Source organism: Acinetobacter lwoffii (genome assembly GCF_024129435.1).
Taxonomy (GTDB): domain Bacteria; phylum Pseudomonadota; class Gammaproteobacteria; order Pseudomonadales; family Moraxellaceae; genus Acinetobacter; species Acinetobacter lwoffii_F.
The window spans coordinates 1-44847 of sequence record NZ_JAMXXN010000024.1; the positions used below are offsets into that span (position 1 = coordinate 1).

Below are 44847 nucleotides of genomic sequence, written 5' to 3' on the forward strand. Positions count from 1 at the left end.
TTCCCGAACTCAGAAGTGAAACCTCTTAGCGCTGATGGTAGTGTGGGGTTACCCATGTGAGAGTAAGTCATCGCCAGCTCATTATTCGAAAATCCCCCTCCGCTAAGGCAGAGGGGGATTTTTTTGTGCGTGGAATTTTAGATAAGATATTTAACATATCTATATCTCAAAGTTGATCAGATTCTTCTGAGACAGAGAATTCCTGTTAATTTGTTTGACCTATTGGGATCTCTGTAAAACTAGCGCTATAAGAGTTTACAAGCTGATCTTATAAACCTTACAAAATAAAAAACCAGCGAATCGCTGGTTTTTTATTGCAGACTATTTTAGCTGAATATATATATATCATGGCTGAGATTAATAGGTTGTAGGTATACTTTCATGGTAAAAACTTTAATGGACACAATTAGCGATTACTATTTACCAAATATTAAATAAAATAGCCTAAGTATGGTTAAATTAATTCTCTTTATTTAGTCATTAGAGAGAGTCTTTTAGCATTTTTTTATGCTGTTTTACTTGGTTGGCATAACGTTTACCTTGTTTACGCATTTTACGATTATTTTCATAACCTGACGGACCTACATTATAATAGGCAAGCGCTTTCTTCCAGTCACCGGATGATTGATTATATTTAGAAAGAATATATGTACCACATTGGATATTACTGCTTTCATTGTATAAATCACCTGGACAAGTTTGTTGCCAATATCTCGGAATCACTTGCATCAAGCCTACCGCACCTGCTGGCGAAGTTGCTTGGCTACGATAAGTAGATTCCTGACGAATGACAGCCGCCACTAGAAGCGGATCTACACCCTGATTTTGTGCATGTTGAACAATTAAAGGTGAAACACGATTAGCTGTACTGGATGGGGTGGAATAAGCAGTTTGAATGCCTTTAGACAGCTTAGCTGCGCGTTTTTCTACCGAGCCTCCGCCCAAGGATGAACAACCCGCAAAAAGAAAAGTGCTCAATAAAATAGAGGAAAATTTAAAAGATTGAGAATGAAATAGTGAACGTTTAGATTTAATTGGATTGAATAAATGAGAAACAAACAAACTGTGAATTCCATGCCTGAATAAACGTATTTCGATGTTAGGCAGCCTATATACAAGAGTCAAGCTTGCTGCTGATGAAAGCACTTTATTAATGTACAAACTTTATCTATCTACTAAAAAATCTCTAAGTTGAAAGATTTTTCAGCATCCAGATTTCACAGGCTTCACTATGTCCGGTATTGCCTTGAGGATGATCAAGATGCTGAAAACCTAATTTTTCATAGAGTTTCACCGCTTGCCAAAGCACTTTAGTTGTTTCTAGATAGACTGACTTAATCTGATGAGCCTGTGCGAATTCAAAAGATAATTCTAAAATTTTCTTGGCAAAACCCTGCTGACGAATTTCAGGTAAAAAGTACATTTTCTGAATTTCTAAAATAGTTGCATCACCTTTTAATAGCGCAATTCCACCACCACCGTAAATTTTATTTTGTTGATCCACAACAATCCAGTAAGCTGATTTCGTTTGCTGATAAACTTGATACAGTTCATCTAAAATAGAATCGCCTACCGCGAAACCAGATTCTGCTGCCAGTCCAAACTCTTGGGAAACACGACGAATAATGCTTGCAATTTGAGCATTATCTTCAGGCTGAATGGGACGAATATAGTACATATTGGTCTGATTTTATTTTGAAAAAACGATGAATTTTTATAACCTTAAATCCTTAAAAAATCCATCGTTTAATCAACTTAAGTAAGCTTAATTCGTTATTTAATGAGCAATCATTATTTTAATTCGCTCGATGATTTCCCTAATTCCCGACGGGCAATAATCAGTTGCTGAATTTGCTGGGTGCCTTCAAAAATATCCAGAATCTTGGAATCACGTGCCCATTTTTCCAAAAGTTCAGTTTCGTTATAACCAGTGGCTGCTGCAAGTTCGACACATTCTAAGGTAATTTCATTACCAATCCGACCGGCCTTGGCTTTGGCAATAGATGCTTCACGTGAATTTGGTTTGCGATTATCGGCCATCCAGGCAGCTTTCAGCATCAGCAAACGTGCTGCTTCCCATTCAGCTTCCATACGATAGATTTGTGCTGCGATATTAGAGCTTTGTAAATACGGTGTGGCATAAGTGGAGTCCAGTTGATCCTTAAAAATCTCCTTGATGCGTTCCAGCGAGGCTTTCGCACAACCAATCGCCATGGCGGCGACCAGCGGGCGAGTATTATCAAAGGTTTCCATCACGCCAGCAAAGCCTTTAGCAACATCGATTTCTGCATGACCGAGCAGGTTTGCTGCAGGTACTCGACAGTTAATAAAGCTGATCGTGGCAGTATCGGATGATTTAATCCCTAATTTATGTTCCAGTCGTTCAACCTTCATTCCTGGAGTGCCTTTGGCCACCACAAATGATTTAATGGCTGATCGTCCCAGTTTTTTATCCAGAGTTGCCCAAACCACTACCGCATCGGCTCGTTCTCCCGAGGTCACAAAAATCTTCTCGCCATTCAGAATATAGTCATCACCGTCTTTAGTCGCAGTGGTACGAATTGCAGCGGAATCTGAACCGCAACCTGACTCGGTAATCGCCATGGCCGCCCAAGTTCCATGAAAACGCTGTAATTGCTCCTCATTGGCAACAGCTGCAATGGCTGAATTTCCTAATCCTTGGCGTGGCATCGAGAGTAATAAGCCAGTATCGCCATAACACATTTCAATAATGCTCAGGGCAGTAGACATATTAATGCCATTTTTATTGCTGCTGTCTGCATCGCCACGTTTATTGACTGCTGCACCAGCATTCATGCCTTCACTACCTTGATTCATGCCATCGACAACAGAAGCGAGCATGTCTAGCTCTATCGGATAAGCATGTTCAGCCTTGTCATATTTACGTGAAATCGGACGCAAAACATTGAGGGCAACTTCATGTGCTTGATCAATCAAAAGCTTAAATTTTTTTGGAGTTTGTAGATTCATTATTGTTCTTCTTTATGTTCTGATCAGGCATGCAAGCCAGAATGGAGAATGGCAGTGGCTCTCAGGTCTCTATACCAGCGTTCTACCGGATGTTCTTTGGTAAAACCATGACCACCCAAAATTTGTACACCATCGGTGCCGATTTTCATGGATTTTTCTGCACAGAGTAGACGTGCCAAATAAGCCTCACGATGAAAAGCTTGACCAGATTCAGCCAGGCTGGCGGCATTCAGGATCAGCATTTGCATCGCGTCAATTTCAATGGCCATATCGGCAATCATAAAGGCGACACCCTGACGATGGGAAATCGGTTCACCAAAGGCAATACGGTCATTGGCATATTGCACACAGTATTTTTTGACTGCTTCACAGGCGCCCACTGCCATCACACACCACATCAGATTGCCCAAATCTACGAATGCACGATAATCAAAATCTTCATCACCCAGACGATGTGCCGGAGTGTTTTCAAATTTTAGCGTGACTGTTTCAGTGGCCTTTAAACCCATAGCCGGCGATTTTTTCGCAGTGATGGTACTGTCGCGTTGCACCACAAAGACCTCAGCTCTGCCATCCAGATCAGCACTGACCAGATAGAGATCGGCACTTTCTCCGAAGAGCACTAAGGTCTTTTGACCCCGAATCAGATAATGTCCCTGATGTGCAACAGCCTTGGTTCTAAGTTGCTCCGGGTTAAACGCTGCTGTTTCTTCCTGCACTGCAAAGGTGGCCTTTAACTCAGGATTCTCTGCGAAAGCGCCCAGATATTCTGACTGAATCTGCTCTGAGCCCCAGCGGGTAATGGCGTTAATGAAACTAAAAGTCGAAAGTAAGCCAGCCGTCAGACTGAAATCACCCTGAGCCAAATGTTGAGCGATTAAAATATTGCTGACAATATTCTGTTCCGATGCAACGCCCCCCAATGCTTCAGGCAGGGCATAGAAATTCAAGCCTAAATCAGTGCTGTATTGCCAGAGTTCATGGGGAAATAATTCATGCTGATCTGCATCATGCGCCAAGGGATACAGCACCTCTTGGGCAAATTGCTGCATGGCATCACAGGTCATTTGCTGTTCTTCAGTGAGGTTTAGATCAAATAAGGATTTAGACTGATGCGGCAGACGCTGTTTTTGAATCTTCTGGCCAGATTTCAGGATTTTCTGGGTTTGACTCAGGGTTTTGAATCCTACTTTTGAACTTTGATAAAGTGATTTTTCTACAAATTTCCGCAGCTTTAACTGGTCTAATACTTCGCTACCCGCGATTTTGGTCAGTATGGACAAGCCAAATCCTTGGGCTTTATTCACCATATTATTCATTCTGATTATCCTAAAGGTGTTGTCACGTTATTTTTTTTAATACTGACATGCACTCAGAGATAAAACCATGCCATCCCTGACACGAATGATTGACAATTTTTAGGTTTCGGGGATTGAAGAAATGGAGGAATAAATTAATGAAAAATAAAAGAAAGATAAAAATATAAAAAATCGAATATGTCTAAAAATTGACCCGAATGACAAAATTATCCGGGTCTTTTTAATGCAGATTTTATTTTAAGAGAGATGATGTCTAATCATGGCACGCACATTGGTTTTGGCATCAATCACGGTCATAAAGGTATAGGCACCAATAAATTTACGGCTAATAAACATAAATTCTTTGGGTGGAACACTGAAATAACGTGAAGCCATAGATCTCGATGCCTGTTGCATCACACGGCTATGCAGCTGGCTTTTTTTCCAGTCATAGCGATTATGTTCATCCATGATGCCAGCTGGCAATTCTTGATTATTTAGCGGTGAACTAAACGCTTCGGTGGCCAGTAAAAAGACTTTGGCCATATCCGGTTTGATGCTTTGCGGAATCGAATCAAAAAACTCATAACCAGTCATCGCCTTGACCATCATATCCGAGTCATGATGATAGCCTGCTTGGATCAGGTTACGCGCAACACTGAGCAGATGCTGGTCAAACTGGCGGATCGCGCCAAAGTCGAGCAGAATGATCTTGTCGTGCACATCTGCGCCATTGCCCAGACGAACCAGATAATTACCAAAGTTCGGATCGGTTTGCATCTCGCCCCATTCGAAGATTTCACGCACTGCAATTTCCAGAGACGCTTCACCTAACAGGTTGCGGCGTTCTTGGGGCAGGGATAACATTACCGGGCTATTGATCGGCACACCACGTTCAAAAGTCATGCATAGCACACGATCTGAGCAATATTCATTAATAATGGTTGGGACGATATAACGAGGATCATCTTTTAAACGCGCCGCAAAACGACGCGTGGTATCTGCTTCAATCTGATAATTTACTTCACGGTGCATCATCTCACGGACTTCATCGAACCACTGGTCGAATTCGCGGGTCTGCGGCACGATGCGAGTCAATTTCAGCATGTTTTTAAACAGGCTCATATCCGAATCAATGGCTTCTGCCACACCCGGATACTGAATTTTTAACACCAGTTCCATGCCATCAGATTTTCGGGTAGCGCGATGTACCTGTGCCAAAGAAGCTGTGCCCAAAGGTTCATGATCAATGGTGAGATCGTCGAGTTTTGAACCGAGTTGTTGTTGTAACTGGGTCTTGATGGCTGGCCATGCCAATGCCACCGTCTGATTGTTCAGGGTATTTAGAGCTTGAGTGACTTCTTCTGGCAGAAAATGCTCACCATACAGTGCCATCATCTGGCCAATTTTAACGATAGAACCTTTTAGCTTGCCAATTTCTGCCACCAGATAATCAGCCTGTTCTTTCATGGCTTTTTTACGTTTCTTTTCTTTTTCTTCTTCACTTGAGAACATGGAGCTTGCACTAGAAGCCGCCCAACGCGTGCCTGCCAGCAAGGATGCCTTTGCGATCGATAAGCGTCGATCCATAGAGGAGGTTTTCAGTTGTTTAAGCTTATCGTTCTGATCTGACATGTAAACTCGATCCTTTCATCATCAGCATGAAGCAGAATAAATCATTGTAAGGGATAGTAGCGTTTCTGCACGTATTAAAAAAGTTTAAGCTGCTGAATTCATAGTAAAAGCTAGGCAAGCTTTCATTTATTCACCAACTTGTATCAGTTTAAACAGGGCATTATGCCATTTGAAATTGGATTTTTAATTCAGATCGTTGCTGTAACTGTTGTTTATTTGTTTGAATATGTTGATGAATCAGGCGCTGTACGCTGTCATGCATAAAGCCCAAAGCATAGCCTTTTACAATCACAATACTTGGCAAGCCAAAAAACAGATATTTAGCATCGTCCAGTGTCGCATCGGTAAATACGCCATGCTGCATTAAGGTCGACTGCAAAAAAACCTTTTCTTGCTGCACCTGACTGGAGGCTTGATCATTCCAGTAATTCTGGCGCATCGCCATAAGATTATTGTGCTTATAGCTCATAGATCTGGGCTCATTTGAAGATTGAATGCGGATTATATGTGGGTCATGTGCCAATTTTCAATTGTGCAACTGTTTAATCTTTCAGTCCGAGAAAGGCATAGGATTTTTGTCCGGACTGCGTTAATATCAGTGGATAATTTAAACAATATTGATTGTTAAACATTTATTGGGATTGTACCGGTTTCGGTCAAGGGGAAGTTATGCGTCTTGCATGGTTTTTAGTTGCAATTTTTGCGGGTACTGCGGTTCAGACACAAGCTGCTGTTGGGTATTCCAAGGAATATACACAGTGTATGAATTTTAGTTATGGCAATACACCCAAAGCGGAAAAATGCCTAGAAAAAGAGCTGAAAGTTCACAATAAGCGTCTGAAGAAAAACTATAAAACTTATCTAAAATTAAATCCGAATCAGACCGCCGCTATTCGCAGTCAGCATGTATTGTGGGAGCGAAAACTCTCTCAGCAATGTAATTTTAGAATGTCAGAAAAATATGCCAAACAGCAACAAGGTCAATGTATGCTGGCTTTGATTATGGATCAGGCCAATCTTTATCAATCCCGCTCTTATGCACCAGCTTCAAGATAAAGTGCCATAGTATTAGCATCGGCATTTAACAGAAACATCTCTGAATAAAGTAAACATTTATAATCATGATCGCTCACAAAAACAGGAATTTTATAATTTTTGTGGGCGTAGAGAATTCGTGTTTTTCATGCTTTAGCATTATAAAAGCAGGCAAAACAAGGTATCATAAGGCGTTTAAAAAAATGACCTTGGAGACGCCTTAAGTGGATCGACCGACTATTAGCCCTGAACATATGCAGGAAGCCGCTGAAAATTTAACCACCATTCGTGATTTTATTCGTTTTGGGGTTACAGCATTACGTCAATACGATGCACATTTGGGCCAAGGCACAGAAGATTATTTTGCTGAAAGTTCAGCGCTAGTGCTGCAAACCCTGTCGCTAGAATGGAAAGCGGACGCTGAAATTTTAGATGCCAAATTATTACCAAGTGAAAAAGCCGAATTTTTAAGTCTGCTGGAACGCCGTATTAATGAAAAAGTACCGACTTCATATTTATTGAACCTGGCTTACTTTGACGGCAAACCCTACTATGTTGATGAGCGTGTGCTGATTCCACGTTCACCGATTGCTGAACTGATTCAAAACCGTTTCGCCCCGTATTGCCTGGGCGAACATGGTCAAATGGGTGAAGCGGTGAATAACTTGCCGGAAAACCCGAATCCGAAGACACCACAACGCATTCTAGATATGTGTACCGGTTCCGGCTGTATCGCAATTGCCTTGGCTTATGCTTTCCCTGAAGCGGAAGTAGATGCCACCGATATTTCTAAAGAAGCATTGGAAGTTGCGCAAATCAATACTGAGCATCATGACAAGCAATATCAGATCGCATTACTTGAATCGGATTTGTTCGAAAAAATTCCAGCCGAAAATCAATACGATTTAATCGTATCTAATCCGCCGTATGTCGATGCGGAAGATATGGCTGATTTGCCTGAGGAATTCCATCATGAGCCTGAACTTGCGCTTGCTGCAGGTCAGGATGGTCTGGATCTGGTGCGTAAAATGCTGGCTCAAGCTGCAGATTATCTGACTGAGAATGGCCTGATCGTGATTGAAGTGGGTAACTCAGAATGGGCAATGCGCCAAAACTTTAATTCAGTCGATTTCTACTGGTTACAATTCCAGAAAGGTGGTACTGGTATCTTTGCATTGACTGCAGAGCAATGCCGTACTTACCGCGATTTATTTATTCAGTCTATTCAAGCATAAGGAGTCGTTTGACATGGCAGGTAATAGTATAGGGCAACTGTTCCGTGTAACGACTTGTGGTGAATCTCACGGTGTTGGCCTGATGGCAATCATCGATGGGGTTCCACCCTGCATTGAGCTGACTGAAGCTGATTTGCAAAAAGATCTGGACCGTCGTAAGCCGGGTACATCGAAATTTGCAACCCAGCGTAAAGAACCCGATGAAGTAGAAATTATTTCCGGTGTGTTTGAGGGTAAAACGACCGGTACTTCAATTGGTTTGTTAATTCGTAATACGGATCAAAAATCGAAAGACTACGGCAATATCGCACAAACTTTCCGCCCGGGTCATGCTGACTATACCTATACCCAAAAGTATGGTTTCCGTGATTATCGTGGTGGCGGCCGTTCAAGTGCGCGTGAAACGGCAATGCGTGTTGCAGCGGGTGCCATTGCCAAGAAATTCCTTTTTGAGAAATTTGGCATTGAGATTCGTGGTCATGTAACCCAAATCGGTACAGAAAAAGCAGAAAAACTGGACTGGAATGAAGTTCCAAACAATCCGTTTTTCTGTGGTGACGTGGATGCAGTACCACGTTTTGAAGCGCTGGTCACGTCTTTGCGTGAGCAAGGCACCAGTTGTGGCGCTAAACTCGAGATCATTGCATCTAAAGTACCTGTGGGTTGGGGCGAGCCTGTATTTGACCGTTTAGATGCAGATATTGCCCATGCCATGATGTCGATTAATGCCGTTAAAGGTGTAGAAATCGGTGATGGCTTTGGCGTCGCTGAACAGTTTGGTCATGAAAGCCGTGATGAACTCACCACAGAAGGCTTCCTGGCCAATCATGCTGGCGGTATTCTAGGTGGTATTTCTAGCGGTCAGGACATTCGTGTTGCGATTGCCTTGAAGCCAACTGCGTCTATTACCACGCCGGGTAAAACCATCAATATTGAGCGTGAAGATACTGATGTACTGACCAAAGGCCGTCATGATCCTTGCGTGGGCGTGCGTGCAACCCCGATTGCTGAAGCGATGCTGGCGATTGTGCTCATGGATCATTTCATGCGTCACCGTGCGCAAAATGCCGATGTTGTTGCGCCATTTGCACCGATTGAACCTAAATAATTTGCTTTAACTTTAAAGTGAAATTGTTTTAAAGTCAGACTTCGGTCTGACTTTTTTATTTATAAAATGAATCACTATAAAAATATACGATTGGCAAGCAAGGCTGATATTCAGCAACTTACCATACTGATTAATACAGCTTATCGTACTCTGGATGGATGGACGACTGAGGCAGGAATGATCCAAGGTGATCGTATTCAAGAAAAACAGTTATATGACTTGCTCAATTTAGAAAATTTTCAGCTCTTTGTGTTGGAAATTGATAATAAGCTTCTTGGTTGTATTGGCGTGAGCTTAAGACAGCAAGTAGCAGAGATTGGAAGCTTTGCTGTTGCACCTGCTGAGCAAAACTCGGGTTATGGCAAGCAATTATTGGACTTTGCCGAATCCCATATTTTCGAAATATTTAAGAAGAAAGTGATTCAGATGTCAGTATTAAATGTCCGTATTGAACTGCTGGCATATTATCAGCGCCGTGGCTATCAGCTGACTGAAAAGATTGAAGCATATCCACTGGGTCAAAATGTCGGAGAACCGTTGATTCCGTTACATTTGCTGATTTTAGAAAAAATCAGCAAATCAATATGATTAGTTGATGAAAATTCAAGCTTTTTGCCACTTAAATTGAGTAGTGGGAAAGCTCCTGAACATGCTAAGTTTTCTGTTCAGTCTAAGTGACTTAAGATTAGGCAGAAAACAGACCAGGATGTCATATGCTGCATATTATTTTAACTTCTTTATTTCCTCTCATCGGACTGATCAGCTTTGGCTATTTACTTAAGCGCAGGCAATGGTTGAGTGATGATTTCTGGCGAGGCGCAGAAAAGTTAAATTATTATGCACTGTTTCCAGTGATGCTATTTTTAAATCTGGCCACTGCCAAGATTCAAATGGCAGTCATTGAAGATGTGGTGCTGGTTGTATTTAGCATTATGGCTGTGGTCAGTATTGCATTGTATATTTTGCGTCATATTTACCAGATATCTTATGCGCGTTTCGGCGTGTATGTCCAAGGTTTACTACGCTTTAACACCTATATTGGCCTTGCTGCTGTCAGTGCCTTATTTCAGCAGCAGGGTATGACTATTTTCGCGGTGATCATGGTGCTGTGTATTCCTTTGGTGAATGTCTTATCGGTACTGGCATTTACCCGTAATCACGAAATGCAGCTCACCAAAATTATTCTCGGCTTGGCTAAAAACCCATTAATTCTGGGCTGTATTGTCGGTGGTTTATTTAATCTTTCCGGTTTGTCACTCTGGACTGGAGCAGAGCAGTTCCTTAAACAGATTGCACTGTGCAGTTTGCCACTCGGTTTGATGTGTGTGGGCGCTGCCTTACAGTTTCAGGACTTTCAGCGTGATATGTTGCCACTCAGCCTGATGACCTTTGGTCGCCTGTTCGGAATGCCGCTGATTGCATTTTTAGTGTGTAAAATTTTCCAGATTGATGCATTAACTACTCAGGTATTAGTCTTGTTCTTTGCACTTCCTACCGCCTCAGCTTCGTATGTTTTAACCCGGGTATATGGCGGCGATAGCGAGTTAATGGCCAGTATTATTAGTGTACAAACAGTGGTCGCAGCAGGCAGTTTATTGATGATACTTTCTTGGATTATTTAAAACTCTAAAATGCATGATAAAAGTCTAAATTTTGCTTTGGATGATATATACTTTGAATTATTAAAATAGCCTAAGCCATAATGAAACTCTATTTAAGCGCCAAAACTAAATAAGTCTTAGAATTTTATAAAGGGTAGAACTTACTGGTTTTACTTACGGCAGCAAAATCTAAAAATTTAATATCGAGGCAATATCCTTCATTACACATGTATGCTGTTAATTAAGAAAAAAATCATGGATAAATTCACGTGAATTAACATAAATAAAAACTGTGTTTTTCCTAAAAATGGTATATAAATTGCTCATGATAATAAAACATTATTGCAGGAGAGAAATGCTTCTGCATTCGCCGAAGGAGCAAGTTCCCAGGAAACTCTCAGGCAAAAGGACTGTGATAATGGATAAAAACTCTGGAGAGAAGTGTTCAATCACTCACCGAAGGGGAAGGTGGCCGCATTGATGTGCAATGTATCCACCGAAGCTCTCAGGTACACATGACAGATGGGAAAAGACATCAATATAATCAAGGAGGTGTCTATGTGTCATGTCGTGGTGATTGGGGCCGGTATTACCGGAGTAACCACAGCTTATGAGCTGGCACAATCAGGCTATCAAGTGACTGTGGTTGATCGGCATCTTTATCCGGCAATGGAAACATCCTTTGCCAATGGCGGCCAGCTTTCTGCCTGTAATGCCGAAGTATGGAACCAGAAAGCCACGGTACTCAAAGGCATCAAATGGATGTCACAGAAAACCGCACCACTTTTGCTCAATCCTTCTTTCAGCGTGCATAAATACAGTTGGCTCATGGAATTTCTGGGCAATATCAAACATTATGAAGCCAATACCCGAGAAACGGTACGGTTGGCTTTACTGGCAAGAGCACGTTTGTTTGAAATTGCCCAAATAGAAAATATTGATTTCGATCTGGAAAAACGCGGCATTTTACATTTTTATCATAACAAGACGGATTATGATGTGGCGATCAAAGTCAATGATCTGTTGTGTAGCAGTGGTCTGGAGCGTAATGCAATTTCCAATGCAGAAATCAAGCAGATCGAACCCGCATTAACTGGTGATTATTATGCAGGATTTTACTGTCAGAGCGATGCCACCGGGGATATTCATAAATTTAGTAACGGTCTGGCCAAAGCCTGTATGCAAAAAGGCGTGAAATTCGAATTTGGTCAGGATGTTTTCGCTGTTGATCATCAGGCTCAAAATATTCGGGTTAAATGCAAACCTAGTACTGAAAATGTCCATTCCTCTCCAGATGACATTCTGGAAATTAATGCAGATGCCGTTGTGGTCTGTGCAGGGGTTGGCAGTTATCAACTGGCTGAGATTCTTGGTGAACGGGTCAATGTTTATCCAGTCAAAGGCTACTCGATTACCGTGCAACTGAATGATGAACAGAGCCAGAACAACGCACCTTGGGTCAGCCTGCTAGATGAAAGTGCTAAAATTGTCTTGTCACGCCTAGGCAAGGATCGTCTACGCGTCGCAGGAACAGCCGAGTTTAATGGCTATAACCGGGATATTCGAGCTGACCGGATTCAACCTTTAATTGACTGGACCAATCGTAATTTTGACCTGTGTACTGAGCATGTTGTTCCGTGGGCGGGCTTACGCCCAATGATGCCCAATATGATGCCTGTAGTACGCCGTGGCAAACATGAGCGAGTCTTTTACAATACCGGACATGGTCATCTGGGCTGGACTTTATCAGCTGCAACGGCTGCAATGATCAGTCAGGAAATTGCGCAATACTATCCTGCTTAAATTGATAGCCCGCTTGCGGGCTATTTTTTACACCAAAAATCTCATTTTATATGACGATAAATTATAGTATTTTGAAACTAAATCAATCATATAACCGATAAATACCGGTAAAACGTTCACAGCCTTTCTGCTGGCTACTGACCGCTAAAATGGCTTTACTATAGTTAAACTCATAGCGGCAGTCATTTTCGTTATCGGTGATCTGGTTTTTTGTCTCAGGCGTAGTATAGGCTAAAAAAGGAATGATCTGCTTCTCGGTCCGGTTATTCGGATTACGATAGGCAAGACCTTCAATCTTGATGCGGTCTTTGGTCAGTTGATGAATCTTGAGATGAACAGGCTGCTTGGCAATTTGCCCCTGTTCAAACTTGATATAATGCTGGGTTAAACTTTGATTCAACGAAATATAGATATTTAAATCATCTAAACGCCATTCAAACTGCTGTTTAAAACAGTCTAGCGTTTTGCATTGCTGTAAACGGGTCGCCCATAATTGTTGGCTATCTTGCAATAAGCGCACAGGTGCATCAGTAATCAGAAAAGCAGTAAAGTATTGGTCTGCGAGTTTTTCACGAGATTCAGCCAATGATGCTGAGCAGACTTTATTCATGGCAGCCGTTTTTTTGCTGTCATCGCTACAATCCATTGTGATCGCTGAGCTACCCGTAGAAATCGTCCCCAGACCGAGCATCAGGCCAATTATTTTCAACATATTTATATCAGTTTTCAGTAGCATGATCGCTTATACTTTCACTGTGTTACGCTTGGTCTAACTATAGCGAAATAGAAAGCAAGTGTACAAGATTTCAATGGGCTATTTCTAAAGGATGTATAAGGTGATCGCACAAATTCGTATTGGCCAGGGTCTGGATGTGCATGCATTTGAAGAAGGTAATTTTGTCACTCTGGCAGGCATTCAAATTCCGCATACTCACGGTCTGAAAGCACATTCGGATGGTGATGTAGTGCTGCATGCACTCTGTGATGCTTTGTTGGGTGCTTTGGCGCTCGGAGATATTGGCCAGCATTTCCCAGATACAGATCCCGAGTTTAAAGGTGCAGATAGCCGGGTACTACTCAAGCATGTTTATCAGCTAATTCTGGATCGTGGTTATCACCTGAATAATGCCGATATTACCGTGGCCTGTGAACGTCCAAAACTGGCTAAGCACAATCTGGCGATGCGTCAAAGTATTGCAGATGTCTTGGATGTTGATGTGACTCAAATCAGTATTAAAGCCACCACCACTGAACAGTTAGGTTTTACCGGTCGTCAGGAAGGCATTATGTCCATGGCAACCGTGCTGTTGAGCCACAGTAAATAAAATCAGGCAAAATAATTTGGATTAATCAGGGAAAGTTCCAGTTCCTGCGTTGCTTTACGACCTTGTAGCTGTAGGGCAACCGCATGCATTAAACCGGTCCAGGTTTCATTTGGTTCCCAGATCTGATGCAAGTGTTCTTGTGCTGTAGGCATATCGATATCCATATAGTACTGACGATATAAGTACATCAGACAGCTGACATGGTAGTTTTGCGAACAATGTACCCAGACCATTTGCTCTTTTACCAGATGATCGATCAGGTCCAGTACCAGCAGGCATTGATTGTCTGAAGGGGTTTCCCAGGAAATCGGAACCTGAATATAGTTCAGTCCCAGCTCAAGGCAAATTTTATCTTCATGCGGCAGATACTGTTCGCTATCGGTCAACGCCACATTGATGACTGTAGATACACCGTATTCTTTCATCAGCTGTAATTGGGTAGTGGTCGGTTGACCGGAGCTAAACAGATGTTCGTGTATGAACTGAAAATTCTCAATCTGGCTTAATGCCGTTTCAATATCATTCATCAGATAAATTTTCCTTGTTCTAGAAATGCAAACGCCATCTTGGCGATGGCGTTGGTCAGATCATTTAACGATTAGGTAAAATGTCTTTCAATGCCTCATGCATGTCGAGTAAAACTTTTTCAGTCGTTTCCCAGTCGATACAGCCATCCGTAACGGATTGACCGTATTCCATATCATTCAGGTTCGCCGGAATGTCCTGACGACCACCCTTAAGATGACTTTCTACCATAATACCAACAATTGACTTGTTTCCATCAAGAATTTGTTCGGAAATGTTTTTAAGTACAAGTGGTTGCAGGTACGGGTCTTTGTTAGAGTTGGCGTGGCTGGCATCAATCATGATCTTGGTGCTGACTTTGGCCTTGGCTAGAGCAGCTTCTGCATCGGCAACCGAGCCTGCATCGTAGTTCGGTTTGCCATTACCGCCACGCAATACCACGTGAGCATAAGGATTGCCTGAAGTGCGAATCACAGCCACCTGACCCTGATCATTCAGACCGAGGAAGCTGTGACCATGTTTCACAGATTGCATCGCATTGGTCGCGACCGTTAAACCGCCGTCAGTACCATTTTTAAAGCCGACTGGTGAAGAAAGACCAGAAGACATTTCACGATGGGTCTGGCTTTCTGTGGTACGTGCACCAATCGCTGACCATGAAATCAGGTCTTGGTAATACTGTGGCGAGTTTGGATCAAGTGCTTCAGTGGCACATGGCAAGCCCATTTCATTCAGTTCAAGTAATAGCTTGCGACCGATACGCAGACCTTTTTCAATATTGAATGAATCATTCATATCCGGGTCATTGATCAGGCCTTTCCAGCCTACGGTAGTACGCGGTTTTTCAAAATAAACCCGCATCACGATATATAAGCTGTCTTTAACTTTTTCGCTCAGCACTTTTAAACGCTCAGCATATTCATGTGCCGCCGCCGGATCATGAATAGAACAAGGGCCAATTACAACGAACAGGCGCTTGTCTTCACCATCCAGAATTTTACGAATCGTTTCACGACCATGCAGTACGGTTTGATAAGCAGTTTCAGTCAACGGTAACTCTGCTTTAAGCTCGGCAGGGGTTACAAGAGGAATCATGCTGTGGATATTCACGTCATCAATATCTGATGCTGAAATAGGATTTGACTGTTGTGTATTCATTGCCGTCACTGGTTCGATCATACAAAAGGTTGTTTAATAGCCCGAATATAACATGAATGATGCGTCACTTTGTTATAAAAAAGATGAATACTTCTTTGAAAAAAAAGTGATGAATCGGATAGTTAACTTAAACGGACGGGGAATTTTGGCTCATGATTATCATTGCTGTTTCAGCAGGTTGGGCCGGTTTTGATTTCACAGGATTAATCATGAAATTTACACCGAGGGCAAATAGGGTGATACCTAAAATTTTGCGAATCAGTTTTTCCGGCATACGTGAACTAAGCAAGGTCCCCACAATAATTGCCGGAATAGAACCCACCAATAACCACATGAGTAGCATGAAATCGACATTGCCTGAAGACATATGACCCAGCCCTGCAACCAGGGTCAGTAACACTGCATGCACAACATCTGAGCCAATGATACGAATCATCGGCAGATTCGGGAACATCACTACAAGTGCCATGATGCCAAATGCGCCGGCACCCACTGAAGAGAGCGTGACAAATATGCCCAAGATAATGCCCATGATGATAATGGCTACGCGCTTTTCCTTGGCTTGCAGCTTTACTTTTTCCAGATCTTGGGTCATATCCGGTAGTTCTTGTTTTCTGTATTTATTAAAAAGATTTTCGATCTGGCTACGAAACAGAATGGATAAGCCGGTAATGGTTAGCATAAAGCCCAATACCATGGTCAGGACGGCCTTGTAATGCGTTGATTGGCTCAGATAGTTATCAAGAACCCAATGTGTTGCAAAAGATGCGGGAATACTGCCAACGGCCAGCCAGATCACAATCGGCCAGACAATATTCATTTTCTTGGCATGCACAAACGAGCCACAGAATTTAGAAATCGCGGCATAGAGCAGGTCAGTACCAATCGCGATATGCGGTTCAATCCGGAATAAACTGATAAGAATTGGCGTCATTAATGAACCGCCACCGACACCGGTGACACCTACACAAAAACCTACCAGAACGCCTGCTAAAATAAATTCAATCGGACCAAACATGCATATATGCCAAAATCAAAAAACGAGCATATCTTATGACTTTTGGATATAAGTCGTTGTCTTGATTATTGATTTACTTATGCATAAAAAAGATAAAGCTAGGTGAAGAATATTAGGTGATCTTTCATGTTTATTCACTGGGTTATGTATAAAGTGCGAATATAATGATTGATTTTAACTGTCCGATTTGACCCATTTCTGTCTAATTGAATGTACCTGTAAATGTCGATTTAATTCTTGTTATGCAAGCTCCCTTATTGACTAAGTTATTCTAAATGGTGAGTTTCTTAAAATGAGAAGATGCTTAAGCTTCTTCCGGAATAGTTACAGGATTATGTTAGAATCCCGATTCAATAAATTTCCATGCGGATCTGAGAGGAAACCCACTTGCTAAATCGAAAGCTTAAAATTGGAATCGTGGTCGGTGAAGTCTCTGGAGATACGCTTGGCGCAAAATTGATTCGCCGTTTTCGTGAGCAAGGCATTGATGCTGAATTTGAAGGTATCGGTGGTCCACAAATGATCGCGGAAGGTTTTAAAAGCTATTATCCGATGGATATTTTATCGGTGATGGGCATTGTCGAAGTTTTAAAAGATATTAAAAAACTGTTTGCTGTGCGGGATGGTCTGGTGGAAACCTGGACTAAAGATCCGGTCGATATTTTTATCGGGATTGATGCGCCTGATTTTAACCTGCGTTTGTCAAAAACCATTAAACAAAAACAGTTACCGATTAAAACCGTGCAATACGTCAGTCCTTCGGTCTGGGCATGGCGTCAAGGCCGTATACATGGCATTAAAGCCAGTATTGATCTGGTACTGTGCCTATTTCCATTTGAAAAAGCCTTTTTCAAGCAATGGGATGTTCCGGCAGCTTTTGTTGGACATCCGCTCGCCAGTCAGTTGCCGCTTGAAAATCCGATTCTGGATGCTCAGACAGAATTAGGTCTGGATCCACATCAGAAATATATTGCCTTATTGCCAGGCAGTCGTCGTGGCGAGATTGAGCGTTTGGGACCTTTGGTTCTGGATGCTGCCAATATTCTGCATCAGAAACATCCGGATTATACCTTTCTGATTCCTGCGATTAATGATGCGCGTAAACAGCAAATCGAAAGTTTATTGGCCACTTATCCTGAGAGCTTAAAAGCCCAAATTCGCCTGATGGAAAATACCAGCGCTGAGTCCAAAATTGGCCGTCAGGTCATGAATGCATCCAATATCATTGCACTGGCGTCTGGAACAGCAACGCTTGAAGCGATGTTGCTGCACCGTCCGATGGTGACTTTTTATAAATTGCACTGGCTGACCTATCGAATTGCCAAATTACTGGTAAAAATCCCATATTTTTCATTACCAAATATAATTGCTGGCAAAAAAGTGATTCAAGAACTCATCCAATCCGCTGCTACACCTGAAAATCTGGCAGCTGAAATTGAAAAACTGATGGATATTGAAGCAGCGCAGATTCAGGTTATGCAGCATATCACCATGCACAAGCAGCTACTTTCTGGCAATAGCGAAGATCCGGTCACAGCAGTATTGGCATTAGTCCAGTAATTTTAGTCTGGTAATAAAGACTGGTTCTTCTGACAATTCAGCCGGTATTGGGTCGGCGTCTGTTCAAACTGTTTTTTAAAACTTTGACTAAACGCCGTCTCGGATGAATAACCAACCAGATAAGCGATCTGCTGGATACCAAATCCACTATTTCTCAAATATTGCGCTGCCAGACGCAGGCGGTGCTGTTGCAGATAGGCAAGGGGTGGCTCACCGACAATCTGGGTAAACAGTTGGGCGAATTTGGAACGTGACATATGACACTGTTCGGCCAGACTTTCTACGGTCCAGGACTGTTCAGGTTTGCCATGAATCGCCGCCAGTGCATTAGATAATTCCGGATGCGAAAGAGCATTCAGCCAGCTCGAGGCATTTTCCAGGTTTAAAATATAATCTCGCACGCATTCAATCAGTAAAATACTGACCAGATGATCCAGAATTTTGTCACGTCCGGGACGAAGCTGCTGGGTTTCCAGTGCAAGAAATTGCAAGCCGACCTGTAACCATTCCGGTGCGGTATCACCCAGAATATGTTGAATATGCAGGTATTTAGGTAATGCACTCAAAAGAGGTTTGGCCATCTGGATATCCAAGCTAGAACGAATAGCCAGTATGAAACTATGCTCCGCCGAATTTTCCCGATTGAGATCAATACATTGCTGTACATTGCTCTGAAAATAAGGATTAATCGCATGGTGCTCAGAAAAATCGGCATTGTCTGGGCAGGAAACATGATGGGAGGAACCTGCGGGTAATAGCACCAGATCACCTTGTTGCAGCTCCAGTCGATCACCATTCATGAACTTTAATTGCGCCTGTCCTTGTAACAGGATATAGGCCAGCATAAAGGGTTCATGTTGATAGTCAAAGCCGCCCGGATGAAATACATTCAGATAAAGATATTCCGATTTTTCCAGATGAATATCATCAAAAATTTTACTTAAAGCATCCATGCCTAACTCTATTCTTCTGTTTTATTTCATTTAATTGACTATAAATTTTTTAACTTTGTGATTTTAGGCCAGAATTTGGCAGCATGTGCCAAAGACGCTGACATAGCTTTTCTGGACGTTGAATACTGTTCGCGGCTGCTGAAATATTCAACTATAAGTGCAGAGTAACATAAAAAAGGAAGGTCGCAATGAATGCCCCTGCACAAATCCAGAAAGCGCAGTTTACGCAGGAAGCGTCGGCACTAAAAGGTGTAAAGCTGGATAAAAAACGTTTTGGCTGGTTGCTCAGCCCAGGTCTGCCTGTGATCGGAATGGGAATTCTGGCCGGTTATCATTTTGGTCCTAAAGCCACTCAAAAAGTCTTTGCGATGGGCGGGCCTTTATTATTGCATGTCATCATTCCGACATTGGACGCACTGATTGGCGATGATGCCAATAATCCAAATGATGCGCAGATCAAGGCACTGGTTAACGATCCTTATTATGACCGCATTGTAAAAGCATTTATTCCCTTGCAAATGGCAGCCAATGCCTTTGCCGGTTATGTCGTAAGCCGGCCAAATGTGTCTTTGCTGGATCAGGTACTGCTTGGAGTTTCTATGGGTGCGATTAATGGTGTGGGGGTGAATACCGCACATGAACTCAGCCATCGTCCCCAGAAAAAAGACCATTACTGGTCTCATGCCAGTCTGATGCCTTTGGGCTATAACCACTTCCGGATCGAACATCCTTATGGACACCATAAACGGGTGGCGACACCAGAAGATCCGGCATCTTCAAAAATGGGTGAATCTTTTTACCGTTTCTGGCCACGTACCGTAATAGGCGGATTAAAATCTGCAATCCAGATTGAAAAAAGACGGCTCGAGCGTAAGGGACTGAAATTCTTTAATCAGGAAAATGAGCTGTTTCATGGTTGGGCCATGAGTGCCGGCTATCATGCCTTGATGCTAAAGGCGTATGGCAAGAAAATTATTCCTTATACACTGACACAGGCATTTTATGGCGTTAGCCTGTTTGAGATTGTGAATTATATCGAGCACTACGGACTGAAACGTGGACAGAAAGCGGATGGCAGTTATGAGCGAACCTTGCCGGAACATAGCTGGAATAACAACAATATCGTGACTAATCTGTTTTTGTATCAGTTACAACGCCATTCTGATCATCATGCTTTTCCAAGCCGTCCATTTCAGGCGTTGCGGCATTTTGATGAAGCGCCAGAATTACCCAGCGGTTATGCAACCATGTTGATTCCAGCCTTGATTCCACCTTTATGGTACAAAATCATGGACCAGCGGGTGTATCAGCATTATCAGGGCGATTTAAGCAAGGCCAATATCTTGACCTCCAAGCGTGCCAAGCTGTTTAAAAAGTTTGGTGTAAAAGACTCTGCCGCTTAATAAATTACAGAATAAAAATGCGCCGATAAAGGCGCATTTTTTGATGAATTCTGCCTAGAACCAGTCGACTTGCATATTCAAGCAAGTATCATCCAGAGTCATCAGTAATTTGGCCTGATGTTCAATTTCAGGGAGTTCCCAGCGAATAAAATATTGAGCTGCCTGAATTTTCCCTGCCAGAAAAGTCTGATCTTCTGCCTGCGAAGATGTGCCAAACTTGAGTTGAGCCTGATTCGCCATTTCCAGCCATAGCCAGGCTAGGATGGTCTTACCCATCATATCCAGATACAGGCCTGAATTGGCCAAAGCTTCGCTGACTTTGCCTTGATGCAAGGCCTGGCCTAAAATCTGTGTAGTCTTTTGCACAGTGGCAAGATGCTGTTTATAGATCTTTGCGAGTTCCACTATCTTAGGTTCATGAATCTCTGACAAGGTCTTCTGGATGCGCTGCATGAGCAGATTGAGCCCTTTGCCATTATGCTGCCAGAGTTTACGTCCCAGCAGATCCAGAGATTGAATGCCGTAAGTTCCTTCATGAATCGGATTGAGCCGGTTATCACGGTAACATTGCTCCACCGGATATTCACGAGTATAACCCGCGCCGCCCAGGACCTGAATAGCCAGATCATTGGCTTTCGGACCATAGGCAGAAGGGAAAGATTTGACCACCGGGGTGATGAGATCAAGCAGAATTGCACTATCTTCATCTTGAGCTGCCTGAAGTTCATCAATTAATCGGGCTGCAAATAAGCAAAGTGCCAGCGAACCTTCTACATATGACTTTTGCGCCAGTAGCATGCGTTTGACATCGGTATGTTCAATGATATTTACTGGTTTCGAGTCAGGTGTTTTTTCATGAACTGGCCGGCCTTGCGGACGGTTTTTAGCATAATCCAAAGATTCCAGATAGCCACGATAACCAATCATGGCTGCGCCCAGACCGACACCCACACGTGCTTCATTCATCATCTTGAACATATATTTTAAGCCATGACCGGGTTCACCAATTAAATAGCCTAAGCAATTATCATTTTCTCCAAAGCTTAAAACTGTAGATGTAGTACCTCGATAGCCCATTTTGTGCAGTAAGCCAGCCAGCTGTACATCATTAGCTTCACCGAGTGAACCATCCTCGTTGGTTTTGAATTTTGGTACGATAAACAGGGAAATTCCTTTCACGCCTTGCGGCGCATCCTGAATCCGCGCCAAGACCAGATGCACAATATTTTCGCTAATGTCCTGATCGCCACCCGAAATAAACATTTTCTGGCCTTTAATTTTATAAATTCCATCTGCCTGAGGAATGGCTTTAGTGGTCAGATCGCCCAAAGAGGAACCTACATTCGGCTCTGTCATGGCCATGGTGCCAGCAAAGCGGCCACTCAACATATGCGGTAGGAATATTTGCTTTTGTTTTGGGGAGGCAAAAGCCTGTATCAGGTTCGCCGCAGCGGCCGTTAGAAAAGAATAAGCCACGGTGGACGGATTGGCCGACATAAAATAAGCATTGCAGGCCATATTCACCAAAGTGGGCAGTTGCATGCCACCATCTGCATAATCATGCTGGGCGCAAAGCAGGCCGGCATCGGCAAACTGTTGCCAGGCTGTCTTCACTTCATCAATGGTTTTGACCTGTTTGCCATCAAAGTTCGGTTCTTGTTGATCAGCTTTGGCATTATGCGGCGCAAAATAATCAGTCGCGATACCTTTTGCCGTTTCCAGAATACTGTCGAAAGTATTTTTGTCATGATCCTGATAGCGTTGCAGTTTAGTCAGCGCTTCAAGTTTGAATACGTCATAAAGCTGGAAATGCAGATCTTTATCATTAATCAGTTGGGTCACGGTACTATCCTGAATGTGCAATCCTTGAGATAGCATCAAGACTAGCAGTTGCTTTTATTGAGGAGGATTGTCAATAATGACATGAATCGGGTGAAAAGTGACAAATAAAAAAATATGCAAGATGTGGTGATTTTAGGCTTTGATGGGGCACTGGCTTCGGCCATTACGGGCGTGGTCGATTTATTTGCCATGGCTGGCGTAAGCTGGAACCGGATCCAGCAGCAGGATGTACAGCGCCTGTTTAAGGTGAGTATCGCCAGTCCGGATGGACACCCGATTCGGTGTATCAATGGGCTGCAGTTGCAGGCACATGTTTCTTATCAAGAGATTCAAACTGCAGATATTCTGGTGGTACCGACCATCGCTGCACCAATTCAGGATGTATTGCAACAAAATCCAGAACTGATTCATTTTTTAAAATCTGCACATGCAGAGGCGACTTTAATTGCAGGAAACTGTACGGGGAATTTTTTTCTGGCAGAAGCAGGCATTTTAGATGACCGGATTGCAACAACACATTGGGGTTTTCAGGAAGTGTTTCGTTCACGCTATCCTAAGGTGAAACTGAATGCCGATCTGATGATTAGCCGGGATCAGAATATCTATTGTGCAGGTGGAGGCCTGGCCTGGTTTGACCTGGGTTTGCATCTGATTGAGCGCTTGTATGGCTTTGAGGTGGCCATGCAATCGGCTAAATCTTTCGTAATTGATTACCGCCGTGATAGCCAGTTGTCTTATTCATTGCTGAATATTGGCCAGCCGCACCATGATGAACTGGTACAAAAAATCCAGAACTGGCTAGAGCAGCATTTTCATGAAGATTTTAGTTTGAACGAGCTGGCGGAACAGTTTAATGTGACTGGCCGAACCCTGATTCGACGCTTTAAACAAGCCTTAGACATACCGCCCAATCAGTATTTACAAGCAATCCGGATTGAAGCCGCCCGTAAACGACTGGAAGAAACCGATCAAGCTGTGGATGTGATCATGCAAAATGTCGGCTATCAGGACCCAAGTTCATTCCGCCGTTTATTTCATAAAAAAACCGGTCTGACGCCGTTGGAATACCGGCGCCGGTTTAGCCGGCGCTTTTAAAAGCGTTTAATGAGAAGGCTGTATTTTTCCTGCTTTCCGGCCATGCAGAAGGTAATACCAGACCAGACAGCTCAGGGTGAGCAGCGCCGAGAACAGATAAAGCTGGCGATAACCAATTTGGTCCAGCAGCATACCCAGGAAATACGGGCCAAAACCAAGACCGGCATCCAGGGCAATAAAGAAGGTTGAGGTTGCGAGTCCCATACGCTGTAATGTCGTACTTTTCACCGCAATGGTTTGACACACTGACTGGATATTCCCAAAACCAAAACCGAGTAACGCTGCACTAGTGAGTAACATCACAGAGTTTTGCGCCTGACTGAGTAGCAATATTCCCAGTGCCATAATCACAATGGCAGGATAGATAATGATATTTTCACCTTTACGGTCCATTAAGGGGCCAGTAAAAGGACGCGACAGCAAAATGGCAAAGGCATACATTAAGAAAAAGAATGATGCTGCTTCGACCAGATTAATGTCTTTGGCATAAAAGTGAATAAACGACAATATGCCTGAATAAGAAGTAGCCACCAGCAGTACAATCAGTGCAATCGGTAGCGCATTCGGTTCAATATACTGAGCCAGTTTGCTGGTGCTTTGCGGAGTAGAGACTGCTGACGAATGACTTGCCTTAAGGCGTGGTGGCTGGATAAATAGCCCACAGATCAGGCAGCTGAGCGCAACAATACTGGTAAAGATGAAAATTACCTGATAATTAAAATTTGTCATCAGCCAGATTCCGGCAAAGGGACCAATCGCTGTGCCAAGGGTGCTGCTCATGCTGAAATATCCAATTCCTTCACCACGCCGTGTGGCAGGAATGGTCTGTGCAATCACTGTACCCAGTACAGTAGAAGCCATACCCATCATAAAACCGTGTATTAGGCGGATACCCAATAAAACTTCCAGCTTGGCCGGAATCATATACAGTCCGGAAAAGAGCAGAAAGCCAGTCAGGCCAATGACAAGCGTATTTTTCAAACCCAGCCGATTCAGTAATTTTCCGATCAATAATCGTCCGAATAGGGTGCCGACAATAAACAGACCTGATACCAGACCGGCTTGTGCAGTCGAAGCCCCTAGCTCAGCCACTGAGTAGCCGACAATCACAATCACCAGTAAGTAGAACACCAGAACCAGCTGGAAATTCACCAGACTGATCAGGATAAAATTGGGCGTCCATAAAGGCGCTTCTTGTTCTTGGCTCATTGAGGTCTGTCCTGAGATGAGGGATATAACTGCTGAATGAGTTGCATCAAGGTATTTTTACTGCCTTCAAGATCATCTGATGCAATGTGCTCAAGCAACTGATCTTCAAATGCATCGATCTGTTTGGAACACATCGCAAAGGTCTCAATTCCTTGCTCACTCAACTTGAACAGCTTTTGACGTTTGTCTTCAGTTTCGAGTTGGGCAATCAGATCGAGTTCAACCAGTTGCTGAATCCGCTTAGTAATACCGGGCTTGGATACATTGAGATAACTGGAAATATCTACCAGCGTGCATTGTTGCTTTGACTGGATGACGTATAACACCTGCCATAAGGAATAATTTAATTGAGATGACAACAAGATCGTATTGATCTCATCGCTCATCAGTCGTGCGCAGCGTAATAACAGCGTACGAAGTCGGGGAGATTCGGAAAACATATGGTTAGTTAACCTGGGTAACTAAATTTAGGCCTAATTTACGCCTGTTTTATCTAAAGCTCAAGAGGAGAGTTTTAAAAATTATTCAGAGTAATATTTTCTTTATCAGCAAGAGTTACATAGTTTAACCTGATTAAAAAATAATCAACAAAAGACTACATACTTTTTATAACAGCCACGCCTAAGCTAGCCATGTCACTAGAAAAATTCATGACTTAAAAATTGAAGGGCAAAGATGCCAAATAACAATGCATAGGTGAAGCTTATGACTCTGGGTTTAACTGCATTAGAGTTAGCACGAATACAGTTCGCCTTTACTGTATCTTTTCATATCATTTTTCCGGCAATTTCTATTGGCTTGGCCAGCTTTCTGGCCATTCTGGAATGGCGCTGGCTCAAAACCCAAAATCCGATTTTTCAGGATCTATTCAAATTCTGGGTGAAAATTTTCGCTGTGGCATTCGGGATGGGTGTCGTCTCTGGTGTGGTCATGAGCTACCAGTTTGGAACCAACTGGAGTGAGTTTTCCCGGGTGGCAGGCAGCGTGACTGGACCTTTATTGGCCTATGAAGTACTCACCGCTTTCTTTCTGGAAGCGGGCTTTCTGGGCATCATGTTATTTGGCTGGGGGCGAGTGGGACCAAAGGCGCACTTTTTCTCGACCTTGATGGTTGCGATAGGCACCTGTATTTCCATGTTCTGGATTCTATCGTCCAATAGCTGGATGCAGACCCCACAAGGCTTTGCGATTGAAAATGGCCTGATTGTTCCGCAAGACTGGCTTGCTATCGTGTTTAACCCATCTTTCCCTTATCGTCTGGCCCATATGGCCATGGCTGCCTTTCTGGTTTCCGCCTTACTGGTCGCTGCTACAGCCGCATGGCACCTCATCAAAGGCCGTCGTGATGCACTGGTCAAGACTTCATTTTCCATGGCGATGTGGCTGCTTCTGGTACTCGCGCCCTTACAGGTCATCGTCGGTGATATGCACGGTATTAATACCCTTGAACATCAGCCAGCCAAACTTGCAGCCATGGAAGGGCACTGGGAAACCAATCATGACGAAGGCATGCCCTTATATCTCTTTGGTATTCCAGATATGGAGGCCGAAGAAACCAAATATGCAGTCGCAATTCCCAACTTGGGTAGCCTGATTCTAACCCACTCGATGGATGGAAAGGTTACAGGACTTAAAGACTTTGCGCCTGAAGACCGGCCGAATTCGCTGGTGGTGTTCTGGAGCTTCCGGATTATGGTCGGACTCGGCGTATTGATGCTGTTACTGGCGTTATGGGGAGCGTGGGCACGTACCCGTGGTCGCTTTTATGAGTCCCGTGCATTGCACCGATTTGCCCTGATTATGGGACCTTCCGGATTTATTGCCATGCTGGCGGGATGGTTTACCACAGAAGTCGGCCGTCAGCCTTGGGTAGTCTACGGCATCATGCGAACCAAGGATGCATTGTCTCCGGTTTCCGCTGAACAGGTGGGGCTGACTCTGATTATTTTTGTAGTCGTCTACTGTGTGGTATTTGGTATCGGAATTTACTACATGTTGCGTCTGATGCACAAAGGTCCAGAGTTTATTCATACCCGACCAGATCATGAATCAGATAGCGATGTAGTGCAGGCTTCACGCCGGCCATTAAGTAGTATTCGCGAACGTATCGAAGAAGTTCCTGAACAACCGGATCAGGAGGATAAAAAATGATTGATTTATCATTAATCTGGATTGTGATTATTGGTTTGGGTGTATTGATTTATACCATTCTCGATGGTTTCGATCTGGGCATCGGCATCTTGTTTCCTTTCTTTCCGCATCAGGATGAACGTGATGTCATGATGAATACCGTGGCTCCGGTCTGGGATGGCAATGAAACCTGGATGGTACTGGGTGGTGCAGGGTTATTTGCAGCTTTCCCACTTGCTTACTCGACCGTACTCTCGGCACTGTATATGCCAATTATTCTGATGGTGATTGCCTTGATTTTCCGCGGCGTGGCTTTTGAGTTCCGCTTCAAGGCAAACCGCAGTAAGCATTGGTGGGATAAAGCCTTTATCGGTGGTTCTGCGATTACCAGTTTCCTGCAAGGCATGATTTTAGGGGCCTATATTCAGGGCATTGAAACTCGAAATGGTGTCTATGTCGGTAGTGGTCTGGACTGGCTCACTCCATTCAGTATTTTCACCGGAATCAGTGTGGTGGTGCTCTATGCGGCATTAGGCTGTGGCTGGCTGATCTATAAAACCGGAGATGATTTGCAGGATCGAATGTTTAAACTGATGCCTAAGCTGATTATTGCCTTGCTGATCATATTGGGTGCTGTCAGTATTTATACGCCGTTGACTCATCCTCAGATTGCAGAACGCTGGTTTAGTCAGCCACAATTTACCTATTTTATGCCCGTTCCAGTTCTGGTTCTGCTATTTACCTGGCTGGCTTTGCGTGCCTGTAAGAGACGCAGTGAATTAGGTCCATTTACCTATATGCTGGTTCTGGTTTTCCTCGCTTATACTGGATTCTTGATCAGTCTATGGCCATATATTATCCCGCCGAGCGTGACTATCTGGCAGGCTGCAGCGCATGAAAATAGCCAGCTATTTGCCTTGATTGGTGCCTTGATCCTGATTCCTATTATTGTGATTTATACTGGTATGTCCTATTGGGTGTTCCGGCATAAGGTCAGGGTCGGCGATGATGGCTATCATTAAGGAGTGGTCATGAAAGGCAAACAGGCATTATGGTTTGTAGGATTATGGCTGGCAGGATTTTTAACGCTGGCCCTGATTGCTGGCGCATTCCGCTTTCTGGTGCATTTGGCTTATTAAATTAGTAAAACTAAAAAAATGAAAAAAGTGATCTGAATGTACTGATCACTTTTTATTATTTGCCATTTATCTTTGATAAAACCAAATTTACGATTTTACCTGTTTACGATAAACACTTGGACGTACAGGACGGCTACTTTTCCAAAGGCCTTTTTTCTGTTTCTTGGCTTTATTTTGCAGTTCCATCATATAGCGTAAATGGGTTTTGTCCTTGATATATTCTTCATAGACCCACGCTGCACCACGTTTGACAATCTCTTCATTGATATTTTTGCGATAGCGATAGACGACACCCACACAGCGACCATAACGGTCAATGTCGGTTATCTTGACCCGAACCATTTTATTATTCACCATGCTTTTGACCAGACGTTGCGATTCCTTGCCATAGGCTTGTGATGATTCAGGGGCATCGACAAAAGCAAAGCGCAATTTGGTCTCAGAGCGACGAATATTAAAACGGTAGCAGGTGAGGGTATCACCATCACTTACGGCTTTTACACGGCACCAGTATTTTTTGCCTTTCTTAAAGGGGCGGAAAACATCTTTTAAATAAACTGTAATTTTATGCAGCAGATAATAAGAAAAACACAGCAGTACGAGGCCCAGCACAATTTGCCAGGTGATGGAGAGATTTAACAAAGGCAAGATCCAAATCAGCAAAACCAGCTGTAAAATCACAGCTAAAAGTCGAGCCATTTTAGAGCAAAGCCAGTAGATCTACGGCTTAAAAGCTAATCACTCAGTGTTTAGTTTTGTACCAGCTAAAATAGCCTAAGTATATTTTTCTACTGAAAAGATGAAGATGCAACCATCTAAACTTATATAAAAATAGCCTAAGTAAACTTGCATTCCTTTATAAATAGCCTAAGCAAAAATTTTATAAATTTCACTTCTCAAAAATTGATGTCTTTTATTCTCTTGCAAATCCTTATGCCAATACATCCCCATATTAATTTTCGGCAGTTCCACAGGGACTTCAAAAATATTTAGACTGGTAGCCAATTGTAAATGCGTCAATACATTTTTAGGAATAGTCAGCATGGCTGTCTTTTGCTGCTCCAGAATTTGCAGAGCAGTTGAGTAATGCTGACAGCGTAAAAAAATCTGTCGTGAATATTGTTTCCGACTTAAATAAATATCTTCAACCAAAACACCAGTACGGCGTGATGACACGCCAATATGAGGCGAGGCAAGATAAATCTGCTCATTCATTTCTGTTAATTGTGTACACACTACAAATTCATCTTGCACCAAGCGTTCAAACTGGATTTTTTCAGCAATGTTTTGTTCCAGATCTATGACAAAATCAATCTGTTGAGAGGCGAGGTCTGCTGCTATATTTTTACGGTCCAGCTTCATGCTGCTAAGTTGAATTTCCAGATTGAGTTGTTGAAAGTGCTGAACCAGTCTGGGAAAGATCATTGGCTCAATTTCATCATGTACGGCAATTTTCAAACTCTGAATCATTTCCGGTCTGAAGTGCTGATGCTGTATTGAAATATTTTGAATCGCAAAAAGTGCATTCTTCAGCTCAGGATAGATCTGTTCCGCAAACGGCGTAGGTTGCATTTTGCTGCCAGTACGTACAAATAAATCATCCTGTAAATGCTGTCTTAAACGTTGTAAAGCATGACTGGCAGCAGACTGGCTAACTGATAAAATCTGTGCAGCTTTAGAAATACTGTTCTGCTCATAAATTGCCATAAAAAGCGGATAAAGGTTAATGTCGATACGATGAAAATTTCGCAGGTCCATGACTGTTTTAGAATGAATGCTATGCATAATAATGTATGGAGTAAAATCATTTTATTCATAATAGGTTTTGGGTTAAGGTGTTGTAAAGCGTATGAATTAGAATATTTAGAGGGATAAAGAGATGTTTGAGCTTTCAGCACGTGCACAAGATTATTTAAATAGAACCAAAAAATTTATTGCTGAGGAAATTGAACCAGTTGAAGCTGATTTCTGGCAGCAAGTTCATGAGTTGAACCAAGGCGGCGACTGGACCAAATGGCAATGGCCTGCAGAACTGGAAAGCTTAAAAGCCAAAGCCAAGGCAGCTGGCCTTTGGAATATGTTTCTCCCTTGTCCTGAACTTGGCCAGGGTTTATCGGTTCAGGAATATGCACATATTGCCGAACTTTCAGGTCGTAGCCTGATTGCACCAGTCGTATTTAACTGTAATGCGCCAGATAGCGGCAATATGGAAGTATTGTGGCGTTATGGTTCTGAAGAACAGAAACAGCAATGGCTGAAGCCACTATTAGAAGGGAAAATCCGTTCGGTCTTTTGTATGACTGAACCTGCAGTTGCATCCAGTGATGCGACCAATATGCAGGCAACGGCGGTAATTCAAGGTGATGAGATTGTTCTGAATGGTCGTAAATGGTGGTCATCAGGTCTGGGTGATCCAAATACTAAAATCATTATTTTTATGGCACATACTCCAGATGAAACAAAAGACCGTCATCATCAGCATTCGATGGTTCTAGTTCCGGTAGATACCGCAGGGGTAAAAATTGAACGTATGCTGCCAGTGTTTGGTGACTACGATGCTCCGCATGGCCACGGCGAAGTCAGCTTTGAAAATGTCCGTGTCCCTGTTTCGAATTTTATTGGCGGTGCCGGTCAGGGCTTTGAAATTGCTCAAGGTCGCTTAGGACCAGGTCGTATTCATCATTGCATGCGCTGCATCGGGGCTGCGGAAAAATCCTTAGAGTTGATGATTGACCGAGGCATGAGCCGCACAGCATTTGGCAAAGAGATTTTAAAACTTGGCGGCAATCTGGAACGTGTCGCGGAAGCCCGGGTTGCAATTGATCAGGCACGCCTTTTGACCTTGTATGCCGCCTATAAAATGGATACTTTAGGGAATATGGCGGCACTGACTGAAATTTCTGCAATTAAAGTCGTTGCGCCAAGTGTGCTGGAAAAAGTTGTCGATATGGCAATCCAGATCCACGGCGGTGCCGGTGTCTCTCGTGATACGCCACTGACCGGATTCTTTGCCCAGGCACGTGCCTTACGTTTGGCTGATGGCCCGGATGAAGTGCATAAGGGCATGATTGCCAAACTGGAACTGGCAAAACGTGGCTACAGTACACGCCACAAAAAATAAACTGGCTTAAATAGAAGATTGCAACGTATTAAAAAATTTTAAGGAAAAATTATGGCGGTTATTGATGTAGGTGGAGCAGTTCGTGCAGGTGAACAACTGGATGTACAAGCCATCACCAATTGGTTAATTCAGCAAAATGTGAATGTTGAAGGCCCTGTGCAGGTGACCCAATATTCAGGCGGAGCTTCAAACTGGACCTACCGTTTACAGTATGCCAATGCCGATTTAATTTTACGTCGTCCGCCACAAGGTACCAAAGCCAAATCAGCCCATGATATGGCACGTGAATATCATGTGCAGAAAGCCTTGGCTGAACATTATCCCGTCGTGCCTGAAATGGTCGCGCTTTGTCAGGATGAATCAGTGATTGGTTGTGATTTCTATGTGATGAAACGGCTTGAAGGAATTATTCCTCGCGCCAAAATGCCAGCTGAGCTGCAGCTTACTGAATCCGATATCCGGACTTTATGTATCAATGTGATTGATAAACTGATCGAATTGCATCAGGTGCCTTATCAAGGAACTGAACTTGAAAATCTCGGTAAGGGTGAAGGCTATTGTCGCCGTCAGGTCGAAGGCTGGGATGTACGTTATGAAAAGGCTAAAACTTTAAATGTTCCATCGTTTAAATATGTGCGCAACTGGCTTAAAGATAATATTCCTTCAGATTCTAAAACCTGTGTGATTCATAATGACTGGCGTTTTGATAATGTCATCTTAAATCCGGAAAATCCGACTGAAGTGATTGGCGTACTGGACTGGGAAATGGCGACACTCGGCGATCCGCTCATGGACCTAGGTTCTGCTTTAGCCTATTGGGTGGAAGATACTGACAATGCCATCTTTAAGGCGACACGCCGCCAGCCGACCAATCTAAAAGGTATGTTTACCCGTAAAGAAGTGGTGGATTACTACTTGGGAAAAACCGGCCTGCAACCGGAAAACTGGGCGTTTTATGAGGTGTTCGGAATTTTCCGTCTCGCGGTGATTGCCCAGCAGATCTATTATCGTTATTACCATAAACAGACTAATAATCCAGCGTTCAAGGATTTTTGGGTGGTGATTCATGCCTTGCATATTCGTGCCTTAAAACTGATTGGCAAGCAAAAACTGGAAGCCAATGAGATTGCACAAAAGTATGTGCTTAAATTTAAAGAGATAATGCCAAAATGACTACCATTTACTTGATCCGGCATGGCCAGGCCTCTTTTGGCGCAGAAAGTTACGATCAACTTTCGCCCAACGGCGAGTTACAGGCAAAGCTTTTGGGTCGCTATTTTGACGAAATCCTGAAAGAAGCGCCTTATGTGGTGGCAGGTTCCATGCAACGCCATCAACAGACAGCGCAATTATCACTGGACGAATGTTTTCCGGAAAGCGAGATTCTGACCGATAGTGCCTGGAATGAGTTTAATCATCAGCAGGTATTTGCGCGTTATGAGCCGCGCTTTAATCAGCCTGAATTGCTGAAACAGGATGTGTCAGAACATGAAAATCCACGGGATTATCTGAGCAAGATTTTTAGCGGTGCAATTGCACGCTGGACTGGCGATGATTATCACCATGAATATGATGAATCTTGGCCAAGTTTCAAAGCACGTGTGGAAAGCGGCTTAGAAAATTTGTGTGACAAGCTGGCCAAAAGCCGTCCGCGCTATGCAGTGGTCTATACCTCAGGTGGTGTGATTTCTGTTGCAGTGGGTAAGATTTTAGGGCTGAGCCCGGAGAAAACCTTTGCCCTAAACTGGGCGATTACCAATACCAGTATCACGACACTGCGTCTGGTGGGTAATGAACCGCAACTACTCAGTTTAAATGAACATCATTTTATTAAAGCACAGCATCCAGACTTATTGACCTGGATTTAAAATGAGATTGAAAACGTAATGCGCTAGAAAAATAAAGGAATAGGGTAAACATATGGTTAAAACAATTTTAATTACCGGTGCAAGTTCAGGGATTGGCGCCGGTATGGCACGTGAATTTGCAAAAAAAGGCTATAATCTGGCCATTTGTGCGCGTCGTCTGGAGCGTCTGGAAACCTTAAAACAGGAACTGGAAAGCCAATATGGCATCAAAGTCATTGCCAAAACTTTAGATGTGACCGATTACGATCAGGTTTTTGAGGTTTTCCGCGCGTTTAAAGAAGACTTTGGCACGATTGACCGAGTTATTGTGAATGCTGGTGTCGGTGAGGGCCGCCGGATTGGTAAAGGTAATTTTGCTATCAATAAAGCCACGGTTGAAACCAACTTTATTTCGGCATTAGCACAATGTGAAGCTGCAGTTGAAATCTTCCGTGCACAAAACTCTGGCCATCTGGTGATGATTTCATCTATGAGTGCAATGCGCGGTATGCCAAAACATTTAACGGCTTATGGTGCAAGTAAGGCCGGCGTGGCTCATTTAGCGGAAGGCATTCGAGCTGAATTGATCAATACGCCAATAAAAGTGACCACCATTTTCCCAGGATATATTCGTACTGAAATTAATGAAGGGGCAAAAAAGCTACCTTTTGAAGTAGATGAAAAAACTGGTTCGCGTTTATTGGCAGCAGAAATTGAAAAAGCACCAGTTAAGGCTTATGTGCCGAAATGGCCTTGGTTGCCACTCGGTCTAGCCATGAAAGTATTACCACTTAAACTGGTGAACAAGTTAGGTTAAAAGCGCTCTTAGATCTATAAAAAGAGAAGCTAGAGCGCTTCTCTTTTTATTTTTTATGACAAACTGAGAAAAATTTCTGAATCAGTATTTTTTTCTAAAAAATGTATAGCTTGAATTTACAAAAAAGCGAAATTTTATAAATCCTAATATATTGATTATTAAAATAAAGTTTTAAATTATCAAAAATTATATTTTTATTTTATTGATGAATTTTCAATTAAATCAATTACTTTTAAATTTTCGTTTCATGAGAAAGACCATCTTTTACTTTTCCTAATTTTCGCCAATTTTAAGAACTTTTCCAAACTGTCCAAAACTTAGACATACTCACTCTAAAAGTGGAAAGATAACTTCTCTTTTTTAGAATTTCCTTTAATGTACAACCGTTCAGAAATTAAAGGTTGTCCATATGTCTACATCTGCGGATATGACTGACCAGCAGCGAATCTCCAAGGTCAGAAGTATCGTTACCCAGGCCGGGGAAGAGGTGCGTGCTCGTTATCCCATACTCAAACATCAGAACTTTATAGGCGCGAGTATTTTAGGCTTTGCCTGGGCAGGCATGATTGCATGCGCGGTAGCATATGGAACAGGTTATCTCTCAGCATGGTTTACCATTCCCTTGATTGCGATTTTTGCGTCATTGACCCATGAATTGGAACATGACCTGATTCATTATATGTATTTCAAAAAAACACCTTGGGCACATCATTTGATGTTAGCACTGGTCTGGTTGGCACGTCCAAACACCATCAGTCCGTGGGCACGTCGTCGTTTACATTTGCATCATCATAAATATTCAGGCACTGAACATGACCTGGAAGAACGTGGCATCAGTAATGGTATGCCTTGGGGCATTCGCCGAATTCTGGTCATTAGTGACCAGTTGATGTCAGTGTATCTGCGTCCATTTCAGATGTTTAAGATGATTCATCTTTTTCTGGAAAAACAGCCTGAAAAAGAACGTAAAATTGCCATGATTTCTCAGTTATTCGGCTTTTTACCTCTCAGCATTATTTACTATGGATTGTGCTATCTGTTTGTGGTTTTTCATGGTTTAAATGCGATTGCACCGCTATTTGGTTATGAGATGCTCTGGTCACAAGGTATTGTCAACACGATGCCGATCGTGAATCTGCTGGCAGTCATCTGGGTGATTCCGAACTTTATCCGTTCTTTTAGCTTGCAGTTTGTCAGTTCAAATATGCATTACTATGGCGATATTGATCCACGTGATGTGATCAAACAAACCCAAGTGCTCAATCCATGGTGGATGGTCCCGTTCCAGTTATTCTGCTGTAATTTTGGTTCGACCCATGCGATTCATCACTTTGTAGTCAAGGAGCCATTTTATATCCGTCAACTGACGTCTAAAACGGCGCATAAAGTAATGAAAGAAGTGGGCGTGCGTTTTAATGATGTGGGAACCTTTAAGCGTATGAATCGCTGGAATGACTATAAAATCTAAGCTTTGATTGTCATAAAAATCCCGTTTTTAAGCGGGATTTTTTTATATTTATCCTTTGTGATTTACCCAAGGGCAAGATGTATAAGCCTATATTTTGCAAGAATCCTATCTCAGTCAAATTTAGGTGAACATTCATCTAAAATGATTGCTGAGGAAATAGTTCAAAAGAATAAACTCAGGTAAAATCAAGTATATCTTTATATAAATTAGCCCACTATGTTGCTGAAAGCCGCCACCATTGCCTTGATTCCTGCACTCGTCATTCAGGGTAATCGCGTCAAGAAAAATACCTTGAAGTTGCCTGAACCACAGGGAAAACGTCAAGGTCGAACCGGAATAGGCAAAAAACTTTCTCTGCTCATTTTAGGAGATTCCGCGGCGGCAGGGGTAGGAGTAGAACATCAGGATGATGCATTACTGGGTGCAATTCTACATGAACTGAAAAATGACTTTGAAATTGACTGGAAATTACAGGCCAAAACCGGTGATACCAGCTCAAAAGTAATTCATGCTTTGGACCAGATTGAAGTCCAGCACTATGATGTAATCGTCACGTCGGTTGGCGTCAATGATGTGACAAAACTGATGCCTGCCCGGGTCTGGATTCAGAAACAGGAACAGCTTTATAGCAAAATCCAGCAAAAATTTAGCCCGAAACTGATCATTGCTGCCGGAGTTCCGCCAATGAATATGTTTCCGGCGCTACCGAATCCTTTGGCTTGGCTCTTTGGCCAGTATGCTAAACAGATGAACCAGCAACTGGAAAAATTTGTGAATCAGCAAGTGAATATGCAATGGATTGAATACGATATTGAAAAATACCGTGCCATGAATTTACAAATGGCTGCAGATGGTTTTCATCCGAGTAAGGAAGTTTATACACTTTGGGGACAAGAAGTAGCTGGCAAGATTCGGAAGACCTTCTAAAATAGTTGAAATCTCTCAATTTAGCTAATTCTATGTCTGATATTGAAACACATCCGCTACCGCCATTTTTACCACCCAATGCAAAATTGCTGATGTTGGGCAGCTTCCCGCCACCTGCCACACGCTGGAAAATGAACTTTTATTATCCAAACTACCAGAATGATATGTGGCGGATTTTTGGACTGATTTTTTTTGAAAATAAAGATTACTTTTTGGACTTACCCAATAGAAAATTTCAGGAAAACTTAATCCGGGATTTTTTAACTGAAACGGGGATTGCGATTTTTGATAGTGGCTATCAGATCCGGCGTTTAAAGGGCAATGCTTCAGACAAATTTTTGGAAATTGTAGTACCTACCAATATTGAGCAACTGCTCAGCCAAATGCCGCAGTGCAATCATATTATGACCACAGGCGACAAGGCCACAGACACCATGATGCTGTCCATGCCTGAAGGGACTTTAAAGCCGAGTATTGGTCAACCTAGCCAAGCCCATTTTGTCGGACGTGATCTGTATTTATATCGCATGCCTTCATCTTCTCGAGCCTATCCGGTTTCTCTGGAGAAAAAAGCCGAAAGTTACCGGACGATGTTTGAACATGTGGGTCTGGTTTAATATTTAATCCAATAATCAGATGAAAAAATAGTTAAAGAAGTTTCTGGGCTGCAGATAAGAAATGAACTTACTATTTGTAAGTTTTTGGTTGTATTTATTCACATATTTGGATATTCGACCCAGCGATAGCTATTGATCTTAATCTCCCGGACATGATGAAAGCTTGACCAGATTAACTGGCTACCTTTGGTCCATTTTAAAGCTCGAATACGCGAATCCACCTGCTGTATTTCCTCAGGTGAGGCCGGACGTAAAGGCTCAATTTCTGCATATAAGCGTACTCCTGGATAACGCTTAAATTTACCTTTAAGCAACGCATGAAACCAAAACATTTTGCTACTGTTCACAGCCTGTATGCAGGCCATCGGCTGATGCTGCAAATTCTCAGAAAAAGTAGTGGAATAAGTATCAAAAAAGAAACCCGTACTGGTCTTTTTGTTGAGGAATACGGTTCCGATCGGAATAATACTAGGAAAGCCTTTGGAGTTGACTGTTGCAATAGAGCAATGCATGGCGGCCCGTTGTGCATCAGCGACCACCTGGCGAATCTGTTGCCATTCATTATCAGAAATCATGCCTTGATTCTCTTATTATTTTTATAAATTTTATAACAAGTTACCCAGCTCGGCATTGCCTGAAAAAACTGAAGCCACGGCAGTTTGATCAATCTAAATCGTTATTCAGATTATAAAAAAGAGCCCCATAGGCTCTTTAAAAAATGCAAAACTCGGCGATTAGCCATCGTATTCGACATAATCCCATAAGTTTAAACGTGCTTTAATTTCCTGACGGATCTCGGGCAACATCGGCAAAAGAGTGCCATCAATCCATAAGCTCAATGCTTGGGCAGAGAGTACTTGCTGCAATTCATCGACCAGTTGTGCACCTTTCAACATAATACCGGTCTCATCAGTGGCTTCGGTTTCTACACCTTTAAATAAAACCTGTAATTCATAACCGCTATCCTGAATCAGCCATTCCAGTTCAAGTTGAATATTTTCACTGGATTTCAAAACTACCTGTCCCTCGACCGTATCGGAGTCGGACAGACAGTCATGTTCCACCCGAATTTTGGCCAAATACCATTCTTGCTGGGATAAATCATGGAGAGTTTTTACAGGCGTCAGAATATCACTGAACTTAAACTGACGGCTTAAATCAAAAAATTGCATGGGAGTGGAGGGCGAACAATCGCAAAATACGAGAAAAGTGTAATTCTAAAGTAAGCGCAATCGACTGTAAAACCTTTTAAAAGATGATCGGACTAAGTTAGGTTAATCGGCTATTCTCGAAATACGGGCTTTTCATAGCATGTAATTTTAAGGTCACTCCAATGTCATTACATTAACCATTCACCGGGAAATTTCGTCACCAGATTCATCATAAAACGCTGGAATTTTGTAGTTTCCGGATCATGTAAATGCTGAATACTACGGCCATCTTTTTGATGTTCCAGCCAAATCATTTCATTTTTTTCGTTCAGTTTAAGTTGATAAGCCACGCGTGGTAAGTACTGATCCATCGCACTGGTGATTTCCTTCTGAAAATCTTCCGATTCAATGACCAGACCGACTTCGGTATTCAGATAGGCTGAACGCGGATCAAAATTAAATGAACCGACAAACACCATGCCATCCAGATCAAAAAATTTGGCATGCAAACTGGAGCTATTTTTGTTTTTAGCCGGGATGATGTCTCCAGTCATAATTTCATACCAGGTCCGTTCCGGACGGACAATGTAGGGTTTAAATTCCCAGAGTTCGATGCCACTTTTCAATAATTGCTGACGATATTGCTGATAATAGGCATGCACCGCAGCCACATCATTGGCCTGAAAAGAGTTGGTCAGGATTCTGATTTTCACACCTTGTTGCGCACGGCGGGTTAAATAGTCGGCCCCTTTTTGCGTGGGAATAAAGTACGAGGACACCAGTTCCAGATGTTTTTTTGGCTCACCCATCAGTTCGAGCATATGGGTATAAATATAATCGCCATTTTTGGCATGGGGGCGTGCTTTTGCGGGACTATCCGCAACAAAATAAGCCGGCGCCCAGTGAATGGGTTGTTTTTTTAAGTGTTGTTCGACTTGTTTCTCGGCAATGCCCACCCGGCGTTTGAGTTCAGTTTCGTCAACATCTTCTCGTTCAAATTCAGTTCTGAGCCTTTTAAGCATTTCAGGATGGCCGGCATCATTCAAGATCTGTCGAACGTCATAACTCAGATCATCATTCCAGAAGTTAATAAAGGTCTGATTGGCATCTGTTACGCTTTGCCCTGCGAAGAATATATCCACATCGGTGAACTGAAAATCTTCACTGGCATCAAAATATTCACTACTGATATTGCGGCCGCCGGTCACGGCTGCAGTGCCATCCGCAATGATCAATTTATTGTGCATGCGATGATTGACCTTTTTCATCCGGAAGCCATAATCCAGCGCACGTAAATGACGAAATTTATAGGGATTAAAAATCCGAACTTCAAAATTTGGATGTTGGCTTAGAGCAAGAAGCTTGTCATCAAGCTGGGTACCATTTTGATCGTCAATCTGAACCCGTACTTTGACACCGCGATCGGCGGCTTTAAGTAATTGGGACAAGATCATATTGCCAATATAATCATCCTTCCAAATGTAATATTGTAGATCCAGATGATATTTAGCTTTGTTAATCAGGTGCAGACGTGCTGCCATACTCATAAAGCCATCATAGAGCGGCAAGAAAGCCGTTTTACCGCTATTAATTTGCTGTTTTGAAAGTTGATTGTCGATCCAGTGCGCAGGTCGAACCGGCGTAATTTTCGCTTCTTCAGCAGTGTTGGGAGCCAGTTCACAGCCAGAAAGCATGATGCTAAAAGTAAAAATGCTCAAACATACAAAGGGCGAAGGTTTAGTCATTGATGTTCCATTAATTATAGGATCTTTTATTCCTTATCTGGTGATGTTAATAGTTGAATCTGCGAATAGAAAGAGGTTACTGTTAGTCATCTGTAAATCAGCAAAAAAAGACAGTTTTACATGAAATCACGTGCAGCAGTTGCGTTTGGTCCAGGCCAGCCATTAGAAATTGTAGAAGTGGATGTTGCTCCACCAAAAGCAGGTGAAGTACTGGTAAAAATTAGCCATACAGGCGTGTGTCATACCGATGCATTTACCTTGTCTAGTGAAGATCCTGAAGGTGTATTTCCTGCAATTTTGGGTCATGAAGGTGCGGGTGTGGTCGTTGAAGTAGGTGAAGGGGTCACCAGCCTGAAACCGGGCGATCACGTGATTCCGCTTTATACTGCTGAGTGTGGCGAATGCTTGTTCTGTAAATCAGGTAAGACCAACCTGTGTGTTGCTGTGCGTGCGACCCAAGGTAAAGGCGTAATGCCAGATGGAACGACCCGTTTCTCTTATAATGGCGAGCCGATCTATCACTATATGGGTTGTTCAACTTTTTCTGAATATACTGTGGTAGCTGAAGTTTCTCTGGCGAAAATTAATCCTGAAGCCAACCATGAGCATGTTTGCCTGCTGGGTTGTGGTGTGACTACTGGTATTGGTGCGGTGCATAACACGGCGAAAGTTCAGGAAGGTGACAGTGTTGCAGTATTTGGTTTAGGGGGTATCGGTCTTGCTGTAGTGCAAGGCGCACGTCAGGCCAAAGCCGGTCGCATCATTGTGATTGATACCAATCCGGATAAATTTGAACTGGCGAAACAGTTTGGGGCGACAGATTTCCTGAATCCAAAAGACTATGATCAGCCGATCCAGCAAGTGATCGTCGAAATGACTGGTTGGGGTGTAGACCATTCATTCGAATGTATCGGCAATGTAGATGTGATGCGTTCAGCACTAGAATGTGCGCATCGTGGCTGGGGTCAGTCGGTGATTATTGGTGTTGCCGGAGCAGGTAAAGAAATTTCAACCCGTCCATTCCAGTTAGTCACAGGTCGTAAATGGATGGGTACTGCATTTGGTGGGGTAAAAGGTCGTTCACAATTGCCGGGAATGGTAGAGCAATCCATGAAAGGTGAAATTCAACTTGAGCCTTTTGTGACACATACCATGCCACTGGATCAGATCAATGAAGCTTTTGACTTGATGCATGAAGGTAAATCAATCCGTACGGTCATTCATTTTGACTAAGCTTTTTCAATTTTAAAAAAGACCAGTATTAAACCGGTCTTTTTTATGCGGCTTTCACTTGATTCAGGATACATTAGTGCATGAAAGCCTCACAGAGAGTCACTGAAACAAAACACGCCTGCTAATGTCATTACATGCCAGATGCTTATATTAAATAGGACGTATGAAGATACGTGCTAAAACCATTTTAAAGAATAAGGATAAGCTCTATGTCGAATGATAATTTTGATCGTGATGTAATTAAGAATGCGCCTAAAGATGTCCGCGATGATTTAAATGCTGATCCAATTACGGGTGAACCTGGCGCACATCCTGTGGGTACAGGTGTAGGTGCTGCAGGTGGTGCAGCTGCAGGTGCAGCTATTGGTGCTGCAGGCGGTCCAGTGGGTGTCGCTGTCGGTGGCGTTGTCGGTGCTGTTGTTGGTGGTCTAGCAGGTAAAGGTGTAGGCGAAGCTATAAATCCAACAGAAGAACAGGCTTACTGGCGTGATAATTCGATCAATACGCCATACTATTCAGATGCCCGTACCACCTATAGCGATTTGGATTATGACCGTGATTATGATACGGCCTATCGAGTCGGTTATGAAAACCGTGGCAGTTATGACGCCCATACTCGTTTTGAAGATGTAGAACCTGATTTGAGACTGAAATGGGAACAAATGAAAGGCGAATCACGTTTAAACTGGGAACAGGCTAAATTTGCAGTACGTGATGCCTGGAATCGTGTTTCACGTTAATTTTTAATCTTTGGATTAAACTGAAGTTTCATTGGTAAAACCCGCGATAGGTGTGTGGGTTTTACCACTTTTAGTGATACATTTCACGGTTTGATGGATTAATAAATAAAAGTAGAAAATTTAATAAATATTTTTTTATATTTAATGCTTGTCAAATGATCACAGAGCGCGTATTTTAATTTAAGAATCACATTTTATGAAAGACATAACATGTTAAAGCAACCTATCATTTCAAACGCATATTTTTATTTCTGGCAGTTTAGCTAATTGCCTGAATGCGTTTGGGCAATGAAAAGGTTGCCCACTAGTTTATACCTGATCGGCAACCCTGATCAGGTTTTTTTATGCCTTTCATCTTTTACAATATTTTGGAGACAGCCATGACAAACTTTAACTATTCATACTTTAACAACTTTTATTGGTCTTATTTTAGTCAGCTAATGACACTTACAACACCTTCGATTAGACCCATAACGCTCAAATAAAAGTTTGGATTGATTGCCAGTCCCAGGATTAAAGTCATGAATACCCCAAATACATCACAACAACATCATGCTGAAAGCATTTTAATTTTACCTCAGCAGCTTAAGCAGCAATTGCCACTGTCTTCGCAATTAGCCAGCCAAGTCGCTGAACACCGTCAAACTATTCAAAATATATTAGAAGGCAAGGATCATCGTTTAATGGTGGTCACAGGCCCATGTTCCATTCATGATGAAGCTTCCGCGCTAGACTATGCAGAAAAATTAAAACAACTTCAGTCACAGCTATCTGATCAGATTTTCCTGGTGATGCGTGCTTATATTGAAAAACCACGGACTACGGTGGGTTGGAAAGGTTTCCTTTACGATCCAAATCTGGATGGTTCATCCAATATGCAATTGGGCTTGGAAAAATCCCGTGACTTATACCTAAAAATTATTGAAATGGGCCTGCCAATCGCTTCGGAAATTCTTAGCCCAATGGCAACTGCTTATTTCGATGATCTATTGGCCTGGGGAGCGATTGGCGCACGTACCAGCGAATCACAAATTCATCGCGAAATTTCCAGCCATATGCCGTACAGCATCGGTTTCAAAAATGGTACTGATGGTTCGATCCAGATTGCACTAGATGCCATCCACTCTGCCTCTCATCCGCATCAATTCTTGGGGATGAGCCAGTCTGGTTTACCATGTATTTTACACTCGCAAGGTAATCCGAAAGCACATTTGATTTTACGTGGCTCGAATAGCGGACCAAATTACCAATTGTCAGAAATTGAGAAAATCCGGGCCAAACATCAGATCGACTTACCGGCATTGGTAATTGACTGTAGTCATGGCAATAGCTCAAAAAATCCGATGCTACAGCCTAAAGTACTGGAACAGATCGTAGCAGAACGCTTACAGACCAATGTTCGTGGCGTAATGCTAGAAAGTCATTTGGTAGATGGCAACCAGAAAATTTCTGAGCAAATGACTTATGGTCAATCTGTTACTGATGGATGTCTGGGCTGGACAAAAACACGACAACTGTTACTGGAGGTGGCTAATACTTTAGCGATCAGTTGTCTGAAACGTAGTGCCTAAATTTAAAAACCACTTTCTCTGCTTGAGCAGCGGGGAAAGTGCTTTTTTGAATATCAGAAAGCAGTTATTTATAAATATAATTAACCTGTAATAGGTCACATAATTGTGACGATAATTTTCATCAAATTATTAAAATCTGTTTGTGTCCTTGTCTAACTCTAGACACAATAAAAACCAGTATATCTCTCTGAATATATAAATTTTTCAAATATTTAAATATCAAATCCGTTCACTTGGGGATCTCAATGTTTGCGCTAGAGCTTTTAGAAGAAGCACGAAAATTTATGCACCATATGCTAACCAAAGTGGTTGAATATGGCGGTTCAGATTTATTTATTACTGCAGATTTTCCACCAAGTATTAAACATCAAGGTTTGATGAAACCATTTGGACAGCAGACCCTGACCGCTGAGAAAACCAAGCTCTTTGCTTATAGCCTAATGAATGAAAAACAGCGCAATGAATTTGAAACCGAACTTGAGTGTAATTTTGCGATTACTGTTCCGGGTATTTCACGTTTCCGGGTCAATGTATTCCAGCAACAGTTGAATATCGGTATGGTGATTCGTACCATCACTGCGGAAATCCCAAATTTCCAGAAGTTAAAACTGCCTGAATCGCTGAAACATGTGATTATGGAAAAACGTGGTCTAGTCTTGGTGGTCGGTGGAACCGGTTCGGGTAAATCAACTTCACTGGCAGCGATGATTGACTATCGGAATGAAAACTCGGCTGGACATATCATCACGGTAGAAGATCCGGTGGAATATGTACACAAGCATAAAAAATCCATGATTACCCATCGTGAAGTCGGGGTAGATAGCCATTCTTGGCAAAATGCTTTAAAAAATACCTTACGTCAGGCACCCGATGTGATTTTGATCGGGGAAATCCGCGATACAGAAACTATGGAACATGCGATTGCTTTTGCTGAAACTGGGCATCTTTGTTTAGGTACGTTGCATTCCAATAATGCCAACCAGACTTTAGACCGGATTATTAACTTCTTCCCAGAAGAACGTCGCAATCAGTTGTTGATGGATTTGTCCTCCAATATGAAGGCTATTATTTCACAGCGTTTGGTTCGGACTCAGGATGGCAAGGGACGTCGAGCAGCCATTGAAATCATGTTAAATACACCGCTCATTTCAGACTTGATTTTGAAAGGAGAGTTTCATGAGTTGAAAGCGATTATGGCAAAATCACGGGAATTGGGAATGCAGACCTTTGATCAGGCTTTATTTGAACTCTATAACCAGGGCGAAATTTCTTATGAAGAAGCATTACGTAATGCCGATTCAACCAATGAATTACGTTTACAGATCAAATTAAAAAGTAATCGTCAAGACAATGCTCCGGCTGGGCAAGCCACCCAATTTTCCATGATTACAGAACCGAAAACAACTGATAAAGATGCAGAAGATCAGTCGGAAACGGAATAAAAAATTCTAATTTTCTATTAGGGTCTGTTGACATTTACTGTTCATAATTAACCCTATAAAGGTAGCCATAAAAATATACAGGCTAAAGCAACAGAACTTTGATAA

43 protein-coding genes, 1 rRNA gene and 1 riboswitch are annotated in these 44847 nt (G+C 42.6%); of the genes, 25 read left to right on the forward strand and 19 right to left on the reverse strand.

Annotated elements, in window-relative coordinates; genetic code table 11:
* A 5S ribosomal RNA gene (rrf, locus tag NI455_RS15620) occupies positions 1–79 on the forward strand; the annotation flags it as partial.
* A gap of 401 nt (positions 80–480) precedes the next feature.
* Here the strand turns inward: rrf and NI455_RS12660 are convergent.
* From NI455_RS12660 to NI455_RS12685, 6 genes are all read right to left on the reverse strand, one after another.
* A complete protein-coding gene (locus NI455_RS12660; protein WP_004731225.1) occupies positions 481–1062 on the reverse strand; it encodes a lytic transglycosylase domain-containing protein in 582 nt (193 codons plus the stop codon).
* Between the two features lie 124 nt (positions 1063–1186).
* Positions 1187–1678 carry a GNAT family N-acetyltransferase gene (locus NI455_RS12665; protein ID WP_253114472.1) on the reverse strand — a complete coding sequence of 164 codons (492 nt, stop codon included), beginning with the start codon at positions 1676–1678 and terminating at the stop codon, positions 1187–1189.
* 113 nt (positions 1679–1791) lie between these two features.
* The gene (locus NI455_RS12670) at positions 1792–2991 is read right to left on the reverse strand and encodes an acyl-CoA dehydrogenase family protein (RefSeq protein WP_253114473.1); all 1200 of its coding nucleotides are present in this window, start codon (positions 2989–2991) and stop codon (positions 1792–1794) included.
* A gap of 23 nt (positions 2992–3014) precedes the next feature.
* Entirely contained in the window at positions 3015–4310 is a 1296-nt protein-coding gene (locus NI455_RS12675) for an acyl-CoA dehydrogenase family protein (RefSeq protein ID WP_253114476.1), read from the reverse strand.
* Positions 4311–4547: 237 nt separating this feature from the next.
* A complete protein-coding gene (locus NI455_RS12680) occupies positions 4548–5924 on the reverse strand; it encodes an ABC1 kinase family protein (protein WP_004280475.1) in 1377 nt (458 codons plus the stop codon).
* A gap of 160 nt (positions 5925–6084) precedes the next feature.
* A complete protein-coding gene (locus NI455_RS12685; protein ID WP_005100098.1) occupies positions 6085–6393 on the reverse strand; it encodes a hypothetical protein in 309 nt (102 codons plus the stop codon).
* Between the two features lie 200 nt (positions 6394–6593).
* On the opposite strand from NI455_RS12685, the gene NI455_RS12690 reads away from it, so the two are divergent.
* From NI455_RS12690 to NI455_RS12715, 6 genes are all read left to right on the forward strand, one after another.
* Complete coding sequence (locus NI455_RS12690; protein WP_253114479.1) at positions 6594–6980, forward strand: DUF1311 domain-containing protein; 387 nt, start codon at positions 6594–6596, stop codon at positions 6978–6980.
* Positions 6981–7183: 203 nt separating this feature from the next.
* Positions 7184–8194: a 50S ribosomal protein L3 N(5)-glutamine methyltransferase gene (prmB, locus tag NI455_RS12695; protein ID WP_044108320.1), complete on the forward strand. Its 1011-nt coding sequence runs from the start codon at positions 7184–7186 to the stop codon at positions 8192–8194.
* A gap of 13 nt (positions 8195–8207) precedes the next feature.
* Positions 8208–9302 (forward strand): chorismate synthase, encoded by a 1095-nt coding sequence (gene aroC / locus NI455_RS12700; RefSeq protein ID WP_253114481.1) that lies wholly within the window; start codon positions 8208–8210, stop codon positions 9300–9302.
* A 66-nt stretch (positions 9303–9368) separates the two neighbouring features.
* Positions 9369–9890, forward strand: a complete 522-nt coding sequence (locus NI455_RS12705; protein WP_354269397.1) for a GNAT family N-acetyltransferase — start codon at positions 9369–9371, stop codon at positions 9888–9890.
* Positions 9891–10015: 125 nt separating this feature from the next.
* On the forward strand, positions 10016–10924 hold the full coding sequence (locus tag NI455_RS12710) for an AEC family transporter (RefSeq protein ID WP_253114485.1): 909 nt from the start codon (positions 10016–10018) through the stop codon (positions 10922–10924).
* 314 nt (positions 10925–11238) lie between these two features.
* Positions 11239–11326: riboswitch (glycine riboswitch) on the forward strand.
* A gap of 135 nt (positions 11327–11461) precedes the next feature.
* Positions 11462–12706, forward strand: a complete 1245-nt coding sequence (locus tag NI455_RS12715) for a D-amino acid dehydrogenase (protein WP_253114486.1) — start codon at positions 11462–11464, stop codon at positions 12704–12706.
* Between the two features lie 82 nt (positions 12707–12788).
* Here the strand turns inward: NI455_RS12715 and NI455_RS12720 are convergent, their stop codons facing one another.
* Positions 12789–13442: an A1S_1983 family putative colistin resistance protein gene (locus NI455_RS12720; RefSeq protein WP_253114487.1), complete on the reverse strand. Its 654-nt coding sequence runs from the start codon at positions 13440–13442 to the stop codon at positions 12789–12791.
* Positions 13443–13542: 100 nt separating this feature from the next.
* On the opposite strand from NI455_RS12720, the gene ispF reads away from it, so the two are divergent.
* A complete protein-coding gene (gene ispF, locus NI455_RS12725; protein ID WP_253114488.1) occupies positions 13543–14031 on the forward strand; it encodes a 2-C-methyl-D-erythritol 2,4-cyclodiphosphate synthase in 489 nt (162 codons plus the stop codon).
* A gap of 2 nt (positions 14032–14033) precedes the next feature.
* Here the strand turns inward: ispF and NI455_RS12730 are convergent, their stop codons facing one another.
* The 3 genes from NI455_RS12730 to NI455_RS12740 form a co-directional block, all read right to left on the reverse strand.
* Positions 14034–14558 (reverse strand): protein tyrosine phosphatase family protein, encoded by a 525-nt coding sequence (locus NI455_RS12730; RefSeq protein ID WP_005246137.1) that lies wholly within the window; start codon positions 14556–14558, stop codon positions 14034–14036.
* A gap of 64 nt (positions 14559–14622) precedes the next feature.
* On the reverse strand, positions 14623–15714 hold the full coding sequence (locus tag NI455_RS12735) for a 3-deoxy-7-phosphoheptulonate synthase (RefSeq protein WP_174766804.1): 1092 nt from the start codon (positions 15712–15714) through the stop codon (positions 14623–14625).
* 127 nt (positions 15715–15841) lie between these two features.
* On the reverse strand, positions 15842–16732 hold the full coding sequence (locus tag NI455_RS12740; RefSeq protein WP_253114489.1) for a sulfite exporter TauE/SafE family protein: 891 nt from the start codon (positions 16730–16732) through the stop codon (positions 15842–15844).
* Positions 16733–17119: 387 nt separating this feature from the next.
* On the opposite strand from NI455_RS12740, the gene lpxB reads away from it, so the two are divergent.
* The gene (gene lpxB / locus NI455_RS12745) at positions 17120–18292 is read left to right on the forward strand and encodes a lipid-A-disaccharide synthase (RefSeq protein WP_253114490.1); all 1173 of its coding nucleotides are present in this window, start codon (positions 17120–17122) and stop codon (positions 18290–18292) included.
* A gap of 2 nt (positions 18293–18294) precedes the next feature.
* On the opposite strand, the gene NI455_RS12750 is transcribed toward lpxB, so the two are convergent.
* Entirely contained in the window at positions 18295–19245 is a 951-nt protein-coding gene (locus NI455_RS12750; protein WP_180038469.1) for an AraC family transcriptional regulator, read from the reverse strand.
* A 188-nt stretch (positions 19246–19433) separates the two neighbouring features.
* Here NI455_RS12750 and NI455_RS12755 point away from each other — a divergent pair, with 188 nt between their 5' ends.
* The gene (locus tag NI455_RS12755) at positions 19434–20648 is read left to right on the forward strand and encodes an alkane 1-monooxygenase (RefSeq protein ID WP_253114492.1); all 1215 of its coding nucleotides are present in this window, start codon (positions 19434–19436) and stop codon (positions 20646–20648) included.
* A gap of 54 nt (positions 20649–20702) precedes the next feature.
* Here NI455_RS12755 and NI455_RS12760 read toward each other — a convergent pair whose 3' ends face one another.
* Positions 20703–22526 (reverse strand): acyl-CoA dehydrogenase, encoded by a 1824-nt coding sequence (locus tag NI455_RS12760; protein WP_253114519.1) that lies wholly within the window; start codon positions 22524–22526, stop codon positions 20703–20705.
* Between the two features lie 78 nt (positions 22527–22604).
* On the opposite strand from NI455_RS12760, the gene NI455_RS12765 reads away from it, so the two are divergent.
* Positions 22605–23585 (forward strand): GlxA family transcriptional regulator, encoded by a 981-nt coding sequence (locus NI455_RS12765; protein ID WP_253114495.1) that lies wholly within the window; start codon positions 22605–22607, stop codon positions 23583–23585.
* Positions 23586–23591: 6 nt separating this feature from the next.
* On the opposite strand, the gene NI455_RS12770 is transcribed toward NI455_RS12765, so the two are convergent.
* Together NI455_RS12770 and NI455_RS12775 are read right to left on the reverse strand one after the other, a co-directional pair.
* Positions 23592–24794 (reverse strand): MFS transporter, encoded by a 1203-nt coding sequence (locus NI455_RS12770; protein ID WP_180181312.1) that lies wholly within the window; start codon positions 24792–24794, stop codon positions 23592–23594.
* The gene (locus NI455_RS12775; RefSeq protein ID WP_253114498.1) at positions 24791–25234 is read right to left on the reverse strand and encodes a MarR family winged helix-turn-helix transcriptional regulator; all 444 of its coding nucleotides are present in this window, start codon (positions 25232–25234) and stop codon (positions 24791–24793) included. The genes NI455_RS12770 and NI455_RS12775 overlap by 4 nt, the downstream gene beginning before the upstream one ends.
* A gap of 265 nt (positions 25235–25499) precedes the next feature.
* Between NI455_RS12775 and NI455_RS12780 the strand changes: the two genes are divergently transcribed.
* Genes NI455_RS12780 through NI455_RS12790 form a run of 3 tightly spaced genes read left to right on the forward strand, consistent with a single transcriptional unit; the run spans position 25500 to position 28063 of the window.
* Entirely contained in the window at positions 25500–26945 is a 1446-nt protein-coding gene (locus tag NI455_RS12780; RefSeq protein ID WP_004731186.1) for a cytochrome ubiquinol oxidase subunit I, read from the forward strand.
* Positions 26942–27946: a cytochrome d ubiquinol oxidase subunit II gene (gene cydB, locus NI455_RS12785; RefSeq protein WP_005266276.1), complete on the forward strand. Its 1005-nt coding sequence runs from the start codon at positions 26942–26944 to the stop codon at positions 27944–27946. The genes NI455_RS12780 and cydB overlap by 4 nt, the downstream gene beginning before the upstream one ends.
* Before the next feature lie 9 nt (positions 27947–27955).
* The gene (locus NI455_RS12790) at positions 27956–28063 is read left to right on the forward strand and encodes a hypothetical protein (RefSeq protein ID WP_004647088.1); all 108 of its coding nucleotides are present in this window, start codon (positions 27956–27958) and stop codon (positions 28061–28063) included.
* 87 nt (positions 28064–28150) lie between these two features.
* Here the strand turns inward: NI455_RS12790 and NI455_RS12795 are convergent, their stop codons facing one another.
* Both NI455_RS12795 and NI455_RS12800 read right to left on the reverse strand, forming a co-directional pair.
* Entirely contained in the window at positions 28151–28762 is a 612-nt protein-coding gene (locus NI455_RS12795) for a thermonuclease family protein (protein ID WP_180181314.1), read from the reverse strand.
* A 168-nt stretch (positions 28763–28930) separates the two neighbouring features.
* Positions 28931–29848 carry a LysR family transcriptional regulator gene (locus NI455_RS12800; protein ID WP_253114501.1) on the reverse strand — a complete coding sequence of 306 codons (918 nt, stop codon included), beginning with the start codon at positions 29846–29848 and terminating at the stop codon, positions 28931–28933.
* 94 nt (positions 29849–29942) lie between these two features.
* Here NI455_RS12800 and NI455_RS12805 point away from each other — a divergent pair, with 94 nt between their 5' ends.
* The 7 genes from NI455_RS12805 (at position 29943) to NI455_RS12835 (ending at position 36860) form a co-directional block, all read left to right on the forward strand.
* Entirely contained in the window at positions 29943–31184 is a 1242-nt protein-coding gene (locus tag NI455_RS12805) for an acyl-CoA dehydrogenase family protein (RefSeq protein WP_253114503.1), read from the forward strand.
* A gap of 51 nt (positions 31185–31235) precedes the next feature.
* A complete protein-coding gene (locus NI455_RS12810; RefSeq protein WP_253114506.1) occupies positions 31236–32357 on the forward strand; it encodes a phosphotransferase family protein in 1122 nt (373 codons plus the stop codon).
* A complete protein-coding gene (locus tag NI455_RS12815) occupies positions 32354–33052 on the forward strand; it encodes a histidine phosphatase family protein (protein WP_005266282.1) in 699 nt (232 codons plus the stop codon). The genes NI455_RS12810 and NI455_RS12815 overlap by 4 nt, the downstream gene beginning before the upstream one ends.
* A gap of 52 nt (positions 33053–33104) precedes the next feature.
* Positions 33105–33848 carry an SDR family oxidoreductase gene (locus tag NI455_RS12820; RefSeq protein WP_253114509.1) on the forward strand — a complete coding sequence of 248 codons (744 nt, stop codon included), beginning with the start codon at positions 33105–33107 and terminating at the stop codon, positions 33846–33848.
* A gap of 409 nt (positions 33849–34257) precedes the next feature.
* A complete protein-coding gene (locus NI455_RS12825; protein ID WP_005100136.1) occupies positions 34258–35316 on the forward strand; it encodes a fatty acid desaturase in 1059 nt (352 codons plus the stop codon).
* 216 nt (positions 35317–35532) lie between these two features.
* Positions 35533–36243: an SGNH/GDSL hydrolase family protein gene (locus NI455_RS12830; protein ID WP_191112248.1), complete on the forward strand. Its 711-nt coding sequence runs from the start codon at positions 35533–35535 to the stop codon at positions 36241–36243.
* A 32-nt stretch (positions 36244–36275) separates the two neighbouring features.
* A complete protein-coding gene (locus tag NI455_RS12835; protein ID WP_004731170.1) occupies positions 36276–36860 on the forward strand; it encodes a uracil-DNA glycosylase family protein in 585 nt (194 codons plus the stop codon).
* Positions 36861–36958: 98 nt separating this feature from the next.
* On the opposite strand, the gene NI455_RS12840 is transcribed toward NI455_RS12835, so the two are convergent.
* The 3 genes from NI455_RS12840 to NI455_RS12850 all read right to left on the reverse strand — a co-directional run bounded on the left by NI455_RS12840 (position 36959) and on the right by NI455_RS12850 (position 39756).
* Positions 36959–37435, reverse strand: coding sequence for a pyridoxamine 5'-phosphate oxidase family protein (locus NI455_RS12840; RefSeq protein WP_253114512.1), 477 nt, complete (start codon positions 37433–37435; stop codon positions 36959–36961).
* Between the two features lie 159 nt (positions 37436–37594).
* The gene (locus NI455_RS12845) at positions 37595–38032 is read right to left on the reverse strand and encodes a hypothetical protein (protein WP_004647076.1); all 438 of its coding nucleotides are present in this window, start codon (positions 38030–38032) and stop codon (positions 37595–37597) included.
* A gap of 167 nt (positions 38033–38199) precedes the next feature.
* A complete protein-coding gene (locus tag NI455_RS12850) occupies positions 38200–39756 on the reverse strand; it encodes a phospholipase D family protein (RefSeq protein ID WP_005106839.1) in 1557 nt (518 codons plus the stop codon).
* Positions 39757–39876: 120 nt separating this feature from the next.
* Here NI455_RS12850 and NI455_RS12855 point away from each other — a divergent pair, with 120 nt between their 5' ends.
* The 4 genes from NI455_RS12855 (at position 39877) to NI455_RS12870 (ending at position 44742) form a co-directional block, all read left to right on the forward strand.
* Entirely contained in the window at positions 39877–40989 is a 1113-nt protein-coding gene (locus tag NI455_RS12855; RefSeq protein WP_253114514.1) for an S-(hydroxymethyl)glutathione dehydrogenase/class III alcohol dehydrogenase, read from the forward strand.
* A 209-nt stretch (positions 40990–41198) separates the two neighbouring features.
* A complete protein-coding gene (locus NI455_RS12860; RefSeq protein WP_004280428.1) occupies positions 41199–41729 on the forward strand; it encodes a hypothetical protein in 531 nt (176 codons plus the stop codon).
* 521 nt (positions 41730–42250) lie between these two features.
* Positions 42251–43300 carry a 3-deoxy-7-phosphoheptulonate synthase gene (locus NI455_RS12865; protein ID WP_253114517.1) on the forward strand — a complete coding sequence of 350 codons (1050 nt, stop codon included), beginning with the start codon at positions 42251–42253 and terminating at the stop codon, positions 43298–43300.
* A 245-nt stretch (positions 43301–43545) separates the two neighbouring features.
* A complete protein-coding gene (locus tag NI455_RS12870) occupies positions 43546–44742 on the forward strand; it encodes a PilT/PilU family type 4a pilus ATPase (RefSeq protein ID WP_044108350.1) in 1197 nt (398 codons plus the stop codon).
* Positions 44743–44847: the final 105 nt, after the last annotated feature.

What these genes read in the sequence shown, in the direction of transcription:
- NI455_RS12665 (WP_253114472.1), bottom strand. Translation starts at nt 1,678, where the DNA reads ATGTACTATATTCGTCCCATTCAGCCTGAAGATAATGCTCAAATTGCA.
- NI455_RS12670 (WP_253114473.1), bottom strand. Translation starts at nt 2,991, where the DNA reads ATGAATCTACAAACTCCAAAAAAATTTAAGCTTTTGATTGATCAAGCA.
- NI455_RS12675 (WP_253114476.1), bottom strand. Translation starts at nt 4,310, where the DNA reads ATGAATAATATGGTGAATAAAGCCCAAGGATTTGGCTTGTCCATACTG.
- NI455_RS12680 (WP_004280475.1), bottom strand. Translation starts at nt 5,924, where the DNA reads ATGTCAGATCAGAACGATAAGCTTAAACAACTGAAAACCTCCTCTATG.
- NI455_RS12685 (WP_005100098.1), bottom strand. Translation starts at nt 6,393, where the DNA reads ATGAGCTATAAGCACAATAATCTTATGGCGATGCGCCAGAATTACTGG.
- NI455_RS12690 (WP_253114479.1), top strand. Translation starts at nt 6,594, where the DNA reads ATGCGTCTTGCATGGTTTTTAGTTGCAATTTTTGCGGGTACTGCGGTT.
- aroC (WP_253114481.1), top strand. Translation starts at nt 8,208, where the DNA reads ATGGCAGGTAATAGTATAGGGCAACTGTTCCGTGTAACGACTTGTGGT.
- NI455_RS12705 (WP_354269397.1), top strand. Translation starts at nt 9,369, where the DNA reads ATGAATCACTATAAAAATATACGATTGGCAAGCAAGGCTGATATTCAG.
- NI455_RS12710 (WP_253114485.1), top strand. Translation starts at nt 10,016, where the DNA reads ATGCTGCATATTATTTTAACTTCTTTATTTCCTCTCATCGGACTGATC.
- NI455_RS12715 (WP_253114486.1), top strand. Translation starts at nt 11,462, where the DNA reads ATGTGTCATGTCGTGGTGATTGGGGCCGGTATTACCGGAGTAACCACA.
- NI455_RS12720 (WP_253114487.1), bottom strand. Translation starts at nt 13,442, where the DNA reads ATGCTACTGAAAACTGATATAAATATGTTGAAAATAATTGGCCTGATG.
- NI455_RS12730 (WP_005246137.1), bottom strand. Translation starts at nt 14,558, where the DNA reads ATGAATGATATTGAAACGGCATTAAGCCAGATTGAGAATTTTCAGTTC.
- NI455_RS12735 (WP_174766804.1), bottom strand. Translation starts at nt 15,714, where the DNA reads ATGAATACACAACAGTCAAATCCTATTTCAGCATCAGATATTGATGAC.
- NI455_RS12740 (WP_253114489.1), bottom strand. Translation starts at nt 16,732, where the DNA reads ATGTTTGGTCCGATTGAATTTATTTTAGCAGGCGTTCTGGTAGGTTTT.
- NI455_RS12750 (WP_180038469.1), bottom strand. Translation starts at nt 19,245, where the DNA reads ATGGATGCTTTAAGTAAAATTTTTGATGATATTCATCTGGAAAAATCG.
- NI455_RS12755 (WP_253114492.1), top strand. Translation starts at nt 19,434, where the DNA reads ATGAATGCCCCTGCACAAATCCAGAAAGCGCAGTTTACGCAGGAAGCG.
- NI455_RS12760 (WP_253114519.1), bottom strand. Translation starts at nt 22,526, where the DNA reads ATGCTATCTCAAGGATTGCACATTCAGGATAGTACCGTGACCCAACTG.
- NI455_RS12765 (WP_253114495.1), top strand. Translation starts at nt 22,605, where the DNA reads ATGCAAGATGTGGTGATTTTAGGCTTTGATGGGGCACTGGCTTCGGCC.
- NI455_RS12770 (WP_180181312.1), bottom strand. Translation starts at nt 24,794, where the DNA reads ATGAGCCAAGAACAAGAAGCGCCTTTATGGACGCCCAATTTTATCCTG.
- NI455_RS12775 (WP_253114498.1), bottom strand. Translation starts at nt 25,234, where the DNA reads ATGTTTTCCGAATCTCCCCGACTTCGTACGCTGTTATTACGCTGCGCA.
- NI455_RS12780 (WP_004731186.1), top strand. Translation starts at nt 25,500, where the DNA reads ATGACTCTGGGTTTAACTGCATTAGAGTTAGCACGAATACAGTTCGCC.
- cydB (WP_005266276.1), top strand. Translation starts at nt 26,942, where the DNA reads ATGATTGATTTATCATTAATCTGGATTGTGATTATTGGTTTGGGTGTA.
- NI455_RS12790 (WP_004647088.1), top strand. Translation starts at nt 27,956, where the DNA reads ATGAAAGGCAAACAGGCATTATGGTTTGTAGGATTATGGCTGGCAGGA.
- NI455_RS12795 (WP_180181314.1), bottom strand. Translation starts at nt 28,762, where the DNA reads ATGGCTCGACTTTTAGCTGTGATTTTACAGCTGGTTTTGCTGATTTGG.
- NI455_RS12800 (WP_253114501.1), bottom strand. Translation starts at nt 29,848, where the DNA reads ATGCATAGCATTCATTCTAAAACAGTCATGGACCTGCGAAATTTTCAT.
- NI455_RS12805 (WP_253114503.1), top strand. Translation starts at nt 29,943, where the DNA reads ATGTTTGAGCTTTCAGCACGTGCACAAGATTATTTAAATAGAACCAAA.
- NI455_RS12810 (WP_253114506.1), top strand. Translation starts at nt 31,236, where the DNA reads ATGGCGGTTATTGATGTAGGTGGAGCAGTTCGTGCAGGTGAACAACTG.
- NI455_RS12815 (WP_005266282.1), top strand. Translation starts at nt 32,354, where the DNA reads ATGACTACCATTTACTTGATCCGGCATGGCCAGGCCTCTTTTGGCGCA.
- NI455_RS12820 (WP_253114509.1), top strand. Translation starts at nt 33,105, where the DNA reads ATGGTTAAAACAATTTTAATTACCGGTGCAAGTTCAGGGATTGGCGCC.
- NI455_RS12825 (WP_005100136.1), top strand. Translation starts at nt 34,258, where the DNA reads ATGTCTACATCTGCGGATATGACTGACCAGCAGCGAATCTCCAAGGTC.
- NI455_RS12830 (WP_191112248.1), top strand. Translation starts at nt 35,533, where the DNA reads ATGTTGCTGAAAGCCGCCACCATTGCCTTGATTCCTGCACTCGTCATT.
- NI455_RS12835 (WP_004731170.1), top strand. Translation starts at nt 36,276, where the DNA reads ATGTCTGATATTGAAACACATCCGCTACCGCCATTTTTACCACCCAAT.
- NI455_RS12840 (WP_253114512.1), bottom strand. Translation starts at nt 37,435, where the DNA reads ATGATTTCTGATAATGAATGGCAACAGATTCGCCAGGTGGTCGCTGAT.
- NI455_RS12845 (WP_004647076.1), bottom strand. Translation starts at nt 38,032, where the DNA reads ATGCAATTTTTTGATTTAAGCCGTCAGTTTAAGTTCAGTGATATTCTG.
- NI455_RS12850 (WP_005106839.1), bottom strand. Translation starts at nt 39,756, where the DNA reads ATGACTAAACCTTCGCCCTTTGTATGTTTGAGCATTTTTACTTTTAGC.
- NI455_RS12855 (WP_253114514.1), top strand. Translation starts at nt 39,877, where the DNA reads ATGAAATCACGTGCAGCAGTTGCGTTTGGTCCAGGCCAGCCATTAGAA.
- NI455_RS12860 (WP_004280428.1), top strand. Translation starts at nt 41,199, where the DNA reads ATGTCGAATGATAATTTTGATCGTGATGTAATTAAGAATGCGCCTAAA.
- NI455_RS12865 (WP_253114517.1), top strand. Translation starts at nt 42,251, where the DNA reads ATGAATACCCCAAATACATCACAACAACATCATGCTGAAAGCATTTTA.
- NI455_RS12870 (WP_044108350.1), top strand. Translation starts at nt 43,546, where the DNA reads ATGTTTGCGCTAGAGCTTTTAGAAGAAGCACGAAAATTTATGCACCAT.